The sequence below is a fragment of the Paenibacillus pectinilyticus genome, from assembly GCF_001700435.1.
In the GTDB taxonomy this organism is placed as follows: Bacteria; Bacillota; Bacilli; order Paenibacillales; family NBRC-103111; genus Paenibacillus_E; species Paenibacillus_E pectinilyticus.
On sequence record NZ_LYPC01000002.1, the window covers coordinates 57672 to 115220 of the forward strand.

Annotated in this window: 61 protein-coding genes, 1 tRNA gene and 1 other annotated feature (2 of these 63 running past the window's edge); of the genes, 22 read left to right on the forward strand and 40 right to left on the reverse strand. The window is 45.9% G+C overall.

The genetic code is table 11. The features are described from left to right. Positions 1-147, reverse strand: a binding site (T-box leader) (it extends 129 nt beyond the left edge of the window). 127 nt (positions 148-274) lie between these two features. Next, complete coding sequence (locus A8709_RS00515) at positions 275-3421, forward strand: transglycosylase domain-containing protein (protein WP_065850264.1); 3147 nt, start codon at positions 275-277, stop codon at positions 3419-3421. Positions 3422-3533: 112 nt separating this feature from the next. Here A8709_RS00515 and acsA read toward each other — a convergent pair whose 3' ends face one another. Beyond that, positions 3534-5258 carry an acetate--CoA ligase gene (gene acsA / locus A8709_RS00520; protein ID WP_065850265.1) on the reverse strand — a complete coding sequence of 575 codons (1725 nt, stop codon included), beginning with the start codon at positions 5256-5258 and terminating at the stop codon, positions 3534-3536. Between the two features lie 221 nt (positions 5259-5479). Between acsA and A8709_RS00525 the strand changes: the two genes are divergently transcribed. Together A8709_RS00525 and A8709_RS00530 are read left to right on the forward strand one after the other, a co-directional pair. Next, entirely contained in the window at positions 5480-6118 is a 639-nt protein-coding gene (locus A8709_RS00525; protein ID WP_065850266.1) for a GNAT family N-acetyltransferase, read from the forward strand. 69 nt (positions 6119-6187) lie between these two features. Then, on the forward strand, positions 6188-7375 hold the full coding sequence (locus A8709_RS00530) for an acetoin utilization protein AcuC (RefSeq protein ID WP_425262300.1): 1188 nt from the start codon (positions 6188-6190) through the stop codon (positions 7373-7375). A gap of 77 nt (positions 7376-7452) precedes the next feature. Here A8709_RS00530 and A8709_RS00535 read toward each other — a convergent pair whose 3' ends face one another. The 6 genes from A8709_RS00535 to A8709_RS00560 all read right to left on the reverse strand — a co-directional run bounded on the left by A8709_RS00535 (position 7453) and on the right by A8709_RS00560 (position 14157). After that, entirely contained in the window at positions 7453-8154 is a 702-nt protein-coding gene (locus tag A8709_RS00535; protein WP_065850267.1) for a 5'-methylthioadenosine/adenosylhomocysteine nucleosidase, read from the reverse strand. 105 nt (positions 8155-8259) lie between these two features. Beyond that, positions 8260-9261 carry a catabolite control protein A gene (ccpA, locus tag A8709_RS00540; RefSeq protein WP_065850268.1) on the reverse strand — a complete coding sequence of 334 codons (1002 nt, stop codon included), beginning with the start codon at positions 9259-9261 and terminating at the stop codon, positions 8260-8262. Between the two features lie 185 nt (positions 9262-9446). Then, a complete protein-coding gene (locus A8709_RS00545; RefSeq protein ID WP_065850269.1) occupies positions 9447-9854 on the reverse strand; it encodes a hypothetical protein in 408 nt (135 codons plus the stop codon). A 124-nt stretch (positions 9855-9978) separates the two neighbouring features. Then, the gene (locus tag A8709_RS00550) at positions 9979-10521 is read right to left on the reverse strand and encodes a type 1 glutamine amidotransferase domain-containing protein (protein WP_065850270.1); all 543 of its coding nucleotides are present in this window, start codon (positions 10519-10521) and stop codon (positions 9979-9981) included. Position 10522: 1 nt separating this feature from the next. Then, positions 10523-12271 (reverse strand): phosphoenolpyruvate--protein phosphotransferase, encoded by a 1749-nt coding sequence (gene ptsP / locus A8709_RS00555; protein WP_065850271.1) that lies wholly within the window; start codon positions 12269-12271, stop codon positions 10523-10525. Beyond that, positions 12268-14157: a glucose PTS transporter subunit IIA gene (locus A8709_RS00560; RefSeq protein ID WP_065850272.1), complete on the reverse strand. Its 1890-nt coding sequence runs from the start codon at positions 14155-14157 to the stop codon at positions 12268-12270. Before A8709_RS00560 ends, ptsP begins: the two co-directional genes overlap by 4 nt. A 292-nt stretch (positions 14158-14449) precedes the next feature. Here A8709_RS00560 and A8709_RS00565 point away from each other — a divergent pair, with 292 nt between their 5' ends. Beyond that, on the forward strand, positions 14450-15016 hold the full coding sequence (locus A8709_RS00565) for an NAD(P)/FAD-dependent oxidoreductase (protein WP_065850273.1): 567 nt from the start codon (positions 14450-14452) through the stop codon (positions 15014-15016). A gap of 82 nt (positions 15017-15098) precedes the next feature. Here A8709_RS00565 and A8709_RS00570 read toward each other — a convergent pair whose 3' ends face one another. The 3 genes from A8709_RS00570 to aroA are packed head-to-tail and all read right to left on the reverse strand — an operon-like array spanning position 15099 to position 17692. After that, positions 15099-15524 (reverse strand): CoA-binding protein, encoded by a 426-nt coding sequence (locus A8709_RS00570; RefSeq protein ID WP_065850274.1) that lies wholly within the window; start codon positions 15522-15524, stop codon positions 15099-15101. A 13-nt stretch (positions 15525-15537) separates the two neighbouring features. Beyond that, on the reverse strand, positions 15538-16362 hold the full coding sequence (locus A8709_RS00575) for a C39 family peptidase (RefSeq protein ID WP_065850275.1): 825 nt from the start codon (positions 16360-16362) through the stop codon (positions 15538-15540). A gap of 31 nt (positions 16363-16393) precedes the next feature. Then, positions 16394-17692, reverse strand: a complete 1299-nt coding sequence (aroA, locus tag A8709_RS00580) for a 3-phosphoshikimate 1-carboxyvinyltransferase (RefSeq protein ID WP_065850276.1) — start codon at positions 17690-17692, stop codon at positions 16394-16396. A gap of 265 nt (positions 17693-17957) precedes the next feature. On the opposite strand from aroA, the gene A8709_RS00585 reads away from it, so the two are divergent. Further along, positions 17958-18248: a rhodanese-like domain-containing protein gene (locus A8709_RS00585; protein ID WP_065850277.1), complete on the forward strand. Its 291-nt coding sequence runs from the start codon at positions 17958-17960 to the stop codon at positions 18246-18248. 8 nt (positions 18249-18256) lie between these two features. On the opposite strand, the gene A8709_RS00590 is transcribed toward A8709_RS00585, so the two are convergent. Continuing rightward, positions 18257-18781 carry a shikimate kinase gene (locus tag A8709_RS00590; RefSeq protein ID WP_141692373.1) on the reverse strand — a complete coding sequence of 175 codons (525 nt, stop codon included), beginning with the start codon at positions 18779-18781 and terminating at the stop codon, positions 18257-18259. A gap of 183 nt (positions 18782-18964) precedes the next feature. Between A8709_RS00590 and A8709_RS00595 the strand changes: the two genes are divergently transcribed. Further along, positions 18965-19264: a hypothetical protein gene (locus A8709_RS00595; protein WP_065850467.1), complete on the forward strand. Its 300-nt coding sequence runs from the start codon at positions 18965-18967 to the stop codon at positions 19262-19264. A gap of 9 nt (positions 19265-19273) precedes the next feature. Here A8709_RS00595 and gndA read toward each other — a convergent pair whose 3' ends face one another. The 10 genes from gndA to A8709_RS00645 form a co-directional block, all read right to left on the reverse strand. Next, positions 19274-20689: an NADP-dependent phosphogluconate dehydrogenase gene (gndA, locus tag A8709_RS00600; protein ID WP_065850278.1), complete on the reverse strand. Its 1416-nt coding sequence runs from the start codon at positions 20687-20689 to the stop codon at positions 19274-19276. 32 nt (positions 20690-20721) lie between these two features. Beyond that, a complete protein-coding gene (locus tag A8709_RS00605) occupies positions 20722-21489 on the reverse strand; it encodes an SDR family oxidoreductase (protein ID WP_065850279.1) in 768 nt (255 codons plus the stop codon). Between the two features lie 58 nt (positions 21490-21547). Beyond that, on the reverse strand, positions 21548-23110 hold the full coding sequence (gntK, locus tag A8709_RS00610; RefSeq protein WP_065850280.1) for a gluconokinase: 1563 nt from the start codon (positions 23108-23110) through the stop codon (positions 21548-21550). Continuing rightward, the gene (locus A8709_RS00615) at positions 23107-24378 is read right to left on the reverse strand and encodes a nickel pincer cofactor-dependent isomerase, group 22 (RefSeq protein ID WP_065850281.1); all 1272 of its coding nucleotides are present in this window, start codon (positions 24376-24378) and stop codon (positions 23107-23109) included. The genes gntK and A8709_RS00615 overlap by 4 nt, the downstream gene beginning before the upstream one ends. 17 nt (positions 24379-24395) lie before the next feature. Next, entirely contained in the window at positions 24396-25400 is a 1005-nt protein-coding gene (locus A8709_RS00620) for a LacI family DNA-binding transcriptional regulator (protein WP_065850282.1), read from the reverse strand. Between the two features lie 98 nt (positions 25401-25498). After that, on the reverse strand, positions 25499-26803 hold the full coding sequence (locus A8709_RS00625) for a 6-phospho-beta-glucosidase (protein ID WP_065850283.1): 1305 nt from the start codon (positions 26801-26803) through the stop codon (positions 25499-25501). A gap of 18 nt (positions 26804-26821) precedes the next feature. Beyond that, positions 26822-27805 carry an N-acetylglucosamine kinase gene (locus A8709_RS00630; protein ID WP_065850284.1) on the reverse strand — a complete coding sequence of 328 codons (984 nt, stop codon included), beginning with the start codon at positions 27803-27805 and terminating at the stop codon, positions 26822-26824. Beyond that, complete coding sequence (locus A8709_RS00635; protein ID WP_065850285.1) at positions 27802-28800, reverse strand: LacI family DNA-binding transcriptional regulator; 999 nt, start codon at positions 28798-28800, stop codon at positions 27802-27804. The genes A8709_RS00630 and A8709_RS00635 overlap by 4 nt, the downstream gene beginning before the upstream one ends. Positions 28801-28976: 176 nt before the next feature. Beyond that, entirely contained in the window at positions 28977-29573 is a 597-nt protein-coding gene (locus A8709_RS00640) for a hypothetical protein (RefSeq protein WP_065850286.1), read from the reverse strand. Positions 29574-29764: 191 nt separating this feature from the next. Next, positions 29765-29995 carry a DUF6953 family protein gene (locus A8709_RS00645; protein ID WP_065850287.1) on the reverse strand — a complete coding sequence of 77 codons (231 nt, stop codon included), beginning with the start codon at positions 29993-29995 and terminating at the stop codon, positions 29765-29767. 187 nt (positions 29996-30182) lie between these two features. On the opposite strand from A8709_RS00645, the gene A8709_RS33440 reads away from it, so the two are divergent. Next, positions 30183-30302, forward strand: coding sequence for a sporulation protein YjcZ (locus A8709_RS33440; protein WP_084224581.1), 120 nt, complete (start codon positions 30183-30185; stop codon positions 30300-30302). 57 nt (positions 30303-30359) lie between these two features. Here the strand turns inward: A8709_RS33440 and A8709_RS34340 are convergent, their stop codons facing one another. Both A8709_RS34340 and A8709_RS00650 read right to left on the reverse strand, forming a co-directional pair. Next, positions 30360-30497: a hypothetical protein gene (locus A8709_RS34340; protein ID WP_167356963.1), complete on the reverse strand. Its 138-nt coding sequence runs from the start codon at positions 30495-30497 to the stop codon at positions 30360-30362. Then, positions 30498-31352, reverse strand: a complete 855-nt coding sequence (locus A8709_RS00650) for a stalk domain-containing protein (protein ID WP_065850288.1) — start codon at positions 31350-31352, stop codon at positions 30498-30500. A gap of 219 nt (positions 31353-31571) precedes the next feature. On the opposite strand from A8709_RS00650, the gene A8709_RS00655 reads away from it, so the two are divergent. The 5 genes from A8709_RS00655 to A8709_RS00675 all read left to right on the forward strand — a co-directional run bounded on the left by A8709_RS00655 (position 31572) and on the right by A8709_RS00675 (position 35635). Then, a complete protein-coding gene (locus A8709_RS00655) occupies positions 31572-32210 on the forward strand; it encodes a YktB family protein (RefSeq protein WP_065850289.1) in 639 nt (212 codons plus the stop codon). Positions 32211-32321: 111 nt separating this feature from the next. Beyond that, on the forward strand, positions 32322-33002 hold the full coding sequence (locus tag A8709_RS00660) for a hypothetical protein (RefSeq protein ID WP_065850290.1): 681 nt from the start codon (positions 32322-32324) through the stop codon (positions 33000-33002). Positions 33003-33178: 176 nt separating this feature from the next. After that, positions 33179-33913 (forward strand): ABC transporter ATP-binding protein, encoded by a 735-nt coding sequence (locus A8709_RS00665; protein WP_065850291.1) that lies wholly within the window; start codon positions 33179-33181, stop codon positions 33911-33913. Further along, a complete protein-coding gene (locus A8709_RS00670) occupies positions 33910-34938 on the forward strand; it encodes an ABC transporter permease (RefSeq protein ID WP_065850292.1) in 1029 nt (342 codons plus the stop codon). The genes A8709_RS00665 and A8709_RS00670 overlap by 4 nt, the downstream gene beginning before the upstream one ends. A gap of 37 nt (positions 34939-34975) precedes the next feature. Then, positions 34976-35635, forward strand: coding sequence for a TetR/AcrR family transcriptional regulator (locus tag A8709_RS00675; protein WP_065850293.1), 660 nt, complete (start codon positions 34976-34978; stop codon positions 35633-35635). A gap of 180 nt (positions 35636-35815) precedes the next feature. Here A8709_RS00675 and A8709_RS00680 read toward each other — a convergent pair whose 3' ends face one another. Together A8709_RS00680 and A8709_RS00685 are read right to left on the reverse strand one after the other, a co-directional pair. Then, positions 35816-36985: an MFS transporter gene (locus A8709_RS00680; protein ID WP_065850294.1), complete on the reverse strand. Its 1170-nt coding sequence runs from the start codon at positions 36983-36985 to the stop codon at positions 35816-35818. 33 nt (positions 36986-37018) lie between these two features. Beyond that, the gene (locus tag A8709_RS00685) at positions 37019-38281 is read right to left on the reverse strand and encodes an MFS transporter (RefSeq protein WP_065850295.1); all 1263 of its coding nucleotides are present in this window, start codon (positions 38279-38281) and stop codon (positions 37019-37021) included. Between the two features lie 173 nt (positions 38282-38454). On the opposite strand from A8709_RS00685, the gene A8709_RS00690 reads away from it, so the two are divergent. Both A8709_RS00690 and A8709_RS00695 read left to right on the forward strand, forming a co-directional pair. After that, positions 38455-39924 (forward strand): aminotransferase class I/II-fold pyridoxal phosphate-dependent enzyme, encoded by a 1470-nt coding sequence (locus tag A8709_RS00690; protein ID WP_065850296.1) that lies wholly within the window; start codon positions 38455-38457, stop codon positions 39922-39924. 128 nt (positions 39925-40052) lie between these two features. Further along, on the forward strand, positions 40053-40472 hold the full coding sequence (locus A8709_RS00695; protein ID WP_065850297.1) for a DUF1885 family protein: 420 nt from the start codon (positions 40053-40055) through the stop codon (positions 40470-40472). A 61-nt stretch (positions 40473-40533) separates the two neighbouring features. Here the strand turns inward: A8709_RS00695 and A8709_RS00700 are convergent, their stop codons facing one another. From A8709_RS00700 to A8709_RS00710, 3 genes are all read right to left on the reverse strand, one after another. Further along, entirely contained in the window at positions 40534-40848 is a 315-nt protein-coding gene (locus A8709_RS00700) for a DUF1292 domain-containing protein (RefSeq protein WP_056612546.1), read from the reverse strand. A 90-nt stretch (positions 40849-40938) separates the two neighbouring features. Further along, positions 40939-41556, reverse strand: a complete 618-nt coding sequence (locus A8709_RS00705; RefSeq protein WP_065850298.1) for a stalk domain-containing protein — start codon at positions 41554-41556, stop codon at positions 40939-40941. A gap of 81 nt (positions 41557-41637) precedes the next feature. Next, entirely contained in the window at positions 41638-42534 is an 897-nt protein-coding gene (locus A8709_RS00710) for an alpha/beta hydrolase (RefSeq protein ID WP_065850299.1), read from the reverse strand. A gap of 131 nt (positions 42535-42665) precedes the next feature. Between A8709_RS00710 and A8709_RS00715 the strand changes: the two genes are divergently transcribed. Both A8709_RS00715 and A8709_RS00720 read left to right on the forward strand, forming a co-directional pair. Continuing rightward, entirely contained in the window at positions 42666-43418 is a 753-nt protein-coding gene (locus A8709_RS00715) for an MBL fold metallo-hydrolase (protein ID WP_065850300.1), read from the forward strand. Positions 43419-43582: 164 nt separating this feature from the next. Then, complete coding sequence (locus tag A8709_RS00720; RefSeq protein ID WP_065850301.1) at positions 43583-45196, forward strand: ATP-binding protein; 1614 nt, start codon at positions 43583-43585, stop codon at positions 45194-45196. Here A8709_RS00720 and A8709_RS00725 read toward each other — a convergent pair. Next, complete coding sequence (locus A8709_RS00725; RefSeq protein ID WP_065850302.1) at positions 45193-45630, reverse strand: GNAT family N-acetyltransferase; 438 nt, start codon at positions 45628-45630, stop codon at positions 45193-45195. The genes A8709_RS00720 and A8709_RS00725 overlap by 4 nt on opposite strands. Positions 45631-45708: 78 nt before the next feature. Next, positions 45709-46167: a divergent PAP2 family protein gene (locus A8709_RS00730; RefSeq protein ID WP_065850303.1), complete on the reverse strand. Its 459-nt coding sequence runs from the start codon at positions 46165-46167 to the stop codon at positions 45709-45711. 98 nt (positions 46168-46265) lie between these two features. On the opposite strand from A8709_RS00730, the gene A8709_RS00735 reads away from it, so the two are divergent. Continuing rightward, positions 46266-46694: a CBS domain-containing protein gene (locus A8709_RS00735; protein WP_065850304.1), complete on the forward strand. Its 429-nt coding sequence runs from the start codon at positions 46266-46268 to the stop codon at positions 46692-46694. Positions 46695-46756: 62 nt separating this feature from the next. Here A8709_RS00735 and A8709_RS00740 read toward each other — a convergent pair whose 3' ends face one another. The 3 genes from A8709_RS00740 to A8709_RS00750 form a co-directional block, all read right to left on the reverse strand. After that, positions 46757-47347: a hypothetical protein gene (locus tag A8709_RS00740; protein ID WP_065850305.1), complete on the reverse strand. Its 591-nt coding sequence runs from the start codon at positions 47345-47347 to the stop codon at positions 46757-46759. Between the two features lie 22 nt (positions 47348-47369). Further along, positions 47370-47921, reverse strand: a complete 552-nt coding sequence (locus A8709_RS00745; RefSeq protein ID WP_065850306.1) for a superoxide dismutase family protein — start codon at positions 47919-47921, stop codon at positions 47370-47372. A gap of 178 nt (positions 47922-48099) precedes the next feature. Next, on the reverse strand, positions 48100-48426 hold the full coding sequence (locus tag A8709_RS00750) for a hypothetical protein (protein ID WP_065850307.1): 327 nt from the start codon (positions 48424-48426) through the stop codon (positions 48100-48102). 298 nt (positions 48427-48724) lie between these two features. Between A8709_RS00750 and A8709_RS34345 the strand changes: the two genes are divergently transcribed. The 3 genes from A8709_RS34345 to A8709_RS00760 all read left to right on the forward strand — a co-directional run bounded on the left by A8709_RS34345 (position 48725) and on the right by A8709_RS00760 (position 49758). Further along, positions 48725-48892 (forward strand): hypothetical protein, encoded by a 168-nt coding sequence (locus A8709_RS34345; protein WP_167356964.1) that lies wholly within the window; start codon positions 48725-48727, stop codon positions 48890-48892. A 161-nt stretch (positions 48893-49053) separates the two neighbouring features. After that, positions 49054-49263, forward strand: coding sequence for an alpha/beta-type small acid-soluble spore protein (locus tag A8709_RS00755; protein ID WP_057314713.1), 210 nt, complete (start codon positions 49054-49056; stop codon positions 49261-49263). Between the two features lie 204 nt (positions 49264-49467). Next, on the forward strand, positions 49468-49758 hold the full coding sequence (locus A8709_RS00760; protein ID WP_065850308.1) for a hypothetical protein: 291 nt from the start codon (positions 49468-49470) through the stop codon (positions 49756-49758). 61 nt (positions 49759-49819) lie between these two features. Here A8709_RS00760 and A8709_RS00765 read toward each other — a convergent pair whose 3' ends face one another. Beyond that, entirely contained in the window at positions 49820-50014 is a 195-nt protein-coding gene (locus A8709_RS00765) for a hypothetical protein (protein ID WP_028558119.1), read from the reverse strand. Between the two features lie 320 nt (positions 50015-50334). On the opposite strand from A8709_RS00765, the gene A8709_RS00770 reads away from it, so the two are divergent. Beyond that, positions 50335-50406 (forward strand) — tRNA-Val (locus tag A8709_RS00770). 452 nt (positions 50407-50858) lie between these two features. On the opposite strand, the gene A8709_RS00775 is transcribed toward A8709_RS00770, so the two are convergent. Next, the gene (locus tag A8709_RS00775; protein ID WP_065850309.1) at positions 50859-51614 is read right to left on the reverse strand and encodes a hypothetical protein; all 756 of its coding nucleotides are present in this window, start codon (positions 51612-51614) and stop codon (positions 50859-50861) included. Between the two features lie 344 nt (positions 51615-51958). Further along, complete coding sequence (locus A8709_RS00780) at positions 51959-52753, reverse strand: alpha/beta hydrolase family protein (protein WP_244163059.1); 795 nt, start codon at positions 52751-52753, stop codon at positions 51959-51961. Between the two features lie 322 nt (positions 52754-53075). Here A8709_RS00780 and A8709_RS00785 point away from each other — a divergent pair, with 322 nt between their 5' ends. Continuing rightward, positions 53076-54101 (forward strand): hypothetical protein, encoded by a 1026-nt coding sequence (locus tag A8709_RS00785; protein ID WP_141692375.1) that lies wholly within the window; start codon positions 53076-53078, stop codon positions 54099-54101. Positions 54102-54156: 55 nt separating this feature from the next. Here the strand turns inward: A8709_RS00785 and A8709_RS00790 are convergent, their stop codons facing one another. The 4 genes from A8709_RS00790 to A8709_RS00810 all read right to left on the reverse strand — a co-directional run. Next, complete coding sequence (locus A8709_RS00790) at positions 54157-54909, reverse strand: stalk domain-containing protein (RefSeq protein WP_065850312.1); 753 nt, start codon at positions 54907-54909, stop codon at positions 54157-54159. A gap of 81 nt (positions 54910-54990) precedes the next feature. Continuing rightward, positions 54991-55734: a DUF1906 domain-containing protein gene (locus tag A8709_RS00795; RefSeq protein ID WP_065850313.1), complete on the reverse strand. Its 744-nt coding sequence runs from the start codon at positions 55732-55734 to the stop codon at positions 54991-54993. A 148-nt stretch (positions 55735-55882) separates the two neighbouring features. Further along, positions 55883-56161 (reverse strand): DUF2277 domain-containing protein, encoded by a 279-nt coding sequence (locus tag A8709_RS00800; protein ID WP_065850314.1) that lies wholly within the window; start codon positions 56159-56161, stop codon positions 55883-55885. 155 nt (positions 56162-56316) lie between these two features. After that, a protein-coding gene (locus tag A8709_RS00810; protein ID WP_141692376.1) for a collagen-like protein crosses the window boundary here: on the reverse strand, positions 56317-57549 show its 3' portion. It continues 201 nt past the right edge of the window; the window shows 1233 of its 1434 coding nt (coding positions 202-1434); its start codon lies off the right edge, out of view — the gene reads right to left on this strand; the stop codon is at positions 56317-56319.

The window sequence follows — 57549 nt, forward strand, 5'->3', positions numbered from 1 at the left end:
AACACTACTTGTGCAGGCAATTCCTGCAGGTTCCCATTCGCTGCTCAAGACCGTAATTCACTAACCTGCAGGTACCGGTTCGCACCCTCCACCGGCTCTCTGAAAGCATCCACAAGCTACCTACTGCTGATCCATCTACGCATTTGTAAAAGTTATAACACAGGTTTTGGCTGCTTGTCAAACCAATATGACCAGCATTCTCCATACAGCATTACCGCAAAAGGTGCAAATATGGTATACTATTAGGGTTCATGTAAGGAGGATATTGGAACTTATGCGCAATTTTTTCGCGAAATGGAATCGACCTTGGGTTATAACCACACTCAAAGTAACAGGGATTACCTTAAAATGGGCTATCATCTGCGCCTTTCTGGCTGGCCTTCTTGGCGGATCCGCTGCATTCGGATATGTAAGTGCACTTGTCAAGAAAGATCCAGTCCGCAGCGAAGAATCGATTCGCCAACAAATGCAAGAAAATGCGATTACAGGTTTCGCTTACTTCAATGATGATTCTGTCATCGGACAATTACGTACGGAGGAAGATCGACGTCTTGCAAAGCTGGACGACATTCCTCAAGTTTTGTTAGATGCTGTACTCTCCATTGAGGACAAAGACTTCTACAACCATCGCGGCATCGATTTCCGCGGACTTTACCGTGCGGTCACTCAGAAGCTTCTTAATGAGGATGTCCAAACCGGTGGTAGTACCATTACCCAACAGCTCGCTAGACGTGTATTCCTTACGTTAGATCGGGATGATGGACGTAAAGCAAGAGAATTACTGCTTGCACTGCGAATGGAACGCATTATGTCGAAAGATGAAATTCTGCTAGCTTACTTAAACAAAATCCCCTACGGAAATGGCTCAACAGGCTACAATCTATATGGGATTAAAGCAGCAGCTAAAGGCATCTTCAACATCGACGATTTAAACAAGTTGAACATCGCACAAGCAGCGTATTTAGCTGGTCTACCACAATCGCCATCGCAGTACTCCGCCTTTACAAGTAAGCCTTCTTTCGATGAAGACGGCTACAAGAAAGCGGTAACGCGACAGCAGCTTGTTCTGAAGCGAATGCTCGAAGAAGACAAGATAACGAACGATCAGTATCAAGATGCGCTCAAATTTGATTTGAAAGCATCGATGCCTGCAGCAGCTCAAAAGGCCTACACAACCTATCCGTATTTGATGATCGAGACGGAGCAGGAAGCCGCAGAAATCTTACTTAAAATTCAAAGACCTGAACTAGATCCGAAAACGAATCAAGCCGCTTACAATGACGCGCTCAAAAACATACATACACAAATGCTTCGCGGCGGTTACCAAATCTACACCACGATTGACAAAACGATTTATGACTCGATGCACGAAATTTCGAGCAATGCAAAGAATTTTGCCCCAACGGATGAGAAAAAAGGCGGCATCGAGCAAGTGGGCGCGATCATGATCGATTCCAAATCAGGTGCGATTAAAGGCATGATAGAAGGCCGCGACTTTTTCGATGAGCAGCTCAATCATGCAACGCAAGCTTACAGGCAACCAGGTTCCACAATGAAACCAATTGCCGCCTACATTCCTGCATTAGAAAAAGGTGTCTTGCAGCCTGCCAGTATTGTAGATGACATTCCCATTATCCTCAAAGACGGGGTAAAAGGCTTCCATCTTCCAGAAAACTGGGATCATAAGTTTCACGGCTTAATGACTGCCCGCAAAGCTTTGAATCAATCCTATAACATTCCTGCCATTGATATCTTCCTCAACAAAGTTGGGATCAATCAGGCTTGGGATTTTGCTAAGAAGCTGGGTATTACCTCTCTAACCAAAGAAGACAATACGGCGCAGACAGGTGTTATCGGTGGTTTAAGCAAAGGTACCTCTGTGAAAGAACTTACTGGAGCCTATGCTTCCATCCCGAATAATGGCGTCTTTAATGAAACATTCCTAATCCGTGAAATTAAAGATTCCAACGGCAAGACGATTTATACACATGAACAGAAGCCACAAACGGTGTACTCGCCGCAAACCGCTTACTTGATAACGGATATGATGAAAACCGTCATCAGTCAAGGTACGGCGACAGATCTCATGACCAAATTCAAATCGTATGGCAAAATCGATATATCTGGTAAGACGGGCTCCACGCAAGATGATGCGGATGCTTGGTTCATGGGCTTTACCCCTGATGTCACGGTAGGCGTATGGATTGGTTATGATCAACCGATTAACAAATTGTCAGCAGCAACCAAACAAACACACCATGCCAAAGATATTTGGGCACTCATCATGAACAAAACGATCGAACAAAAGCCAGAGCTGTTCCCGAACAAAAAGTTCACAAAGCCTGATGGTATCGTTTCTGCAACGGTATCCAGCTTATCCGGCATGCTGCCGAGCGAATTAACAACAAGCTCGGATAATCTGGTGACAGATGTTTTCAACAAAAAATATTTACCTACGGAAACGGATAATGTCATGGTGAAGATGAAAATTTCTTCATTAAACGGATTGAACTATATGGCACAAGACAGCACCCCTGCTGACTTCGTCCAAGAAAAAGTTGTGATCAAACGGCAAAAATCCATCACTCAGTTATTAAAAGAAATTGATGACGTCATGCAGAAGCTGCCTGAGAAAAGTAGAAAGCCGGTTGATTTCTACAAACCAGCTGATTACGATGTAGACGCGCCTTCAGAGATCGATCCTCGGGTTGATGATGGTAAGGTGCCACCTGCACCGAACAACGTCGTCACGGTCAAAACAGGCGACACTGCAACGATCACGTTCCAACCCGACACGGAATCGGATATCGTAGGTTATCGTCTTTATCGGTCGGATAACCATGGCAAGTTCCAGCTCATGGGTGGTAAAGTGGTTCTTGCAGGAGCTGAAGCGAAATTCGTTGATCCTCTTCAAACAGCGGGTCTGACAGGTTATTACGTAACTGCTGTTGATGTTGCGGGCAAAGAATCGGTGCCTAGTCGATCCTCTTATACGGATGGCAGCACACTAGATTCCTTGTTAATTCCTGGGGTGGACAGCAATGGGAATCCTTTGCCGAACACCACTCTCCCTCCATCGGGAGGAGAGCCAACAACAGGACCGGGGACAGGAACATCAGGTACGAACAACGGTAAACCAATCTCCAAAGATGCACCAGCTGCACCTACAGGTATTAAAGCGAAGACGGATGAGGCTTCCCTCGTACTTACTTGGAAAGCCAATGATGCCAAAGACAAGGTCAAACAGTATGTGGTCTACTTTAGCGATAAAGAAAAGGGAACGTACACGAAACTAGGCACCGTTGACAATGGCACAGAGTATCACTACTATGCAGCCGCCTACAATGGTTTTTACAAAATTACAGCCATTAATGATGCCGGTGAGTCTAAATTCTCAGCCACTATTGCTTTTAATCATTAGCATGTATGAAGGAAGAACCCAGCAGGATCCTAGGATCCGCTGGGTTCTTTTGCAAATGAAAGAAGCTTTCCCCACATCCCGAAAGATGCAGAGAAAGCTTCTGTAATAGGAATTAATCTTCAATTGTAGAAAGATCGCCTGTTGGCAGGTTAAGCTCCCATGCTTTCAATACACGACGCATGATTTTACCGCTGCGTGTTTTGGGTAACTTGTCCTTAAATTCGATTTCCCGTGGTGCAGCATGGGCAGAAAGCCCTTCTTTGACGAACTTCGAAATTTCAGCTTTCAGTTCATCTGAAGCGACAAAGCCTTCGCGCAAAGCGATAAATGCTTTGATGATCTCGCCACGCATCGGATCAGGTTTACCAATAACCCCTGCTTCAGCAACAGCTGGATGCTCAACAAGCTTACTTTCAACTTCGAAAGGACCGACTCGCTCACCCGCTGTGTTGATAACGTCATCTACACGGCCTTGGAACCAGAAATAGCCATCTTCATCCTGATAAGCGGAGTCACCAGATACATACCAACCTGTCAAACGGAAATACTCTTCGTATTTAGAAGGATTGTTCCAAATTTTGCGCATCATGGATGGCCAAGGAGTCTTGATAGCAAGGTTCCCCATGCGATTCGGAGGCAGTACATTCCCTGCATCATCAATGATAGCCGCATCCACGCCCGGAATTGGGCGACCCATGGAGCCTGGCTTGATCGTCATGGACGGGTAATTACAAATTAATTGCCCACCTGTCTCCGTCATCCACCACGTATCATGAATACGTTGATTGTATACCTTCATGCCCCAACGTACGACTTCGGGATTCAAAGGCTCCCCAACGCTCAATACGTGGCGAAGTGCAGACAAATCATACGCTGCCGAAACATCGTCTCCCGCACCCATCAACATACGGAATGCCGTTGGTGCACTGTACCATACCGTTACTTTATATTTCTGAAGGGTGTTGTACCAGTCCTGTGGACTAAAGCGTCCGCCACGGATGACATTCGTCGCACCGTTAAGCCATGGAGCGAAGATTCCGTATGACGTTCCCGTTACCCAACCTGGATCGGCTGTACACCAATAGATATCATCTTCTTTAAGATCCAAAACAATTTGCCCCGTGTAATAGTGCTGAAGCATGGCATTTTGAACATGGAAAACACCCTTTGGCTTCCCAGTTGAGCCAGAGGTATAATGAATAATTAAACCATCTTCACGATCTAACCATTCGATTTCAAGCTCGGTTGATGCGTTCGCCATTTCTTTGTGGTAATCAACTTGTCCTTCTCCAAGCTCAATGTTCTCTCCAACGAGAATAACATGCTTCAGATGCGGCAATTCGCTGTAAGGTACACGTGAAAGCTGACTAGGCGTCGTGATAATCGCAACAGCCTCGCTATCAGCCAAACGGTCCCGTACGGCCGTTTCCATGAAAGCTTCAAAAAGCGGTCCAACAACTGCGCCTACTTTGAGGGAACCTAGTAAAGAATAATACAATTCAGGCGTACGTGGCATGAAAATGAAAACGCGCTCACCTTTGCCAATGCCTAGTCCTCTAAGGACATTACCGAATTGGTTCGATCTCTCTTTCATTTGTCCAAATGTAATTGCTTCGTCACGCGTACTATCGCTGTAATACAAAGCAATTTTGTCTTTCTTCGCGCCTTCTGCATGACGGTCAATGGCTTCATAAGCCATGTTTACTTTGCCTGTTTCATACCAGGAAAAGTTTTTCTCAATGTCTGTCCAATCAAATGTCGCATGTGTTTGTTCGTAATTTTCCATGTTAGGATTAAGGGATACTGATTCAATGAGTTCATCTTTCATTTGATCCATAAACGTAAAACCCTCCTCACGAGATAAACCGCTTTCACTTTACTGAAGTATTCGAGCAAAATGTGATCGATTTTTGACATATTCTATTATAACACAATACAAATTATTCGCCTATGATTAAGTTTTGCTATGATTTCCAGATGAAATTTGGTATATAAATACTATGAATCCTAGTGAAGGAAACGCTTATCATGTTGTTTTTTAGAAGGAGAGCCAAGGTTATGCAGCATATCAAAATTTATCACTCACACAGCTTGCGCACTGCTCCCGACCAACCCGAAATTATCATTGAGGGTCCTGTTGCACCTGAAAAATTACAAGAACTCACGATGCACTCGAAGCTCGATGCCTTTCGCAGACCCAAAGAACAACTCGAAGCATTGATCGAAATTGCGGGTTTACCCGAAGGCCGAATTATTCTGGCACGGGACGGTTCGACCATTGTAGGTTATGTGACTTTCCATTATGCGGACGAAATTGAGCGATGGTCACAAGGCAATATGAAGGATCTGATTGAGCTTGGCGCCATCGAGGTTGCAGACGATTACAGAGCCATTGGTTTAGGCAAAAAAATGATTCAGCTTGCTTTTGAAGGTGAACAAATGGAAAATGTCATTTGCTTCACAACGGAATACTATTGGCATTGGGATTTGGAATCCAGCAAATTAACGGTATGGGAATACCGACAAATGATGGAAAAGCTCATGAAAAGCGTCGATATGATCTGGTTCGCAACGGATGATCCTGAGATTTGCTCACATCCGGCGAACTGTCTCATGGTGAGAATTGGCAAACATGTGCCGATCTCTTCCATTGAGCAATTCGATCGCGTACGTTTTCAACAGCGGTTTATGTATTAGCTCTGGGAGAAAAAAAGTCATGGCAAATCTTCAAACGAAATTGTAAGCCAATTCGGGGGAATTTGGAAAATGAACATGAAGTTAACGCAACCTGTGTTTATATATGACGATGAAGAAATTCATTACAAATTCAATGATGACCATCCATTCAATCAAGACCGTCTCATCATGACGGTTGATTTGCTGCGCAAATCCGGCGCACTCCCGGACAGCGTTCTGCTCACGGCCAGCGCTGCGACAGAGGCAGACCTGCTGCGGGTGCATGCCCCTGCTTATATCGAGGCAGTTAAGGCGCTTAGCGCGCCTGTACCCGACGAACGATGGGTCCGTGAGGCCGCTCGCTTCGGGCTCGACACGGACGACACCCCCTACTTCCCTGGGATGCACGACATCACAGCTAAGGTTGTAGGCGGCTCCATCCTTGCCACAGAGCTCGTCATGTCCGGCAGAGCCCCGCACGCCTTACATTTGGGCGGAGGCCTGCATCACGCCCTCCAGAGCAAAGGCGCAGGCTTCTGCGTCTACAACGACGCATCGGCAGCGATTGCGTACGCCAAGGAAGCCTACGGCGCCAAGGTGCTGTACATTGACACGGACGTCCACCACGGGGACGGCGTGCAATGGAGCTTCTATGCCGATCCGCAGGTCGGCACGCTCTCGATTCACGAGACGGGGAAATATTTATTCCCCGGCACAGGGGCTGTGAATGAACGCGGAGAAGGCGACGCGTTCGGTACAAGCGTGAACATCCCGGTGGAGCCCTACACCGAGGATGACTCCTGGCTGGAATGCTTCAGCGAGGTGTTAACCGAGCTGATCGCCCGCTTCCAGCCGGACGTCATTATCTCGCAGCATGGGTGCGACGCCCATGCCTTCGACCCGCTCGCGCATGTGCATTGCTCCATGCGCGTGTACAAGGCTATGCCCGAGCTTATCCATCGACTTGCGCACCAATGGTGCGAAGGTCGGTGGGTCGCGCTCGGGGGCGGCGGGTACGACATCTGGCGTGTCGTACCGCGGGCTTGGAGCCTGCTCTGGCTCGTTATGAGCGAGCAGGCCCTTCCTGGTCAGCTGGAGGCGGAGCCCCAGCTGAGGCTGCCCCAGGCGTGGCTGGACGCCTGGCAGGGCAAGAGCCCCGTCCCACTCGTGGAGACGTGGCTGGATCCTGTGGAATCGTGGGTGCCGATTCCACGGCGCCAAGCGATTGCCGAGAAGAACCGGCATACGAAGGAACTGGCGATGATGTATTTGAAATAAAAAGAAGCTCAGAGTTCGCCACGTCGGGCATACTCTGAGCTTCTTCTTTTCAGAAGAAAGGTACAGTGCTCTTCTTTCTATAAATGCTTAACCATATCTTCCACCATTTTATACGAATTCTCCGACGCAATGACGGTGAACTCCGCGAAATTCACATGCGCAGAACCATCCGCTTTATCGGACATGGAACGTAAGACGACATACGGAATGGCATTCATCGCACACACCTGAGCAACCGAAGAACCTTCCATCTCGACACAAACACCGTTAAGTTCTTGATGAAGACTTGCCACAACCTCACGGCTAGCAATAAACTGGTCACCAGATAGCACTCTGCCCATCTTCACCTTCCCGGCGAATAATTTCTCTCCAGATGCTGCGGCTAATTCCACAAGCTTAGGATCAGCTTTATAAACCGAATTATCTGCATAGGGGATAACACCGCGCGGGAAGCCAAGTGCAGTGACATCCATATCATGCTGTACGCATTCTGTGGAAATAACAAGGTCCCCTATTTGAAGTTCAGGATCAAGCGCCCCAGCTACACCTGTGAAGATAACAGCCTCCACACCAAACTGATCGATCAAAATCTGCGTCGTAACCGCTGCATTCACTTTCCCTACACCTGTCCGACACACAACGACATCCTTGCCAAAATACGTCCCTTCACGGAACGTAATCCCTGCTTTCACAGTTTCACGTACATCTGTCATATGAGCAACCAGCAGCTCAATCTCTTCGTTCATCGCGCCAATAAGGGCAATTTTGTTCCACGTCATGTTTCATTTCCTCACTTTCGATGTTGATTACATGAGAAAACCTCCACCGCGCTAATTCCACAAAGGAATAACGCGACTAGAGGTTTATTGATCATTCCTTGCAATTTATGCTTTCACAGAATGCCGGTTAATGATTTCGTGCGGTAAAATCACTTGCATATTATCCGTTGATTCTTTGTTCATCAATTTCGTCAGTAGTCTCATGGACACCGCACCAATATCATACATCGGTTGAGCAACTGTTGTTAATGTTGGTCTTACCATGGATGCCATACGGATGTTGTCCACGCTGATCACTGCAATGTCTTCTGGAACACGAAGACCATTATCTTGAATCGTATGAATAGCGCCAATTGCCATTTCATCCGTAGCCGAGAAAATTGCAGTCGGTTTCGGTGAAAGTTCCAAGAAATAGTTGACCGCATCTACACTGGACTCGTAACGGTAGTTCCCGATGCGTACGTACTCATCACGTAAAGGAATACCTGCTGTCTCCAGCGCACGCTTGTAACCTTGGTATCTAGCGAACCCGTTTGCAGGGTCTTGCAAGGTTCCAGAGATCATAGCAATATCACGATGCCCTGCTTCGATTAGAACGTTAACAGCATCGAAAGCAGCCTTCTCATGATCGATATCGACGGAAGCCATCGCTTGGTTCTCATCCTTCGTACCACAAAGGACAACAGGAACGGAAGAAGTGCGGAATGCTTGAATATGCTCTTCTGTTACAACTCCACCCATAAAGAGCAGTCCATCCACTTGTTTCTCAAGCAACGTATTAATAACACGAATTTCTTTTTCTTTCTTCTTGTCTGCATTACACAAAATAATGTTGTAATGATACATGTTTGCAATATCCTCAATGCCACGTGCAACTTCAGCAAAGATGGAGTTCGAAATATCAGGAATAACTACGCCGACAGTTGTCGTCTTCTTACTTGCCAAACCTCTTGCTACCGCATTAGGACGGTAACCTAATCGTTCAATGGCTTCAAAAACCTTCTTACGGGTTTGCGGCTTCACGTTCGGGTTGTTGTTAACAACACGAGAAACGGTTGCCATGGAAACGCCAGCTTCTCTCGCTACATCATAAATGGTTACGGTCACGGTTACTCTCTCCATTTTCACAAGTATTCTGCGAACCTAGTAGTTTATTATCGTTATGATACGACAAATTAAACCATCTTGCAATGCAAAATGAAAATGCTTTGAAAATAATTTTCATTTTGTTTTCAAAAGGGTCACAAAAAACAATAAAAGCCAACCCTGAAAGGATTGGCCACCCTATTTTCTTATGTCGAAATTGCGCTTTGAGTGATCTGTGACAACCGTTTGCGAATTTCATCAGCCCATGGTTCGTCTCCTAGCGATTGTGCTAGTAACATAATGTCCAGAAGCTCGTTAATTCGTTCCTCAACAATTTTCTCCATAGAATCATTCATACGCTCTTTTTCTGTTACTTTTAGCAGCAAGAAAGCAACCTCCGAAACTTCGTGGAAGAAAAATTGCTGCTTCTCTGGTTTGCTCCCTAGTTTACCGATCAAACCCGTAAGTTCCGGTTTCACATGAGGGACAACCTCACTTCGGCCACAGGCCTCACAAGAATAGATAGGTACATTCTCAATATCTACTTTGTTCTGATAAATAACCGTACGCAGACGAAGGTTCATCGTGCGTCCGCACTTACAATACTTTTGCATTCTAACACTCCTTCACTGGCAGGCGGCATGTACATGAGTTGCTTGTACTAAGTTATTCTACGATATCGTCAGATTTCCTTCTGAAATATGCATAGTAGTTTTTGCCACCTTTGGAAGCGAGCTATTACTTTTCCTGTTGTATGCTAAACGCAGCCAATTCATCGACAAATCGCTTGGAAAACGCTGGCAGATCTGGCGGGCGACGCCCTGAAATGATATTGCGGTCAACGACCACTTCTTCATCCAGCCAAGTTGCACCTGCATTTTCGATATCATCACGAATACCTGGTGTCGATGTCATGGTATAACCATTTACGATTTTAGCTGAAATCAAGACCCAGCCTGCGTGGCAAATTTGTGCGATTGGCTTTGCATCCGCATGGAACTCTTGGGTTAGCCGAATAACGTCAGCATAGCGGCGTAGCTTATCGGGCGCCCAGCCACCTGGTACATAAAGGCCAACATAATCGGAGGACTTCACTTCATCAAAGGCATAATCCGTGGTGAGAGGCACACCATATTTGCCATGATATACCGTTTTAGCTTTTGGACCAACGAGATCAACAACTGCCCCTGCTTCGCGCAATCGGTAAACAGGATACCACATTTCTAAATCTTCAAATTCTTCATCGACAAAGGCAAGAACTTTCAAGCCTGCTAATTCCATCTCAATTACCCCCTACAATAGATTCCGTTTGTTCCAATTGTTCTGTCTGAGCAAGCAACTCGATAATTTCATCACTCGTTCTGCAAAGCAGAATGCGATCTACCAAGGACTTGCACGTCGCGGCATCACTACTTAGTAACCGATGTTTCACTTGTAATAACGTTTGTACGGAAATGCTCAGCTCTTCAATGCCGAGCCCAAGCCAAATCGGCAGTGCGCGAATATCTCCCGCCATCTCCCCGCATACCCCTACTGGAATCCCCGCACGTTTGCCTGCGTCAATGACAGTTTTGAGTAATCGAATAACAGCTGGATGATAGGGATTATATAAGTGCGCGATATTCTCGTTCATGCGATCTACAGCTAATACATATTGCACGAGATCATTCGTACCAATACTCATGAAATTCACTTCACTTGCAAGCACATCCGCAATGATGGCTGCCGCGGGAACTTCAATCGTAAGGCCTACTTCGATATTGGCGTTATAGGGGACACCAAGGGCACTCAGTTCTAACTTCGCACGCTCTAAATATGATTTCGCCTGACGGACTTCATCTAGAGATGTCACCATCGGGTACATGATTTTCACATTACCAAAATGACTGGCTCTAAGGATCGCTCTAATCTGTGTCATAAATAAATCCGAACGGTCCAAAGAAATCCGGATGGCCCGATAGCCGAGGAATGGATTATCCTCTTTGGCAAGCGGCATATAGTCCAGCTTCTTATCTCCGCCGATATCCAGTGTACGTATGACAATGGGACGACCTTTGAGCTGAATAGCCGCGTGGCGATACACCTCAAATTGCTCCTCTTCGCTAGGCAGCGAATCGCGATCCATATATAAGTATTCTGTACGGAATAAGCCTACACCCGAAGCGCCATTTCGCAGCACTTGGTCAATTTCCATGACAGAATTAATATTAGCATGCAGATTCACTAGACTCTTATCTAAGGTCAGCGGTGCGACATCGGCAATTTCTTGCAAACTTTCTTTGAATTCAAGCCAGTTTTTCTTACGCGCCTGATATCTCTCAATTGTGAGCTTATCTGGGTTAATGTATAACGTGCCTTCTTGGCCATCAATAATGAGGAAATCGCCATTTTGAATAGGACGCAGCAATTTCCCTTCCAAGCCGAGTACATAGGGAACCGACATCGCGCGGGCCATGATCGATACGTGGGAATGTGTCCCCCCGAGAATCGTTAACAAACCAAGCACGTTCGTCGGGTCCAGATGCGCCAGCTGGGACGGTGTGAGCTCTTTGGCCACTAGAATATAAGGATGGTCAATAGGAGGCACAGTTGTGCTTGTATCGCCTAAGAGATGCTTTAGGAGACGATTCCCGACGTCCTTGATGTCCAGCGCGCGTTCCTTCATGTATTCGTCATCAATCAAATTAAACATACCGACAAATTTATCAATGACTTCCTTAACCGCAACTTCAGCGGCCTTATATTGCAGTTCAATAATGCCTTGGATCTCATTCATGAAAATCGGGTCTTCCAAAATCGCCAGATGCGCGTCAAAAATATACGCTTGTTCTTGCCCAACCACTTCTTTAATCTCTTGTTTAATGAGTTCAAGCTCATCCTTCGAATGTCGAATACCATCATACAAGCGTTCGAACTCATACGCTAAATCAGTGACATCAATCATTTTCTCGGGAAAATCCCATTCCCAGGTGGGAATCACAAATGCTTGCCCCATGGCAATTCCTGATGACGCGCCTACTCCTCTAATCATCCGTTCGTCCCCCCCTCGGATTTAGTTGGCTTAAGGACAACGGACATAACAGAGCCTTGGCCTTTCTTAACTGGCTTGAATGGTGCAAAGCTCCAAGACTTCACAATGTCCGGATTCGTAATAATCATTGGTGTCGCTAAGGACGATGCGAATTTCTTGACTTTATTATAATTAAATTTCACAAGTAACTGACCTGCTTCCACGCGATCGCCTTCCTTCACCACCGCATTAAAGCATTTGCCTGGTAGACTGGACGTGTCGATACCGATGTGTAACAGAACCTCGAGCCCTTCATCTGTCAAAATACCAAGCGCATGCATCGTCGGATAAATGTGCATGATGGTCCCTGCAACCGGAGATACCAACTCCCCTTTTTCAGGAATAAAGGCAACGCCATTACCCACCAAGCGTGATGCAAAAATGCGATCCGGCACTTCTTCGATTGGGATCATACGCCCCTGCATAGGCGAAGTAAACAACACAACATGAATGTCTTTGCGTAATACTTTCATAATTTCTTCGCGAATAAGCTCTGAGAATGTTCCAAACACGACTTGAACATTGCCTCCTCCAAGACGTATGACGCCTGCTGCTCCTAAGTGTCGTAATGCCGTGATGTCCATCAGACGATCATTGACAAGCGTAAGTCGCAATCGGGTAATGCAGGCTTCAATCTTCTTAATATTGTCTTTCCCACCAAGTGCCTGCAAAATCAGCGGTGAACGATACGGGATGTCTCCCGCCCACTCTTCTAAGGATGAACCCTCTTCTCTGCCAGGAGTAGGAATTTGAAACCGTTGAATCGCCCAGCGAAACAAGAAATAATAAAGTAACCCATACACCACGCCAATAGGCAGTAACAATAAGCCATTGTGCGACAAGTGTAAATTAATGATGTAATCAATCGCTCCAGCAGAATAAGAAAACCCATGATGGATATTCAGCTCGTAAGCCAGCCACATGGCTACACCGGAGAGAATCGCATGAATCACAAATAGATAGGGCGCCACAAAAAGAAAAGCAAATTCAATAGGCTCCGTCACGCCGGTTAAAAAGGAAGCCAGTGCAGCCGTCAAGAATGTTGCCTTGATCTTCGGCTTTAAATCTTCCCGAGCTTCACCGATAATCGCAAATGCAATCGCAGGTAAAGCAAACATCATAATGGGGTATAACCCTGCCATATAGGTACCCGCGGTTGGATCACCCGCAAAGAATCGCGGTAAATCCCCATAAGCATATTGCCCGGATGGCGTTTCATAGGCACCTACTTGAAACCAAAAAAAGTTATTTAAAATATGATGCAAACCAGAGGGGACAAGCAAACGATGAGCAATCCCATAGATAAATGCCCCGAACCCGCCCAATCCAAGTAAACCGCTTGAAATCTTGCTCATGACCGTTTCTAATGTAGGGCCAATCGCGATCATAATATAAGATACAATCAAGGTTGCGAGTCCCATGACGAGCGGTACCATCCGGGGTCCACCAAAAAATTGTATGTATTCAGGGAGCTTGATCTCCTTGCAGCGATGATAAATGATCGCAGCCAATAAGCCAATCAAGATGCCGCCAGAAACGCCTAATTGAAACTGCGAGCCCAGTCCGTGTTCAATGAGACGGGTAAACATAAAATAACCTAGCATAGCTGATAATCCAGCTATCCCGGCACTCTCCGTTAATCCCAATGCTACACCGACAGCAAAGATAATCGGTATATAATCAAAGACTGTGTTTCCAGCTAAAGTCAGCATATCCCCAAAGCTAGAAGCATGTATGACATCCCAAGGTAAATCCCCTAGACAAAGCAGCACAGCAGCAATCGGAAGCGCAATGGTAGGCAGCATTAAGGAGCGGCCAAGCTGTTGTAAGTTCCCCATCCAGTTCAAACGAACGCTACCTCCTTAAAGTTTTCGTTAGAAAACTGACTTCATAACCATCTTCCTTAGCAAATTCGAAGAGTGTCTTACCCGTATATTCACGCAATATTAACCTAATAATAAGATTCTCTTATCAAATCGTAAAGCTTGTTCGTCCGTTTGTCAAAAATAAAATAAGCAGCATCCCGAGCATGACTTTCGTTGGATACCTACTTACGAAACGTAAAAGTTGACTAAGTAGGTAAGTTACTGTCATACTTTATGGGTAACCTATTTCATAATCCTAGGAGGAACTACTCTCATGTCGTATGATGTTATTATTATTGGTGCAGGACCTACAGGCGCAAGCGCAGCATTATTCACTTCCAAAGCAGGTAAGAAGACATTGGTCATTGACAATGAACAAAGCGTAACGAAACGTGCTTGGGTAGAAAATCATTATGGCGTAGAAGCGATTAGCGGACCGGATTTAGTTGACATCGGTAAAAAGCAAGCCGCTAAATTCGGTACCGAATTCGTTCAAGGCAAAGCCTCTGCGCTTCTCAAAAGCGATGAAGGATTTCAGGTTACAACAGAAAGCGGTACTTATGAAGGCAAGCATGTGATTCTGGCAACTGGCTTATCCGTAGAACTTGCTGAAGCAGCAGGTATCGCAACAAAAGCTGGCACAGAGCCAAGAATTAAATCGATTGTCGATTGTGATGCACAAGGCAATACGAGTCTAAAAGGCGTGTGGGCTGCTGGAACGACTGCAGGTGTCAGCATGCACACGATTATCACGGCTGGCGATGGTGCGAAAGTAGCTGTCAATGTCATCAGCGAACTGAACGGCGAGCGCTATGTCGATCATGATGTTTTAAAAGCTTAATTTCCCCTAATTGAAAAAGCCGCTTATCGATGCCTACATAAGGCTGCCGATAAGCGGTTTATTTGATTTTACAAGGCGGAATTTAGTTGTTTCGGGGATTCAAAATCGCATCTTCAACTTTAATGCACCGATCCATGATCACTTCTAAGCCCGCTTCACTCGCAATTCGTGCCGCTTCTTCATTTACGATTTCCAACTGCAGCCAAAATACCTTGGCTCCTATTTTTACCGCTTCCTCAGCGACAGGCACAACTTGGTCAGCACGTCGAAACACATTAACAATATCAACAGGCTCAGGGATATCTGATAACGAAGCATAGCACTTCTCACCTAGAATTTCTTCTGCATTTGGATTCACAGGTATGATCCGGTACCCTCGGCTCTGCATCGCTGCTGAAACCATATAAGATGTGCGATCTGGCTTATCCGATAAGCCGACTACAGCAATATTTCCCGCTTTTGCAAGCAAATCTTTGATGTGTTCCCTTGACGGATTTTCAAATGTCATGTGGATCATCCTCCTATTTATTCAAGTAGGTAAGGCCCTGTTTCCCCATAGCTGTCCAACTGTCAATAAATTGAGACTTATTCACTTGTAGCTGCTTTTTCCCGCTTAACGGATCATTTAAATAGACATTCGTCTCGTCATATCCAACAAGCACTACCGCGTGTTCCGAATACGTGGTTTGGATCGGGCCTATCGGTGTATCCCAGGTTACCCATTTATACGGTTGATTATAATCAATCGTCGTCCAAACAATGACAGGAATACCGCTGGCAACTTGCTTTTCATACAACTCGAAGGCCTCTCCCGTGATATCAATGGCCTGAGGCACATAGTTCTTCAACAGAGGGAATAAACCTGCGTGATAAATACCGAAGCCTCTTTGTTTACGGGTAACATCACCGACGAACCCTGTATTGGGGTTACCCCAATATCCAATGGAACCATCAGCATTCAGCTTTGCTGGTGTGCTGTCTCTAGGCATCTCCGAAACAAGCTCCATCTTCGCTTTGTTAACACCGTAGAATTGTAACAGCATCGTGAGACTTGTGATCTCACATCCTGCTGGTAATTCAGGCAATTGTTCAACCACGGGTACATCCAGCATCGCTGATTTCATTATCGGAATCGCAGTTGGTGACGGTGTCGGTTTCGCAGTAACCTTCGTCGTTGCTGCAGGCTTATCAGCTGCCAAGACTACTGGACCAGATGCGAAAAAGGTCGGCTCTTTCCCCGTTGCCTTCGCATACAGCAAGACAGCAAATACACTGCTTGCAAATGTAAGACCTGCAACAAGAAACAGTCCAAACGTCACCTTCAAACCTTGCCAAATAATCCTCATGCTGACTCACCCATTCATTGTAATAGAAATTCTAAGATTCACTCACAAGCTCAACCTGTGCACCGATCGAACGCAAGTGGTCAAAATATTGCGGATAAGACTTCGCAACATGATGAGCGTCCCGAATCGTTAAGCCTTTCTCTGAACGCAAACCTACGACAGTAAGCGCCATGATGACGCGATGATCGAAATGCGCGTTAATTTCGACGCCGCCTTCAACCCCTTGCGGCTTACCGTGAACAATAATTTCACTTTGGCGTTCTTCAACATCCGCGCCTGCTTTGCGGAGTTCATTCAAATAATCTGTGATGCGATCACATTCTTTATACCTAAGGTTCTCCACATTGTAAAAGCGTGAAGTGCCTTCCGCGAATACAGCTGCTGCCACCATGGCAAGCACCGCATCCGTGAAATGATCTCCGTCAAATTCACCAGCAACAAGACGTTGATTGCCTAGCACATGCACAACACCATTATCATGCGTTAAGTTAACGCCCATCGCTTTCAGCACATCCACACAGGCTTTCTCACCCTGTTTGCTGTTCTCTTCCAAGCGAAGCACGCGCACATCCGAATTCGTTACCGCAGCGGCTGCTAGAATTGCAGCAGAACCTGGGTAATCGCCCTGGATCACATATTCCTTGGCTTCATATGACTGACCTCCCGGAATACGGTAGTGCATCAAATCTTCGCTGGCATGTACGACAATACCAGCCTGAGCTAAGACTTCAAGCGTTTGACCGACAATGATTTTGGATTTCAAATCATGGAGCACTTCAATCTCACTATCCTCTTCAAGGAGAGGTGTCATAAACAATAGAGAACTCAAAAATTGCGAGCTGACATTCCCCGAAACGGTGATTTTCCCGCCGCGTGGTTGTCCCCCTTTAATAGTTATCGGCAAACGACCGTTATTATGTTGTACTTCCACACCCATTTGTTGCAAAGTATCAATCAAATCATCATGAGGACGCTTCCCCAATGATTCCGGATACGTATTAACGAAGGTCACATCCGGACAAAAAGCTGCCGTAGACATCAAAAAGCGAAGCACAGCCCCCGCATTGCCCACATTCAATTCAGATACATGCTTCGGATTTTTACCGAAACCCGTAATGACAATTTTTTCATCGTCTTCTTCGATAATCGCGCCAAGATCACGCACACAACGTCTCATCGCATCACTATCTTCACTATGAGCTGGATAGTAGATTGTGCTTGTCCCATTCGCTAGTGCACCAATGAGCAAGTACCGGGTTGTATAGTTTTTGGAGGATAAGGCATTAATTTCCCCTTGAAGATGGGAGGTTGGTTTCACGATGGCTTTCATGTCGATTATTAACTCCTTCGCAAGTGTTTATATGTATGATCCGACAAGGATAACTGTCAGAAAACATTCAGTAGCAGTGAGATAGTGATCCTCATATTTATCACAGTGTACCATACGCCATTTAACTTGGGAACCTTCTTACAGGGCGGTACATCAGTGCGAAACTTAAGGAATGTTCCCATGGGTTTGACATCTTGGCGTTATATTTCTATCATACTAAGTAAGGGGCGATTCCCCTGAAAATCACTAACATGGAGGCCTACATATGGATACGATTCTACCATCCGAGATCAAAGCAAGACTCGCCCAAGGAGAGAAGTTAACACTGATCGATGTACGAGAAGATGAAGAAGTCGCTGAAGGCATGATTCAAGGCGCTATACATATTCCCCTAGGCCAATTGCCAGATCGCTTAAGCGAAATTCCCGAAGTTGATGAAGTCATACTCGTATGCCGGAGTGGTAATCGCAGTGGACGCGCGCTCGGCTATTTAGAAGCCAATGGCTATAAAGGATTGAAAAACATGACTGGCGGTATGTTGGAGTGGGAGGACTAAGCTAAAAGCTAGTCTTCTCGTTCCGTAACTAACCCCGCTTGCTGAATAATACGATCTGCAATTTGATCTTCGGTTAACTCCGTTGTATCAATAGATATATGGGCAAAATCATAAGCATGCTTGCGTTGATCCATCAAGGTATGCACACGCTCCTCCAAATTACCTTGCAGCAAGGGGCGATTCGTATCCATACTGACTCTTTGAATAATCGTCTCTGCAGTTGCTTGCAAGCTAACGACAAAGCCATATTGCAGCATACAGTTCCGATTCGTCTCTGCGAGCACAGCGCCGCCGCCAGTCGCGACAACTTGATCTCTGGCTGTTAATATACGTGCCAGCGTCTTTGTTTCCAAAGCGCGAAAGTGAGCTTCGCCATGATTTTGAAATAACGCAGAAATACTCGTTTGTTCATCCTCTTCTAACACCGCGTCAGAGTCACGAAACTGCCATCCTAAACGCTCAGCTAACTTCTTGCCAACGGTAGACTTCCCAGTCCCCATGAACCCCACAAGTACAATATTGCTGACTGTCACATGAATCCCCTTCTCTCATATACTATTCAAACAAACTTTCCCAACATCATACCATAGCCCTCCCGCCATGAATACAATTCAACCCAAAATCATATAGTAGAGTGAATAAATTCTAGCACAAACAGTTAAGATTTTAGAGAGACCATGCCGACAAGGAGAGATGGAGCTTTGAACCCAACTGTTATGAACCAAACTGTCGCCTTCACTAATCGCACACAACGTAAATTGGAGCAAATTTTGCATCCAAGCTATACACTTTGCAAAGAGGATGTCGTCTGGATTCTAGAGTTTATTAAGAAAAAAGTGGCTGAAGAAGACCCAACAGTACAGGGTCTCAATCAACCACGATTATTACGAAACTTTCGCTATTTTGCCGAAGTGTCTCTCATGCTGATCCATCGTCGTAATGGCTTCGATCAAGAAAATGATCGGCTGAAGACGTGGCTCAGAGAAGCCGCATACGGTCTGCAGGAAGAGGCCTAGAGCCTATTCCTATTCGTTACCCATCCAGTTGTAGTGGAAGGATCCTTCTTTGTCCACACGTTGGAACGTGTGCGCACCGAAGTAATCACGTTGCGCTTGCAACAGATTAGCCGGTAATCTTTCAGTACGGTAGCTGTCATAATAAGCAAGTGCGGAAGCAAAGGATGGAACCGCGATACCGCGAGTAACTGCTTCTGCGATAACTTGTCTCCACGATTGTTGATAGTTATCAACGACACCAGTGAAGTAAGAATCGAGCAACAAGTTTTTCAATTCCGGATTGCGATCATACGCATCTTTGATATTTTGAAGGAAACGAGCACGGATGATACAGCCGCCACGGAAAATCATCGCGATGCTGCCGTATTTCAGATCCCAGTTATATTCTTCGGAAGCTGCTCTCATTTGAGCGAAGCCTTGTGCATAGGAACAAATTTTGCTTGCATATAGAGCTTGACGAACAGCCTCAATAAACGCTTTGCGATCCCCTGTAAATGCTGGAGCATCAGGTCCTTTGAGTACTTTGCTAGCTGCTACGCGTTCTTCCTTCATCGCAGAGATGAAACGGGAGAATACGGATTCTGTGATGATGGAAAGCGGCACGCCAAGGTCCAGAGCACTTTGACTGGTCCATTTTCCTGTTCCCTTTTGTCCTGCGGAATCCAGAATCACGTCAACCATTGGTTTACCTGTTTCTGCATCATATTTCGTGAAGATATCACGTGTGATTTCGATGAGGTAGCTATCCAACTCGCCGTTATTCCACTCTGTGAAAATCTCGTGAAGCTCTTCTGTTGTAACGTTCAATACGTCTTTCAACAATTGGTACGCTTCGCAAATCAACTGCATATCGCCGTACTCAATGCCGTTGTGCACCATTTTGACATAGTGACCGGCACCGTCTGGTCCGATGTACGTACAGCATGCGTCTTCGCCAACTTTGGCAGAAATCGCAGTAAGGATAGGCTCAACTAGTTTATAAGCATCTTCTTGACCACCTGGCATAATAGCAGGTCCTTTAAGTGCGCCTTCTTCACCACCGGAAACACCTGTACCTACGAAACGAATACCGTGTGCTTCAAGGTCTTTGTTACGACGTTGTGTGTCTGGGAAGAATGCATTGCCTCCGTCGATCAAAATATCGCCTTTATCCAAATGCGGCAGCAATTGGTTGATCGTATCGTCTGTAGGACCGCCAGCTTTGACCATGATCAAAATTTTGCGCGGCACTTCAAGCGATTGAACGAATTCTTCTACGCTGTATGTACCTACGAGCTGTTTGCCTGGTGCCTCTTGAAGAAGCTCCTTCGTTTTCTCAGCAGAGCGGTTAAATACGGATACAGTGAAACCTCTGCTCTCGATGTTTAACGCTAAGTTTTTCCCCATTACTGCTAAACCGACAACACCAATTTGTTGTTTAGACATGTCTCTTCTACACCCTTCCGATATATAAATAGTTAAATCGTCATCGCGCCAAAACCGCCGTCCACTCTCAAAACAGTTCCTGTTACAAAGCTCGAAGCTTTATCAGAAGCCAGATATACCGCAGCACCTTGAAGCTCTGCAGCCTCACCAAATCGATTCATCGGCGTATGACGCATAATGGATTCAATTCGTTCAGGCGACAAAATCTTGCGATTCTGCTCGGCAGGGAAAAAGCCAGGAATAATGGCATTCACACGAACGCGACTCGGAGCAAACTCACGAGCTAAGTTCTGTGTAATGTTATTCACTGCTGCTTTAGAAGCGGAGTAAGTGAATACACGGGAAAGCGGTGGATCCGAGGAAACGGATGAAATATTAATAATGCTTCCGCCTTCACCTCGTTCAACCATGTATTTCCCAAATACTTGGCAGGCTAACACGACACTTTTCAAATTTACCTCCATAATAGAATCCCATTCTTCCATGGAAATGTCAAAGAAAGGCGTCGCACTATTTTTACCTGGACAATTCATCAGAATATCTGCACTGCCTGACCATGCGATGACATCCTGAAGAACTTGCTCCAAGTCCTCACGTTTGGTTGCATCAGCTTGGAACGTCTTCGACTCGCCACCAATAGCTGCAATGCTCTCACGAACCTGCTCGCTCTTCTCTTGATTGCGTCCAACGATGGCTACTTTCGCGCCATGTCCAGCCAATGCAATAGCCATTGAACCGCCTAGTGTGCTGTTACCGCCAATAATTACTGCTGTTTTCCCAGAAAGATCGAATAAGTTCATTGTCGTCATCCTCTCGATTGATGTTGCTTGGCAAACGTCATGAAAGCCTTAAGCTTATTTATGATTGAGGACTCCGTAGGTGCTGACCTTGGAAAGCGGTGATCGCGTCGAATTGATCTTTTAACTGATGATATACGCTTGTATAAATAGATGTCAATTGTTGATAGACGCGATAATCGTTTTCGTTCACCTCGTGAGCCTTGCCTACCCCTATCCATTGATGTGCATGTGATAAATCATCGATCTCCCCCATTGCGAGAAGACCTAGCAGTGCTGCACCAATCCCTGAGCTCTCAATAGAGTCAGGAACCGTAACTGCGGTACCGAGCATGTCGGTCATCATCTGACGCCAAAAATCGGAACGTGCGAAACCGCCGGAAGCGCGGATCACCTTAGCGGGTCCCATCATCTGCTCCAGAGAAGCAGCAACGGCCTGAATCGAGAACATAACGCCTTCAAGCGCGGCGCGAATCATGTGCTTCTTCTGATGACTAAGTGAAAGACCGAAGTAAACACCGCGCGCATTGGCATTCCAATACGGTGCGCGTTCCCCGGACAACAAAGGCAAGAACAGTAAGCCTTCTGACCCCGCTTCTACTTCAGAAGCAAGAGCTGTCAGGTGATCATACGGATCGATGCCTAAGCGGCGCGCTTCCTCAGCCTCTGCCGTCGCGATCTGATCACGTACCCAACGGAACACAATGCCGCCGTTGTTGATGGGTCCGCCTACGACCCAGAAGTTTTCTGTGAGCGCATAGCAGAACAGCTTGCCTTCAGGGTCGGTTTGCGGTTTGTTCACGACGCTGCGCACAGCGCCGCTAGTGCCGATGGTGACGGCAACGACGCCAGGCTCGAAGGCACCTACGCCGAGATTGGCAAGGACACCGTCGGATGCGCCAACAATGAACGGCGTATCTGTGGACAAGCCCATCGCGGCGGCATAGGCGGAGCTTAGGCCTTGTACGCGATGCGTCGTCGGAACGAGTGTTGATAGCTGCTTCGGTGTCACACCGGCATAATCGAGCGCGCCAGCATCCCAATCCAGCTGCTCTAAGTTAAATAAACCGGTTGCGCTTGCTAAGGAGTGATCAATGACAAATTGACCAAACAGCTTCGCAAATACATACTCTTTTATCCCAATGAATTTATAGGTATTTCGAACAAGCTCTGATTCGTGTTCCCCAAACCATTTTAATTTCAGGAGGGGAGACATGGGGTGAATCGGTGTCCCTGTTCTTGCATAAATTTGTTGCCCCAGCCCGCTGCGCTTCAACTCATCCGCATACTGCGCGCTGCGATTGTCCGCCCACGTAATACATTGGGTAAGCGGTTTACGATGTTCATCAACTGCGATCAAACTGTGCATCGCGGAACTGAACGACACACAGAGCACTTGTTCAGGCGTGACGCCTTGTTTGCGAACAACGGCACCGATCCCCTGTACCACGGCCTCAAAGATTTGATCTGGATCTTGCTCTGCCCTGTCTGCGGCAGGTGTGAACAACGGATATTCAATGGAATGAGAGGCGAGCACGTGTCCGTCACGATCAATGACAAGCGTCTTCGTACTCGTAGTTCCGATATCCGCTGCAATTACATAAGGCTTCTGACTGGGTGTCATGGGCTAATATTCCCTTCTGCATCGAATGTTAGCTCATACGGCTCTGTTAAAATCTCAATGTCTGGATGCTGACGCGCAGCCTCAAGCAAATTCACTGAAATTTCGATCTCACCGAGGTGAAGTGTATCTTGAATGCGTACAAGCTTGCAGGTTGTGTAATCAAGGATATTACACGTCTTCACAGCCGCTTTGATCGCGTAGAAATCATTCTCCAGCGTCGTAGCAATTTTCGTAGGTGCACACACGGTTGATGTTAGACCGTTCGCGTACGTGAACTCAAGGTTCGTCTTATCTACTAGACGCTGCGTAGTAAAATCGGCCGTACCTACACCATTGGCGTTCCCTTTGGTTTCATGCGTCAAATCGAGAACGACCATCTTAGCAACCTCTGGGCCGCCATGTGCATACGGTGTAGGGTATCGTCCAGTAACGTTGGGATCCATGCCATCACCGCTAATATTTTTGCCGATGTAGTCGATCACCAGGACGTCGATCTCATCGAATAAAATTTTTGGTAAACGCGATTTCGCTTCAATGAGCAATAATTCTTCACGCGCTTCGATTTCTTTGGCAGGCAGTACTTCAACCTGGCACGTCTCATCGTAAGCATTTTCGACAAGAGCAACCCCGAATATAATCGGCAGCTTCTCGATCATCAAATTCGCCATCGCTGGCACATTCTCAGCCATGTACTTAAAGCCAAGCTGATGGCACGCTTCAGCGCCTTTTTGCTTGCCGAGACCAATCGCGATCATCTTCATGATCCCGCTCTCGATGCGACCGCGGAACGCCGTATGCGGCTTCACGCGATTGATAACCACAATCGCATCCGCTTCCGAAGCGATACGATCCACATAGACTGGCAATCCATTGGCCAGCTGATCAATTTGAACAACTTCCATGGAGGAACGGATCGGTGCACCCATCGTTTCTTCCGTAATACCAAAGTGCTCCAGGACCTCCGTTTGGCCTTCCGCTGTTGCCCCGCCATGGCTTCCCATACAGGGTACGATGAAAGGATGAGCGCCTCTAGCCTTAATGGCGTCCAAGGTTGTCTTCGTGAATCCTGCGATATTGGCAATCCCTCTGCTACCTACGGCAACAGCAACTTGCTGCCCCGGCAGGATGCTTGGCATGACACCGCTGCTCTCCAGCTTATCAGCGAGCTCCTGTAAAGGATTGGCCAGAATAGTGCGATCAAATTTCTGACGAATTTTGACCATTTGCGGAATCGGAATATCTTTTAACAGCTCTCTAAGAATGCTCATCGCTTTCTCCCACTTTCCTATGTGTGTAATGATTGCACGGATTCACGAACAATCAATTCTGTTCGCAACAGCAACTGCTCGGTTTCATGCCATTTATTTTCTATATTACCTAGGAGACGCATGGCGCCTTCTTTGCTAATTTGTTCAATCGGTCTGCGTACTGTCGTTAAAGCTGGGGTCACATAAGCCGCAAATACCGTATCATCAAAACCGACTACAGAAATGTCTTGAGGAACTTGCAATCCTGCTTCAAATACCGCTTTAATCGCACCTAGTGCCATCTCGTCATTACAGCAGAACACGGCAGTCGGTCGGTCAGTAAGACTCAAGAATTGCCTCATTGCTTTATGCCCGCTTTCCAAATCATACAATCCTGGCATGCGATATTCCGGCGGAACCGAGATCCCATGATGATCCATGGCACGCTCGAAGCCATCCTTCCGATTCTGCGCGGATTTAAAGCCTTTGCGCCCCTCAATTAGGGCGATTCGTTGATGGCCCTGCTGAACGAGAAAGGTTCCCGCATGAAATGCGCCTTGCTCTTCATCAGAGAGGACATTCAATACGCCTGCGGTTTCTACAGGCCGATTCAACACGACAAGAGGAATGCCTTTGGCAGCGATATGCTCGATAATCGGTTGATCGTCATCGCTTTGACTCACAATGATAATCCCGTCAAAGCTTTTCTTCGTGATGGAATGAAAGCTTGTATAGTCATCAATCCCTTTGACAATAAGCTGATAGCGATCCCTAATCACGGAGTTGACACCACGGATCGCTTCGTAGAAGAAGCCCGCGGAAGTTCCATTGCTTAGTGTGGTAAAGAATAGCCCTAAGTTATACGAACGATCGAGCACTAAACTCTTCGCACTGTAATTAGGCGTGTAATCGAGCTGCTCAGCAATGATACGAATGCGCGCCTTCGTCTCTTCCTGGATGAGCGGACTGTTGTTCAGCGCTCTGGAAACCGTCGTGTGCGATACACCCGCCAGCTTCGCGATATCCTTAATGGTTACACTCATACCTTCACCTCTATCTGAAGCATATCACATCTATGCACACGTTAACAATAGTCTTTTTACTGCACAAAAAAACTCCCTTCTCAGGGAGTCTTCTCCGTTTATTCGGTAAAAAAAGCTGGTAAATACGGTCTGTTCTGCTCCAGCATTTCGTCCATTAACGTCTTCGCCAAGGATACGGATGGCACCAACGGATGATGAACAAGCGCTTGAAGAACGAGATCCCTACTGCCTGTAACAGCCGCTTCAATCGTAAGCCGCTCATACGTTTTGACCGCGTGGATAAGCCCTTTCACATGCTCAGGAACTTTGGTCAGTCCCATAGGCACGGGACCTTGACCTGTCACAACACAGTTGACCTCAATGCAGGCATCGTTAGGCAAGAAATCAATGATGCCATTGTTACTCACATTCAGTGTCTGAATGTCGCGTCTGTCATTATAGAGCGAGATCATGAGGTTCACAGCTGCTTCTGAATAATACGCGCCGCCGCGTTTTTCCAATTGCTTCGGCTTTTCTTGCAAATCAGGATCCTGATACAGCTCGAAAAGCTCGTCTTCCACGCGCTTGACCACTTCCGCCCGTGTACCGTTTTCTTTCAAAGAAGTCAACTGCTCCTCAAGCATCGCACCCGTCATATAGAAATACTTGAGATAGTAGGATGGCAGTGCTTGCAGAGACCGTAGGAAGTCGGCATCCCATTCGCTCGCGGGTACATTTTTGCCGCTGTACTCTTCTCTTTTATCTAACAGCTCCGTTAGCTTGTCTTCCCCATCAATCTCAACGCGAGTCACCCAATGCAGATGATTCAAGCCAACGAATTCTGTATAAATCTGATCAGACGTAATGTCATATTTCTTCATCAGCCATTTGTGCAAACCGATTGGCGCGTTGCATAAGCCGATGCTTTTAACCTTGGAATATTTATGAATCGCCTCTGTGACCATACCCGCTGGATTCGTGAAGTTCAACAACCAAGCATTTGGGCTAAGCTCCTCAATATCTTTACAAATGTCCAACAGGACAGGGATCGTACGCAGCGCTTTCATCATCCCGCCAGGGCCCGTCGTTTCTTGGCCGATGACCCCATATTTATTCGGGATATGCTCATCCCATTTGCGTGCTTCCAACAAGCCCACACGCATTTGCGTACTTACGAAATCAGCATCTTTAATCGCTTCTCGGCGGTTTAATGTTAAGTATACGTCAATGGGTAAACCTGATTTTTCGATCATTCTTTTCGCCAGATTCCCGACAATTTCTAACTTATGTTTGCCTGCTTCCACATCAACAAACCATAATTCTTTGACGGGCAGCTGCTCATAATTTTTAATGAAACCTTCCACGATTTCCGGTGTGTAGGATGATCCTCCACCAATAATTGCAATTTTCAAAGCACCTTTCATACCACTCACGTCCCATCTCTAGTTTGTAGGAATTGCCTCATATTCGGAGACTGTTCTCAGATTATCGTAAGCTTGCTGGCTCAATGCGCGTCCCTCTGCTTCCATCGCGAGCCAAACAGCACCCACGACGGGTTCGACACTTAATTTCACAACTGTCGCATTAGGAGCTGCCTTCTGTACGGCTAGCTCGATATAGCGGTGAATGTACGAACCCTCACCTCTTGCAATCACACTTCCGGCAAGTACAACATCAAACTGGTCATTCTGCATGCCCAAACGCTGGATAACAGCCGTTGCTGACTTGCCCAACTCTTCCCCTTGAATGCGCAGAATGCGGCAGGCGACTTCATCTTCTTGCTTGGCCGCTTCAAAAAGAAGCTTGGTTACGTGCAGCGGAACAGGCTTATGGTGATCCATAAAGTCATCAAACAGGTCATCCACCGTAGCGTAACCAAGTTCCTTTAAGAGGAGATCCGTTAGCAAGGTTGGCTGCTCACGTCCGTCCCATGCGCGAATGACAGCGCGGAAAGCTTCAACAGCCAGCGTTCCACCGCCGCCAAAATCACCAAACTGATACGTAAAGCCGCCGCACTGATAGAAGTTCCCTTGGCGGTTCTTCCCTGCGCTATTCGTGCCGCTTCCGCAAATCAACACGACGCCGAATGGCTGCGGTGTGCCGGCACGAAGTGCAATCATCGTATCGCAATCGATTCCGTACTTAGCGAATCCCAGCCCTTTAATGAGAGGGCGAAGCACTTCATAATCGATGGGGCGATCTGCCCCCGCTAACCCGAAAAAAGCATACGTGATATCCTCACGAGATAGATTCGCTGCTTGTAAGGCCATGTCCACAGAACTCGTGATGTTGCTCCGCGCTCGATCCACGCCTAGTTGATGATTGCCATTCCCGCTATGTCCTTTGCCAATGATTCGACCATCGGCATTCGTCACAAGTGTGTACGTTTTACTACCGCCGGCATCGACGCCTAAATAATATGTCATCTTAGTTGTCTCCTTGCTGTTGATTCTCTTATGATGAGTTCTGGCTCCAACTTCACAGTCTGATGCGTCTGCGTGATGCCATCGATCCATTGCATCAATTCATCTACTGCACGACGCCCTAACTCATGGGCCGGCTGCCTGACCGTTGTTAAATTCGGACGAAATTCCGATGCAAAAATCTGATCATCAAACCCTACGATCGATATATCTCTCGGCACTTGGTATCCCGCGTTCTTACACGCATCCATGAAACCAAGTGCGATAAAATCATCCGCTGCGAACACAGCTGTCGGCATCCTTCCTGCCTGAAGCCAATTTCCTGCGATTTCATAACCGGAAGTAATGCTAAATTCGCCAGGTTGGATCCATAACTTAGGCAAACCCGCTTCTTGCATAGCATGGATGTACCCACGCTCCCGTTCAGCGCTGCTTAAGAAGGGCTGCGGCCCTCGAATATGGGCAATCTCTGTATGCCCAAGCGCAATCAGATGCTTCGTCGCCTCATAGCCACCCTTGAAGTTATCCACAATAATCGAAGAAACCGATTCGTGAATATGCTGATTGTCCAGAAGGACAAAGGGAATTTTCTTCTTATGCAATTCGCTCACATAAGCATCCTCATTCGTAGGGGACACTACGATGAGCCCATCCACACGATCCTCTTGGAATAGGGATTTCTCAAAAGACGCAAACACATCAGTCGAAATAGATAACGCCAGAAAATAGCCGCGTTCTGCCAGTCGATCGTTCATCTCTTTGACGACCGCATCAAAAAACGAATCATTCAGTGTCGAGATCGCCACACCGATAATACCTGTCTTTCCTCTTGCTAAACTGCGGGCAGCAGCATTGGGCTGATAATCCAGCTCTTTCATCACTTGAAGAACCTTCTGCCTGTTCCCTTCTCTCACGGTACCAGCCTGATTAATGACCCTTGAAACCGTAACAACAGAAAGTCCGCTTTTCTTCGCCACATCAAAAATACTTACTTTCATGGATTCAACTCCTGTAATACTTACGAAAGTTTAAGCGCTTTAACTTTTATAAAACAATTATAAACGAAGCATTTCGAATCCACAAGTCTCGATTTCCTATGCCCCTTTAAACACACAAAAGAGAGTCCCGTATACGTTCATACAGGCTCTCTTCTATCCCAGCACACTATTCATTCTCACATCTCCAATAAAAGCATTTCTTGTCTCATCTCGATCAGTTTGACCTTGCTTTCCATCGCTGCCTTCGTATCCCCGGATGATAGGGCATCTTGTAGTGTCGCTAGTTCATAATCCAATTCCATACGTAAAATGGGGATGCGTTCATCCGTCCGTTTCGACCTTAGTGCTTGCATGACTTCTTCTACGGTCACAGCAGGCTCCTTCTGATACAGCACCTTATGCTCGATCCCGCTAATTTCCACCATACGGATAATTTCACCGAACATAATATTCTCAATGAGAATTTGCCGATCCTTGAATCTTTTGACTACCGCATGACCGCGTGTATCTCCGATCAGCTTCTCCATCATTTCAGCGAGCTTCTCATCCTTGAATGAATAATTGCCAACAATCTTATACTTCTCGCCAATTCGCTCGAATTTCAGCTTAATCAGCTTACGTCCCGTCCGTATTGAAATGATAAACTGCAGCTCGCTTTCGTTCCAATACAGAGAATATCCTTCTTGAATGAGTGCTTTAATGAAGTTCCGGATTAGCCGGCGATCAAATCGTAACTCTAGGTTGCAATACTCCACTTCATGACTCTTACTCACGGCAATCCCCTCCATAATTGGCACAACACCATTTATTTAAATATTCAGACAACTTGTGTTCTTACTGTTATCTTATTATGAATTCTATGTTTTAGCAACTTGGATTATGGATATTTTTTTAAAAGAAAGAGCACAAAAAAGCCGATGCCTGTTTGCCATCAGCTACAGCCCCTGTTATGCCTTTCCTATGGTTAATGCCAACCCCAGAAAAACCCATCACGTTCCCATGCTGCTCTTCCGCCATGCAATTTTTTGAAAATTTTCTTAACCTCTTTGGAAATCGCTTGATTGCCATTCTCATTCACGTAAATAAAGGATTCCCCAAAATTTTTGATAATATGGTCAACGGCATCTTTTTGATGCAAAATGCCCGCGGATTTCAATTCATTCATCATCCACTCTGCTACTTCATTTGCTGTCATCGTCTTTTCATTCTCCCTTCGCTTGCCATTCCTATATTGTAGCACAGATCGGAATAAATCCGCACTTAACTAGGGACACCAGCACAATCACATGAATCGTCGCCAAGAGTCCATTCCATCCCCTACCAAATGCCATATGCTGTGTCGAAAGACAAAGATCAAGTCTTAGAAAGAGAGGGTGAATGATATGGGTTATGGCGTAGGTGGAGTTGGTGGCGCTTGTGGCGTTGGCGGCGGTTCGGCAGCTGCAGGTGTTTTGGTTCTTTTCATCTTGTTGGTCATTATCACTAGTGCTTTCGTTATCTAATACTCCTTCCGATACGAAAGGGCAGCCCCTGCTAACAGGTGCTGCCCTTCTTGTTGTTTAGCTTACTTCTGCCTCAGCTGGCTTGAGAATGGCGGAACCCACGCTCATGAGAATCACTGCGAATAGCGAGAGCACGCCGATGTTCATCCCCATATGGGACAGCAGTTGACCCGATGGCATACGAAAACGTGACATTTAGTTATTAACCTTCGGGATCTCAATATCTTCCTTCGAAGAACTTCCTATGGAATAATCGAATGTACCATCCGTTTTGGTGATTGGATTCAACGTAATGGTGCTTCGGAAGAAATGACCACTATCTGTCAGTAAATAACTGTAGGTGTTCTCTGCAGGCATCTTATCGAGGATAATCGGGGTCCATGAAAGAACCACTTTATTGATCTCGAAATAGCGATATTGATCTACAAAAGCCTTCAAGACCTTTAGCTTGGTTGGATCCATCTCTCCAGTAATAACGAGTGGATCGAAATTCGTATACGATATGGTTGGGGACTCGTTCCCCACAGCCGTTTTCAATTCAGCCTCGCTCACATATAACTCTCCGGTATATTTCTCTTTCGCTTTACGCATGCCTTCGGTTCGAATGCCCATCCGCTGGAGATCAACTATCCGATAATACGTTTGATCCGCCATATTGATCAACATTGGGTAAGTCGCCCCGCGATAATCCATATACTGCGCATATGGGAATTGCAGCGTCATTTCTGTGTAATTCGTTTGATTTCCTTCTGTCGGTTGATTCGGATTGACTCGTTGGTTGATATAGATCGTTTTCGTGCTTTCTGTCCAATTTACAATAGAACCCAAATAACCACTCAACTCTTTAACAGGTAAGTAACTTGTATTATTGTAAATCAAAGGGGGGGATTCAAGTTTTATGTCTTTTCCATTTACAACCACTTTGAAATCGCTTCGGAGATAGGCATCAACACGCTGCAGCACGTCCTGTGCATACACACCCGCCCCAAAACAAGTTCCCATTAAGGTTCCGATGATTGCAATTTTTGACCATTTCGGTATCTTCTTCATTGTTGTCCTCCTGTATCTTTCCAGTGATCGTTGCTTAAATGGTTCGACAAATCCCTAAATTTACCTGCTTTTTTCGACAAAATCGGTCTTATGGCCTATGTGTCCTTTCTACGAATCTCGCAATCAATTGCGGGAAGTCTTAATTTCCTTTAGAATAGTTCTAATAAACGGCTACGCCAATCTTTTGAAAAACAGACATTGAAATGAGGACTCTAAGCGATGAGTTTTACAGGATTTACACAGCATGATTTCGATACCTTTTCCATTGAAGGCCTAGACGGCCGTATGGTCGCGATCCGCGAGCGGATTCAGCCTAAATTTAAAGCGCTAGGCGATGTACTGGCAGCAGACTTATCCGTGCAATCCGGAACCGAAATGTTCCTTCATATCGCGAAGCATCTGAGACGCAAAATTAATCCGCCAGTCGATACATGGATGGCCATCTGTCCTTACAAGCGCGGTTACAAGCAAGTCCCTCACTTCCAAGTCGGTCTCTTCGATGATCGTGTTTTTATTTGGCTGGCACTCATTTATGAGCTTCCGAACAAGGGCAACATCGCGACGACGTATATGAACAATTTGGACCACATTCAAGCCGAGATTCCGGCCGATTTCCTTCTATCCTTTGACCATATGAAAAAAGATGCGACACCCGTGTCCGAACTTAACGCTGACGGTTGGCATGAAGCTTTAACCCGCTTCCGTGATGTCAAAAAAGCAGAGCTGCTCATCGGCAGAAACCTCCGCTTCGATGATCCGATTCTTACTAATCCTGCAGCCTTAGAACAGTTGATTGAACAAACATTCCAGAAGCTGCTCCCATTGTACAAGCTTGCCGTGAACACTCCCGCTGTCTAATTCAGCAAATATTTATGTTAAATTAAGGTTATTTTTAAGTAAAATGAGGCACTCCTGCACAGACTAAGTCCTGTAATTCCTATTCAACAGGAAAGGAGGCCTCGAACAGACATGAAAACAAACACAATGACCAAATTTCTGGTCAGCTCTATCGCTTTCTCCTTTATCTTAGGAGGCAGCCTCACCGCAGTCGCGCAAAACCCTGATTCCGAAGGGCAAATGGCCGCTCAAACGCAGCAGCTTGATGAAAAGGGGCAAGGCGGACACCATAAACGCAAATGGCCGATTATTGAAGAATCTGCCACCGTCATCGGTGTCGACAAAGAAGCTCTCGTCAAATCGCTGAAAAGCGGTAAAAGCATCGTTGAAGCAGCCGCAGCCAAAGGGATCTCAGAAGCCGATCTCACAGCTAAACTGCAACAGTTACGGACAACGAAGATTGAAGCCGCTGTGAAAGACGGCAAGCTGACAGCTGATCAAGGCGAGCACATGAAACAAAAGCTCACTGAGCATTTGAAGTTCATTCTCAATGAGAAAAATCTGCTGGCTGGTCACCCTGGGCATGGTAAGCACAAATACGGCTTGAAGCCGGACACGGAGAAGCTTGCCAAATCTCTCGGGATGACTAAGGACGAGCTGCGCACACAGCTGCATGCCGGCAAATCATTAGCGGAAATTGCGCAAGCCAAAGGGATTTCCAAGGACAAGCTAGTGGTATCCATCAAGGATCAGTTAACCCCTTCCATCGAGAAGTGGGTTGATCACAAAATGGAACCAAAGGCGAACAAGTAAATGATCGTGACCTACATAAAGAGGCATTCCGGTATTTCGACGGGATGCCTCTTTGTTTTTATTTTCAAAAATGAGTGATTACTCACTTCACATTGGCATACAGTTGTCGTATGATAGGAATACAGGGAGTTCGTGAGTGATTACTCACTTTACTTTAAAAGAAGAAGGTGTGCATGATGGAGACCCTAAGTCCCGCATCCATTCAAGTTCAAACGGTCAGCAAGCAGTTTGGTGAAAAAGTCGTTTTGAAGGATATTACGCTCTCCGTGCCTCGAGCAAGCATTTTCGGACTCCTAGGTCCCTCAGGTTCAGGCAAAACGACGCTCGTACGCATGATCGCTGGTATTGATGCTCCTTCTTCAGGGGACGTGCATGTACTCGGTCAGAAGATGCCGCAGCTCGCTATGTTATCGCAAATCGGCTATATGGCGCAATCGGATGCCTTGTATGCGGAGTTAACCGCGCAGGAGAACCTTGCGTTTTTCGCAGCGCTCTATGGACTCAAAGGTGCCAAATGTAAACAGCGTATACAGGAAGTTATGGCACTGGTTGATTTGAGCGCTCATTTGAAAAAGCAGGTAAGTAATTACTCTGGCGGGATGAAAAGACGGCTCTCACTTGCAATTGCCTTACTACATGAGCCCAGCATCCTCATCCTCGATGAACCAACCGTAGGGATTGACCCCGTCTTGCGTAAATCGATTTGGCAGGAGTTAACGAATCTGAGTCAGCAGGGAACCACCATTCTTTTGACCACGCATGTGATGGATGAAGCAGACAAATGTCATCAGCTCGGCATGATTCGCGATGGGGTTCTCACTGCAGTTGGCACGCCAGGTGAGCTTAAACAAGCCACCTCAACTTCGACCATTGAAGAAGCATTTTTAGTGTATGGAGGTGCTGGTGCATGAGAGTCCGCGCGATTGTAATTCGTATTCTTCGTCAGTTTTTCCATGATAAGCGAACACTGATGATGATGTTGGTTGCCCCTATGTTAATTTTATTCCTGATGTCCTTAGTGTTCAATGGCAACACCTACGTTCCTAAATTAGGCGCGGTGAATGTGCCTGCTCCTCTCATTCAAAAACTGCAGGATCTTAACGCAGAAGTCACCGTCTATACCGCTGAGGCTGCGCAAGAGGCTCTAAGCGATGTTAAACTTGACGCAGTTATTAGTATGGATAACGCAACGCCGCACTTAACGCTTGAAGGCAGCGATCCTAGCAAGAACAAGGCTGTACTCTTCCTGCTTCAGAAAGCGTTGCAAAACGCAGGTCCAGCAAACACCACAGCGCTCACTCCTGCAATTACGTACTTACACGGAGCAGCCGATATGGCCGCTTTTGACAATTTCGGACCCGTTCTCATCGGCTTCTTCGTCTTTTTCTTTGTCTTCTTGCTGTCAGGCGTATCATTCCTCCGCGAACGCACGGGCGGCACCCTAGAACGCTTACTAGCGACGCCTCTACGCAGATGGGAAATCGTCGTTGGGTATATTCTCGGTTTTGGCATCTTCACAACCTTGCAGGCTACGTTGATTGCTTGGTTTGCGACAAGTGTTCTCGGCCTTATGTTAGCTGGCTCGTTCTGGTACGTGCTGCTCATCACTTTGTTGTTGGCGCTAGCCGCGCTCTCCCTGGGCACACTGATTTCCGCTTTTGCAAACAATGAGTTCCAAATGATTCAGTTCATTCCGCTCATTATCGTGCCACAAGTGTTCTTCTCCGGCTTATTCAGTCTGGATACGATGTCTATCTATCTGCGTTGGATTGGTCACCTAATGCCGCTTTATTACGGCGCTGATGCCTTGCGGAATATTATGATCCGCGGTGCTGGATGGGATCGCATTTGGCTAGATGTGCTGGTGCTCTTTTCATTCACGATTGTCTTTATGTTCTTGAATATAGTGGCATTGAAGAAGCATCGTAAGATATAATGAAAGGATGTCCTTATAGTGAAAAGAGGTGAATGCAATGTCCGATATCGAGCCCTGGTTAACTGAACTGTTGCGTCTGAACGATGAAGAAGAGAAAATGACCGATAAACAGATCAAGATTGTTCAAGCGGCCGTGGAGATTTTCTCTGAGAAAGGTTTTGCAGGCTCCTCAACGAGCGAGATTGCCCAGAAAGCCGGCGTCGCCGAGGGAACCATTTTCCGACATTACAAAACGAAGAAAGAACTGCTCCTCTCCATCGTCGCCCCCATGATGACGAAACTGATCGCACCGTTTGCGGTCAAAGATTTCACCAAGATCTTGGAGGCAGACTATCCCAATGTAGAACAATTCTTACGCGCGATTACTGTGAATCGCTTAGAATTTGCACGTAAACATTTTCCCGTGATCAAAATCTTCATGCATGAGATCCCGTTTCATACGGAACTTCGCGAACAATTCAAAGAGACCGTCGCTGTTCTCGTTTTAGAAAAGGCCTATAAAGCGATCCGCCACTTTCAGGAAAAAGGGCAGATCATCGAGATGCCTGCGCCATCGAGCATGCGTCTGATCGCTTCCACGATTATCGGTCTTCTCATCACTCGTTTTCTACTCGCACCTGATTCCGAGTGGGATGAGGCGAAGGAAATCGATTACACGATTAATTTCATCATGTACGGATTATCGCCGCGAGCATAGTGAATAAAAGGACTCCCCTGAGAGTGGATACTCTTGAGGGAGTCCTTTTTGGGTTGGGGGTTGAGGCTATGTGTTGAGATCAACAGCCGCACTGTCTCACCACCTGACTCCCATAAAAAAAGCCGCACACCCCCTACTCCATTCCGGAGATAAAAGGGGTGTACAGCTTGTCTCAACAACCTATACCGCTCGCTGAACACTCGACTCACGGTCAACCAAGATAAACCGCTGCAGCAACAAGATCGCTGCTAGACAGAGCACGCCGCCGATAATGAACGGCAGCGAGTGAGCGATCGCGAACACCGCGCCGCCAAGGAGCGGGCCTGCGATGCGGCCCAGGCTGTCCATGGAGGAGCTGAGTCCCGTCGCGACGCCTTGACCAACCTTCGTACGCTGCGTAATCAGCGACGTCACACACGGGCGTATCAGCGCGTTTCCTGCGCCGAAGACCGATAAGTAAATCGCAGCGGTAACGACGCTGCTGGAGTACAGCAGCAAGAAGAAACCTGCTGCTGAGAGCACTAGCCCGACGCCGATAACGAATTGTTCGGCGCCTTGCTTCACTAGGCGGCGTACAACGCCGCCTTGGATCAAGGCACCAACGATGCCGCTGGCGAGGAACATCATCCCGATGTCGAACGGTGTTGCGCCGATTTTGTCCATTTGATAATACTGGAGTGTGGCTTCAAGACCTGCCAGCGTAAAGGAAACGAAGAACGAAAGCACATACAGATATTTCGATGCGCCCGCGAAGGCTGTCCAACGGGATGGCGCTTTTTCCTTCACGGATCTCCGTTTATCCACTGTCAAGGATTCTTTCAGAATACCTGCCGCCAATAAGAACGAAGCAAAAGCAAGTGCGGATGCCACGAAGAATGGCGTGTAGGTTCCCCAGCGGCTTACGATCCCGCCAACAGCGGGTCCGAAGATAAAGCCTAGGCCGATCGACATCCCGACCATGCCCATCCCTTTCGTCCGATTCTCCACCGTCGTGATATCCGCTACATAAGCTACCGCACAGGCTGTTGCTGCACCTGAGAATAAGCCGCCAAGAATACGGGATACGTACATGACCCAGAGGTGATCATTCGCAAAGCCAAAAATCAAAAAGCTAACACTAAACCCTAACAATCCGATAAGAATGATAGGTCTACGTCCGATGCGATCCGATAACCCTCCCCAGATGGGAGACATCAGGAAGGAAGCTGCGGAATAGACCGAGAGAAGCAAGGCATTGTGATACTGAGCACCTGCGCCCTTGACTACCTCAGGCAAAACAGGAATGATAATTCCGAATCCGATAAAGATCGTCATCAGCAACAACATGATGATTCCAATCTGTTTATTCATGATGCTTTAAGCCTCCAAACCAATTCTTTTTCCTTATCGTACCATACCTTTTTTGGGGATGGAAATGAACATTTGAAGAACAAGTAACCCCACGAGCACAAATCCGCTCATTAAGAAAGGCGCATGATACCCATACACGTCCCACAGCTTACCGGAGACAATAGGGCCAACAATCATTCCAAGCCCTTCGATGGTGAGAAAAAAGCCCCATACCGCCCCTCTCTTCTCTGGTGGAATAGCGGATGCAATCAGTGCATTCCATGATGGAATGATGAACGCGTAGCCCACACCAAGCGCAGCCACTACGAAGTAGAGTACACTCATCGTTTTGACATACGTAAACAACAACAGGGCTGCCGCACTTAAGGAGAAGCCAATCAACAGAAATGGGCGAATACCCATACGGTCTACCATTTTACCCATTGGCACTAGGAAAATAACGGTCACCGCTCCCCCAGCGATGAGGAACATACTGTACTGAAAGGAAGAAAGCTTCAGCACTTCTTTGGCATAAAGCGTTAATATTGGCGTCAGAATTCCTAATGCAAAGGTCTGCGCAAACATCGCAGGAAACATCAACGGGCTCACCGACATCGATTTGCGAACCTCTCTAAGATAGGAAGAGACTCTGCTCATCCATGGTTGATGATGTTGGCTCAACGACTGAATAACTGCATGCTCCTCCTTGGGCAACTCCGTGTCAGCCCCTCGTTGTTTACGCGGAAGCATTAGGGCAACTAGAACGACAACCGTCATACAGCCGATCAGCAGCTTAAAAGCTAGCCCATAGTCATTGGAACCAACAAAGAAATTGATCGCCACTGGACCTAACCCAACCCCAGATAACCAAGCCATATAAACCACGCTCATGATTGTCGCTTTCCCCTTGTCACCCGCAACCTCCGTCGTTCCAGTGATTACGCAAGGCCATAAAGGGGCTGTCCCGAAGCCAAGCAGCGCGCAGCCGATAATCATCCAGATATATTGCGAAGTAATCGCCATCAGAACAACGGAAAGGAACGTCAACAATACGCCTGTCAACATCGTGACCCGATAACCCAGCTTATCAATGATCCAACCCACAGGTGTGCGTAACACATTATCGCCGATATATTGGGCCGCTAACGTCCATCCAATAATAAAAGCGGAAGCACCTAAGTTCGTTTTCATATAGACCGGCAGAATGGTTAAGAGCAGCGCTCCCTTTACAAATTCAACAACAAACATGATAATTAACAATTCCATCACAAATGGGGAGAACAACCGATTATTCCGCCATTTTTGCATCCAAATCATCTGATTTCTCCTTTAATTCGCCTATTTGAGTCACTCGCTGTTATTTTGACCCCTTTCGGCGCAAACTATTTTGAAAAAATTAACTTGCATGAAATCTCTAGTTTGATATACTCATTTTGTTTGTTGCATCACGAAGGACAAGCAATCCACGATAGAAGGGAAGCGATAATCAGGTGGATCATACCCGTACACCCCTGTTCTCTGCATTGCTTGCGCATGCGGAAAGAAATCCAATTCAGTTTCATATTCCTGGCCATAAAAAAGGAGTCGGCATGGACCCGGAGTTTCGTGCTTTCATTGGCGACAACGCGCTGTCCATCGATCTTATCAATATAGCACCGCTTGATGATCTCCACCAACCGATGGGTGTCATTGAAGAAGCTCAGAAGTTAGCTGCACATGCTTTTGGCGCAGATCATACCTTCTTCTCCGTGCAAGGCACGAGTGGAGCGATCATGACCATGATCATGACAGTCTGTTCAGAAGGCGATAAAATTATCGTTCCGCGAAATGTTCATAAATCTGTTCTTGCTGCTATTATTTTTGTAGGCGCAAAGCCTGTCTTTATCCAGCCTGCACGTGACAAAAACCTGGGTATCGATCACGGTATCCCTACGCGTTCAGTTCGTCGCGCACTTGAGAAGCATCCTGATGCCAAAGCTGTTCTCGTCATCAATCCGACTTACTATGGCGTGTGTACAAATCTCAAAGAGATCGTAGATCTCGTTCATAGCTATAACATGCCCGTTCTCGTCGACGAAGCGCACGGTGTACTCATTCATTTCCATGATAAGCTGCCGATGTCCGCGATGGAAGCTGGCGCAGATATGGCCGCTACAAGCGTACATAAGCTAGGCGGATCCATGACGCAAAGCTCCGTGCTTAATGTCAAAGGAAATCGTGTGAACCCGAAGCGTATTCAAACGATTATTTCCATGCTGACGACGACATCCACTTCGTATATTTTGCTTGCTTCCTTAGATACGTCCCGCAGACATTTGGCGATCAATGGGCGCGATATGGCCGAGAGAACGATCGAACTTGCACACTATGCGCGTAAGCAAATCAACGAGATTCCGAACCTCTACTGTTTCGGTGAAGAGATTCTCGGTGAAGAAGCGACCTATGCTTATGATCCTACCAAAATTTGCGTACATGTACGTAAACTAGGTGTTACTGGTTTTGAAGTAGAGAACTGGCTGCGCGATCACTACAATATCGAAGTCGAGATGAGCGATATGTACAACATTCTCTGCCTCTTTACACCAGGAGATACACAAGAGAACGTAGATATCCTGCTGACCGCTCTGCGCGAGTTATCCCACATCAATGATGATGTTGTTGAAGTCAAAGAAGTCGTGATCAAGGTTCCAGCTATCCCGCAGCTCACATTGACACCGCGTGATGCCTTCTATGGCGAAACGGAAATTCTGCCTTTCAAAGACTCTGCTGACCGAATCATTGCGGAATTCATCTATGTCTACCCACCAGGCATCCCAATTCTGCTTCCAGGTGAAGTTATTACACAAGAGCTAATCGATTATATCGTTGAGCATGTGGAAGTTGGTTTACCTGTGAAAGGCCCGGAAGATCGCAGTGTTCAACAGGTTAAAGTCATCGTAGAAACGCAAGCTATTTTCTAGTATTTACTCGTCTTCTTAAGGACGGCGAAGTCGTATATTCCCTCTCTCTATCAAAAGGGAATATATTGTAAAACCGTTTACATGATGCTATGATATGGGTGATGTTTCGCGAATGAGGTGATCAAGGAATGGCTCAAAGCGCTTATATTAAATTCGTAACAGGATCCGCTGTTGCCGCACTAACCTTGGACGAACTCAAGGAGAAGCTGCTGCATTACCGCGAGCAACTCAGCCTGACAGCCAAACAGCTCGGTTGGGAGTATGACGAAGCCGGATTCCCTTATACGATCGAGACGAAACCGGAAGGCGAAGGCAAATGGTTTTATCTCAAAGGCATCAATCCCTTATATCATAGTATTGTGGTTGGGGTCGGTACAGAGCATAACCAGGAGCAGGAACGCCAGTATGTACAAGTCGTATTGCCCGACAATGCCACCCATGGTGACAAGAGCAAAGGCAATGAATTCTGCAAATATTTGGGCAAGCTCCTGAAAGCTGAACTTCATCTATTTAACGGTAGAATCATGTATTTCAATCCTAGAAAATGAATAGTCACAAACAGAAACCCCCTAACAGATCACTCTGCTAGGGGGTTCTTATGTATAGCTCTTATTCTTCGCCTTCTTGAGCCACGATTTCATTGTAAATCGTTACCACACGTTCCCACTCTTCTTCATCTTCAATGTTGACAAGGAAAGCATCCTCATCCTCTTCTTCAACACGGAAAATGACGCCATCTGCTTCAGGATCATTACGATCAAGTAAAACAGCATACGCTTGTTCTTGAGATTGGAAGGTATATACCATGACCATTTCATGCTCTACACCGTTCTCGTCCGTTACGATAAAAACATCTTCCCCTTGCTCGTCGTGATCGTGGTCACAGTCCGGGCCGTGCACATGATCATGCTTCTCATCGCTCACAGGCAGAACCTCATTTCATCAAGTAATAACTTACTTAAATATCCTAACATTTTCATAATAAGAGGTCAAACCAGATCTGCGTTTCCGCGCTTATTCGGATTGAATTTGCTTTTCTGAAACGACTGAATAATCACTGCTTCCATCTTGCTGCATAGCAAATTTAACCACATAAGTGCCGGATTCATCGAAAGAAACGCCATATAAAGGCACTTTCAACCAGAAAGACTCTTTGGAATCCGAAATGGATTTCACGACTGGTGTTATCACGTTGTTTCCGCTAGGAGAAACGATAGAAACACGAACGGAATTAATCGTCGTTTTCAAGTTATCTACTTGTGCGAAAACGATAAAATCAGCTTGCTTACCGCGCTCAACAACGCCGAAAGGAACAATGGCCGAATCTTTACGCACTTCTGTTGTAAAAAACATATGTACATTGGGCTTATACAGGTAAGCTGTCTTACTAGAATCATCCCATCTGAGCAAGGATTGCAAAGCATCACTCATTGCGCGTAACGGCAGAACAGTCTTCCCATCCACGATAAGCGGCGGTACGTCCGAGGAACCGAACTCCTTCGTCTGATTGTTCACGACTAATCTAGCGATATTATATCCTTTATATTCCCCCCATATCGATGAGGCTGTCACTACAGCCGTACTTAATACAAAGAACGCCACCATTAACGTAAAAATGCGCCTAACTATCATCTCATTTTAACCTCCAACCTCGTTAGTCATCTGTTTGTCTGCATCTTTATACTCCGAAGATTGTGAAGAGTTGCGATGAATTTATAATTTCGTAATAAATTTCAGAACACGCACAATATACGCTTCCGGTTGTATTTGAAAAGATCCAACATGCCCCGCCTGCGTAGTGAGCCACAACTCAAAATCATTCGGATGCCGCTCTTGCATTTGAACACTATTGGTATAAGGAATTGCCAAATCATCACGACTATGTATGAAAAGTACAGGCCTAGGAGCAATTCCATCGGTAGCCGCTAAGGCATCGACAGCATGGATGTTTACCCCGATCAGCTTAGGCAAAATAAATAAAATCAGCGGCGTAAATGGGATACGCGGAAGCTTGGACCATACCGGCAGATTATCCTTGAGATATGGATATAATTGACTGAACGCGCTATCCGTAATCACCCCTGAGACAGATTTTTCTTCAGCAGCTGCCAAGATAGAGGCCGTCCCTCCCATCGAAAAACCGATTAGCAGAATCGGCGTCGGTGCAGTTGCCGTCGACTTTACCCAATCAATCGCGCCCAGAATATCATCTTTTTCAAGATAACCAATCGTGGTCGTATTCCCTTCAGAACGTCCCGAATTCCGAAAATCAAACATGAGCACATGGTGGCCCGCTTCCACAAGTGCCTTCGCCAAAGCCAACGCAGGAAGCCCCTTCTCAAGTCGTGTTCCCGCATAGCCGTGTGACATAATGATCGTTATCCTTTTCGAAACTGCAGGCTCACTCTCTGCCTCAAGAAACCAACCATCTAGCTTCACATCCTGCTTTCGACTTGCAAAAGTAACATCCTTCCAATTCAAGCCGTAGTTCTCTGGGGAATCATCCACTGGTTTCTTCTTCGGATGCGTTAATTGCCACCCAACGAATGTAGAGATCCCTATTACAAGTACTAAAATAATGATAAGAATAACTAAGGTCCAAATCATCATAAAATCAACACCTTCGTTTAGTCTGCTTGAATAACTTTGTTCTCGTATTCTAGATATATAAGTTGAAAGTAAGTAACTTCTCATGTTACATTAGAAAAAGATGGATTTTGTCGAAAAATGGAGGCGGCTGAATGAGTTTGCAAATTCAAATGTTGGGAACCGGCAGTGCCTTTGCCAAAAACTATTACAATACAAGTGCCTTAATCCGTTCTACGGATGTAAACATACTCATAGATTGCGGAGCAACAACACCAAGATCCCTCGCCGAAATCGGGCTTGAACTAGACCAAATCGACGGTATTCTTATTTCTCATATTCATGCGGATCATGTTGGAGGACTTGAAGAAGTCGCTTTCCGCTTATTCTACCAATATAACCAGAAGCGTACGAAACTGTATGTAACTGAAGCGTTAGCGCAAACACTCTGGGAGAACACGTTAAAAGGCGGACTTTCGAACCCGACCGAAGGTTTCAATCAACTCGGAGATTACTTCGATCTCGTTTACTTAGAAGAATACGTCCCATACGTAATTGACACTAATCTGACAATTGAAGTCATCCCTACGCTTCATATAAATCAGAAGCTTAACTATTCAATCTTTATCAACCATCGCACGTTCTATAGCGCGGATATTCAGTTTAATAAAGAACTGCTTATTCAAGAAGTTGTTCATACAAGAAATTGTCACACCATTTTGCATGATTGTCAATTAAGTGGTTCAGGCTTTGTACATACGACGTTAGGGGAGCTGCTCACACTCCCTGCCGAGATCCAGAAACGCATCTATTTAATGCATTATGATGATGATATGCCGAGCTATTACGGCCAGACGGGTGAAATGACATTCGTCCAACAACATGCGCTCATTGATATTTCCGGTTAGACTTTTTTCGACAAGACGCCTTGAGAATCCCTATTCTCAGGGCTTTTTCGCTGTTATCTCCTTAAATTTTCATAAAGTCGTATACAGCAGCAGGGATTTTCTGACACGTATAGAAATTGTCACAATAGTAAACACAGCGGAAATTCCATTCGGGAGATGATACAGTGACGATCAATTGGGTTTATTATGTTTATGTGATTCTTTATGGGCTATATACTTCCTTTTTCCTAACGACATCGAACTTCCCCATCCTGCTAGCAGCTACTATTGTTTATATCCTCACGGTCCATTTTCAAACGAAACAGCCAGCAATGCCTTGGACTCAACTCATTGTCCTAGGTCTTATACATATGAGTGGACATTCTAATCTTATCTATCCCTTATATTTAATGACACTCTCTCGCCATACCTATAAGGAAGAAAATCTTACGAAAGCATGGCTTATTTCCGTAGGCTATATGCTCATTTATATTGCAAATGTTAATCTCAACACTATTTCCTCTAGCAAAGATTGGATGTATGGACTAAACTGTATTCTTGACTTCGCAACCGTTACTCTACTAACAAGAACAGCCTACCTTCGCTCAGGTAAAGCGGATCGCATGCGAAACGAGCGTCAATTAATCTCACAGAAAGATTCCTTAACCGGCTTGTATAATTATGAGGAATGTCATCGAAGACTTGAACAGCAAATTCAACATAACCAGCCTCTTGTTTTGTTTCTGATCGATTGCACCGATTTGAAAGCCATGAACACTTCTGGCGGCTTCCAAGCAGGTAATTTCGTATTGAAACAGATGGCCGAACTCTTACAAATTTTATTCAAAGAAGCCCTTTTTATCGCGAGATATGGCGGAGATGAATTCGCTGTCGTGATGCCGCTGTCCCAAGACCTTCAGATGACCGCTTCTTATCAACAAAAGTTAGATTCCGAACTGCCCAAGCTGACAGGGATTCAGAATACATATGGAATTGCCAAATATCCGCAAGATGCCATAACGAAAGATGATCTTATTCTGCAAGCGGAGCATAATCTATATTTGAAGAAACGTGATTCTTGGGTCAAACGCGAGGAGCAAATGCAGCGTTCTGAAAAGCTTCGTGTCATCGGTGAACTTGCTTCGGGGATGGCGCACGAAATTAGGAATCCATTAACAACGGTCAAAGGGTTCCTACAACTCTCTAAAGCAAGCGGTTACAATATCGAGAATTGGTATGCCTTGATTATGGATGAAATTAATCGAATGAGCGATTTAACCGGGGAGTTTCTCCAATTCTCCAAGCCGCACCGAACGAACTTTCGAACGGATTCCTTGAATGATTGCGTGCTCAAAGTTATTGCTCTCATTGAGTCGGAAGCGATTAGTTCTGGTCATGAAATACAATTTCATGAGTCAACAGATGACGTACTGATGCTCATGGATCAGGACAAAATGATTCAGCTCCTTTTGAACATGATGAAAAATGCCTGTGAAGCCATGGAATCCAACGGCTCCATCCATATGAAATTAAGCCGCGATCAGAAGAACGCGACTTTAATCATTGCCGATAATGGGCCCGGCATTCCCAGTGATCAGTTAGACAAAATTTTTCATCCCTTTTTTACAACGAAAGAAACGGGAACCGGGCTTGGACTATCCATTTGCTACAAAATTGTTCAGGATCATCAAGGCACCTTGGAAGTTGAAAGCGAGCTCGGGATCGGTACCCGCTTCATCCTAACATTCCCAGTTGTAGTTCCTATGCATGTTGAAATCAACAACGCAGCAGTAAGCTAAAGAGATTTCTTCATTCTCACGTGTAGGATTCCCGCATCATAGAACGGCTCTTCGGAGATTACCTTGTAGCCGAGTTGACTGTAGAATCCTTCCGCTTGAACTTGCGCATCAAGAATCGCAAATTGGCATCCTAGCTCGCTTGCCTGCTGCTCCATTGACAAGATCAATTTCTTCCCAAGTGATTGTCCTCTATATGCTTTTCTTACCGCTACACGTTGCAACTTCGCGGTGCTTGGTTGATACTCGTACCATCTTGCTGTAGCAATAGGGGTTTCACCGTCCATGATAAGGAAATGATGACAAGCATCTGGCGACTCGTCCTTCTCATCCATTTCTAGGTGTGCAGGAACTTGCTGCTCATCCACGAATACGTCAAATCTGACTTCGAAGCAAGCTTTCAGTTGTTCCATTGTTGTGACTCGTAAGGTTTCCATGTGGGCATCTTCCTCTCTAAGATCGTTTCTTGATCTTATCCCATTCCGGAAATGTTGTCCACATCCAAGAAATCACTTTTACTTTCGTTCCATCCAGTAGCTGCAGGCCCCAATTGCAAGCCCCAAAAGGGCGCCAGCAGCAACTTCTCGGGGAAGATGACCCAAACGTTCCTTTAATGCCTTCCGTCTCCGTGAATGGTATAACCCGGGATGCTGCTGGGCAATGCGTTCGACTTGTTCATCCAGATCGTTCACTTCAACCGCAATCTCTCCTGCTGACCTGCGAATGCCCATAGCATCATACATGACAACGGCCCCAAAAACTGAGCTTACCGCAAAATCCACCGCAGAAAATCCTCTTTTCATTCCAATATACGTGGCCAACGCTGTAACCCCACTAGAGTGCGAACTAGGCATACCGCCGGTTTGAATCAATTGTGACCAATCCCATTTTTTACTCAACACATATGTTAATGGCAATTTAATCGCTTGAGCGGCACCAATGCCGACCAATGCGGTAGTTAATGCTCGATTCATTTTCATCACCTCATGATTAGCATCCATCACAGGTTTAGATTCTATGCGTAAAGTTTGATATACTAGACACATTGATTCTGCTGTAAGGAGTGTAACCCATGAATATCGCTTTTTTTCTTTTACCTAAATCCGAAGTTATTACCGCAACGCCTCATGCAACGCTGCGACAAACCTTGGAACGCATGGAGTATCACCGTTATACCGCTGTCCCCATTTTATCTGATGATGGTCATTACGTAGGCACAGTAACAGAAGGTGATTTACTCTGGTTTCTCAAAAACTCGGTGCATATCGGCTTCGAAAATGCCCATCGTCATACTCTTGATGAAGTTCCTCTTCGTGTCAAAAATAAGCCTGTTCATATCCAAGCTGAAATGGTGGATTTGATTGATTTAGCCAAAGTTCAAAACTTTGTCCCCGTTGTCGATGATTCCGATAAGTTCATTGGCATCGTAAGACGGAGTGAGATTATCGAGTATTGTGCGAAACAAATGAATTTTAAATCCGCTTCTGCCGCGCAGTCCTAATCTATCCTCTATATGTGAAAAATAAAAAGGCTGATTATTTTCAGCCTTTTTTTATTTGAATTCTATTGGACTTGGCCATTTGACGAGGCTTTCGATGACACGAATTCACTTGCCCAGTCCACCATACCATTCATTAATGTCAGAATGAGATTAACCGCGTCTTTCTCTGTTAACGAACCGTTCGACTGAGAACTAACATATTGCGATGTTTTCTGTTCGAGCTTTACTACAAGATCCTTTATTTTTAAAAGCTCATTCGCTAAGTCAGTGACTTGTTGATTATTGTTTGAATTGCCTTGGCCAGATTTCATGTTTTGATTCTGATTCTGATTTTGGTCTTGACCCTGACCTTGACCTTGATTTTGCCCTTTGCCTTGGGTCTGTGCCTGATCTTGATTCTGCTCTTGACCTTGTCCTTGTTGCGCTTGTTGTTGATCTTGCCCTTGGCCTTGATTGGATTGCTGTCCTGAAGCCTCTTGTCCGGTATTACCGGTATTACCGCTATTGGCCGATTGCCCTTGGCTTTGGTTGTCTTGCGAGCCTTGAGCGCTCGAAATCAGCATCTTTTTAACCGATTCCAACTCGATAAGAACCATATCATTTTGTTTCGTTAATTCATCCATTTGGAGCTTAAGATCCTGTGTTTTGATCATGTTGTCGAAACCCTTCCTTCCCTTATTTCGCACCACCGCAAGCAATCCGCTTGCCTGAATTACCGGATGGATCCGTCTTCAGATCATCTTCCTTTTCATGAATCACCAAACTAAACCCATCTGGTTTAATAAGGGAATTTGGCTTGTCCGGTACCAGAACAGCAGACTTCGTAACTGCTCGGAATGTCCCATTACCTTGCGCATCAACAACTAGATTAGGGAGATCCCCAGCGTGAAACCCTTTAGGATTCAAGAAGCCATGTTCCTTCTTCTGCGGATTGAAGTGACTCCCAGCCGAGTCAAATGTAGGCGCTTCACATACCGCTTTCTCATGAATGTGAATGCCATGTACACCTGGCGGAAGGCCGCTTACTTGAACATCTAACTGCACACCGTCTTTCACCGCCGTCAATTCTGCTTTACCTACCGGTTGGTTGTTAGATCCAATAAGCGACAAGCTAACCGACGTTGGAGGCGGAGCAGCTTCTGTTACAGCCGTGGTTTTAGCCGCTGAGCAACCTGACAATATCAAGAGACTTACGCCAGCCGTCACCATGATTTGAATTTTTTTCATCTGTACAATCCTCCTATAAAACCTCACATTGGTATAATCTACCCTTATGATGCACAACTGGCCTGCACGGTAACCGCCGTTATGATATAAAATTTTCTAAATCATCCAACTACAAAGCAAAAAGCCTGTCATCTTTCGATAACAGACCCGTGCTTTACGCTAATTATTTCCAACACGATTATAAAATCGTCATAAGCTTCGCTATGATTTGCAAATTTTCTAACTTCCGTTTATAGAAGTGAAATTCAACCTTCGTATGTTCTACGGCATCTTCCATTTGCAACACTTGCTTCTGCAAGTCTTTTGTATGCGGCCACATTTCCGCTTGTCGCTGCAACTCATTTTTCCCATTAACGAGCCCCTCGCCAATCACTTCATATTCCTTCGTAAGCAGCATATGCTTTGCCCAATTCAATTCAGATAACGCATCTACATAAATAGCTTCGGCTTGCTTCAGTAGCTCTGGTACAAGTTGTAGCTCCAAAATAACATCCGACCGATTCATTCGGATTCCTCCTAATAGTTTTCATCGAAAACTAGCTTCGTCATCAGGCGATCAGATCTGAACTATGATGACTTTGCCTCATATATATTCTCACAAAAATAAAACATGCCAAGTTGGAAAATCCCGCGTAAATAGGCCCTTTTCTCCCCTTATTCGACGATATATTCAACGCACTTTCGGCATTGTATGACAATCGAATCAAGATTACATTAAATCTATTGAAAACCCTTTCAACCTACTTGAATAACCTAATAGAACTGATACAATGTTACTATACGTAGCAGAGGAGGTGACAAACATGAGCCAAGAGGAAGAAGTAGTATCACAAAACGAAGAAGAAATCGCTGAAGAATCCACTGAAGAAGTGGTAAGTCAAGAGGCTGAAGAAGAGATCGCGGAAGCGATTGAAGAAGCAGCAGCTTCAGAGGAAGACAGCGAACAATCCGAATCATCTGAAGAGGAATAATGTAAACGCTCTCTTATATATAATATCCCCCTCAACATAACTGTTGGGGGTTTATTGATTTTACATAGATAAAATTCATAAAATTTTTTTTGAAAATCACGAATAAATATTCTGAACATTCAAATAATACTGGTGTACCATAAAAAAGGAGATGATTATGAATGGCTAGATCTAACACTTTAGTCGTACAACAAGCAAAGGCAGCACTCGATCAAATGAAGTATGAAGTCGCTCAGGAACTTGGTGTCCCTCTCTCCCCTTCTGGTTACAACGGTAATTTGGCTACACGTGATGCTGGCTCAATCGGTGGCAACATCACGAAAAGATTAGTGCAAATCGCTGAACAATCGCTAGGCGGCTACAAACGCTAATCCTTTGATGTAGGAGCAAGCTCAACAAAAAAGACTGAATCACTCGATCCTCCTTAGAGTGACACTCAGTCTTTTTCTTATTTTATTCAAAACCCTCTGATTTTCCTTCAATTTCCTCACCACTTTGCTCAATCATGTATAAAAGACCACTTCCATCTAGTATGATTACTTAGCTAGAATATCCGTTAAAGGAGTGTTCCTACCATGACAACGCAATATGAAATTTTCCGTGATCCGTACCGTATGCTCATCTTATTGGCCACCTTAGTTAGCGAAAAACAAAACCAACCTGAGCTCCAATTTGACAACGTGCCTTTTTTTGAAAATGAATCCTTCCTTATTCAGCATGGCAAATTTGTGTACAAAAAGGACAACACTGAAATCACATGGTACCAATTTCTAGGAAGAGATATTGCTTGTAGTAATGATCTCTCTCGAGAAGCGTATAACAAAATGTTCGTTGATTGCCTTGCATCGTTGTATGATCTTACATAAGATTACATAACCAAGAAAAGGGCCCTACGTGAGTAGGACCCGCTTTTCCATTTTTACTACACTACTTCTTCTTGACTTCTTCTACAAAAACATCGCTTGCATCACGCGTGCTGCCAAGCTCGAGAATCGTATATTTTTTCTCGCCAATCATTATCACATCTTCCACTTCTGGAAGCGGATCCCCTAGATACACTGTTCCTAAATAAACATTACTGCTCTTCAAACGCAAATTCCAACGATGCTGTTGTTTCGTCATAACCTTTTTCCTCCCAAACTCTAATGATCTCAAGGTACCATAAATTCACGCAAGATGAAAGCTATATGAGGAAAGTACTCGTGATTGTGGTGCATTTATTCAAAAGTCCAGTTTTTTTGTGATAAATGCAAGCAAGCCGTTAATACAACCACCACGATTTATACTCATGATGGTGTTTTCATAGCTTTCCGCTTCTTTGAGGTCATTCTGGTGAATTTTATAAAGGGTTGAGAGATAAGATGTAATACTGCGTAAAAAAATTAACAGAGGAGTTGAAAAAAGTTTTTTTCCATTGTATACTAAAAAAGTTCCCCATTTAAAGGACGGTAGCTCAGTGGGAGAGCATTACCTTGACAGGGTAGGGGTCGTGGGTTCGATCCCCACTCGTCCTATATGAAATAAAAAAAGTACTCGCGACTTACATCGCGGGTATTTTTTTGTCTTCTTATATCAAAAAGTCCTGGTCAAAAAGAAGTTGACATAATAATCTCCCTTTTACAGTATCTATTATTTCGCTTCTACTACTCCTACAGTTCATCCTATAATCTCAAAAAAGGGGTGATATCAATGGGTTTCTTAATCGTTGTCGTTATTTTCGCGGTACTATTTGGGGTATTCAAAAAAAGAAGCAGTGATTTAATATTCAAACGGTGTACATGTTTTTATTGTCCTCGCACCAATTTCATTTCCAAGTCCCATCTGATAACTTCGAGTGATCTTCATCCGCCTCATAAACTCGCCCTATCCCTCTTTTCTTAGATATTCTTTCGAAATATCCACTAGTCTTGAAGCCCCAATTTAATTACAACTTATATATTGTCACTTCATAGTCATCTACCACATACTACGGATTACCTTGACATTTCAACGTATTAAGTCGATTTGTAATCATTTGAATCGCTTCTATTTGTAAAGCTCCAGTATGTCCTAGATTTAAATCTCTTCTATTTTGCGCCGCAGGGAATGAGTCATGGTCTCTTGCAATGGTTCCATGATGAACATTCCAATAAAATCTGAAGCCAGTATGATCATTCAATTTAAAACTTACATGGATTGAGGTTATTCTAGCAGTGCTCCCCCTATCTACAAGTGTATACGCGACGGAAATGTGTTTTTCATAAATACCCATATAATCATATGAAGTATCTAGATATCGTTGTGTAGGGCTAGCACCCGAAAAAGGAGCTCTTCCAAGAGCTGTAATTGATAATACCCCATTGCTAACAGGAGCTGTAATTGAAGAAGTTCCATTTGTGGTGGTCATTTCTTTATAAAACACGTTTTTATAATAGTTACGTAAGTCATCTTTATCTACACCATGCTTTGATGCAATTTGCTTCGCATCTTCCATGAATAATGATTTAGGCTTCTTCTTTTCATTATAAAATTTCGTAAGATCATCCTTTAAATTCGTTTTATCTTCTTCACTTAATTGTCGTTGGATCATTGAATGATTTACAAATTGCGCAACCGCACGATTACCGACTGTCCGTTGTAAATTCATAATTAAACCTATAGGACTAGAAGTAAGGGAGTTACTAAGACCAACATTGTTTTTATTCACTGAATGACTAACTTCTTTCTTACGTTGGGTATACATATATGAAGCTCCTCTATATGATTGTGATAAGAAAATTTCACCATATAGGCTCTGTATTAGAAAAGAAGGTACCCCTCGCCAATTACTGGCTTTGAGCACCCTCTGTTGTTTGTTCAGTTTTGTTGTCTCACAATAAATATCCTCACCTTACGTTGTTAGTCCCACTTTACCACTTCGATAATAGGACTTTGCACACATGAAAATATCGATTACCTGTCACTTTTGCCGATTAATTTGAAAGCGCTGTACAGTAATGGAGAAATTTGAAGTCGTTTCCATTAAAATGAAAAAACTCTCCACAAGTAGAAGGACTCTACTTCTTGAAAGCTCTTTGTCTAACCCTTTTACACCCTCAACATCGCTTGAATCGCTATGATCGTCTCATCAATCGCTGCCCGTAATGCCTTGGTTTCCCCTTGAAAAGGATGCACACTGCCAAAGGTATGATTCCCCTCTGGAATTCTCACCCACGTAATCGCGGGGTTGTTCGCAACTAATTGTTCAGAGCCTCGAATGCCCCGTTCGCTATCTTCTGTGCCTTGAACAAGAGTGATCGGGAAGCTAGCTCCACTAATCCTACCGATAATATCGAACCGTTCTTGGTTGTGTTCCATGTCTTCAAGAATTTCGAGATCCAACGGCATCATTTGCTTCGTACGCCCATTGAGCGTATAAGAACGCCCCGTAGCCATCATCTCTGTTTTGTTCTCTGCTGTTAATAAATCTACATTCGCAATGCCATTCCAACTAATGACACCCGCGATATCCTTGGGATGTTCTAACGCATAGATCAAGCTCACTCCTGCTCCTCTGCTATGCCCTAGTAGAAGAATGGGTTTACTACCCGTCTCCCCTTTTCGAAGATCCACAATAACTGCTTCTATATCCTCAAGATCCCTCGAATACGTATCCCGCGCAAACTTATCCAGCTCTGTGAACTCCAGCCTATCCTCGCCTACTCCGTTATGGGAAAAATTCAACGCAATAACATCCACTTCGTCAGCCAATTCACTCGCTATATGGGGGAACATTCCCCAGTCTTTAAAGCCTTTGTACCCATGTAAAACGAGCAATACGCCTTGACTATCTCCTGTTTTGGCTTTATACACATCACCTCGGATGATACGTTCGTCAGACAATCGTAGTTTATAAGATGTTCTTCTATGATCTGCCATCCCTAATTCCTCGCTTTCTTTCCGAGTCAGTCTTCCATAAGTATACTTTTTATATTTTATCACAATCTAACTCGGTCAAGAGATCACTCTGAAGCGCGATTTTATATTTTCAAGTAAAACAGCAAACACTTAGCTATGGCATTAACCCCTATAGGAATAAGGAGGAAGCACCATGTTATCAAACCGAAATCGCAGCAGACTGCGACTCCTACTTGCCCCCCTCCTTCTAGCTCAGTTACTGAGTCCAGGAATGAGCGAGCATGTTCAAGCGCAGTATACGGAGCCGATGCATAAAGAAGCTGCCACCGATGCGGCAACTTTTCGCTTACAGGTTAAAGCAGCTCCCGGAGCTAGGTACCAAACTGAATCTACTTTCGACGATAAATCCTTACAACGAGCGTTGGAATCCGCAGCTGCAGGTGTACCCTACATAGAACCACTACTACCTGATACTACCCTTTCTTATTATAAAAAGGATCAGACTCAGCTCTTGGGTGTCACCCCCACCGGTGAGGCCGTCGATTTAGCTGCCAAGCAAACGCTGCAGCTTTCCAGTAAGGCGCAGGCTGCGCTGCGAGAACAGGTACGAGCTCTGCGAGCCAAACATTACGGCGAACTGCTCACGTGGGAGGAAGCCTCTCTCGTGCTTCCCAAATTTAGTTCCTTCACCGTCCTCGATGTGGAGAGCGGTCTTAGCTTTGAAGGACAGCGCCGAGCGGGCTCCCATCATGCGGACGTACAGCCGCTTACGAAAGCCGACTCCGCGACGCTCAAAAGCATCTACGGCGGCCAATGGAGCTGGGACCGCCGCGCGGTCCTTGTGAAGCTGAATGGCCGCACGCTTGCCGCCTCCATGCATGGCATGCCGCATGGGGGCGATGGTATCCCCGGAAATGACTTCAACGGTCATTTCTGTATTCACTTCCTCGGGAGCGTGACCCACGGCTCCCGCTCTGTAGATCCGGCGCACCAAGTCATGGTGCACCGAGCTGCCGGCTTGCTGAACGACTACGTCAGCAAGCTCTCGCCTTCGGCGCTGATCGACGTTTGGATCAGCGGCGCCCATCAAGGTGACCTGCAGCTATTGCAGGTCACCACAGGGCAAGAACAGGCGTTGCATGTGCGCAGCATGCGCCGCCTGTCTAAGGAGCAGGAGCAGGACGTGTCCCAGCTCCTGCAGCTCGACACCACCGTCGACGTCGCGATGACGGGGGCTAGATCCTCCGCGGTGTCAACTCGCCGCGTGCTCTTTCATCTCGAGCGCGCAACGCTGCAAGATCGATGGTTCATTCGCAGCGCGATCATCCAATAAGCGCGAAAAGCCCGGCAACACTCGAGTTCGATCCGAGCGGCCGGGCTTCTTTGCTTTATTTTACCGTAATTTTACCTTTCATGAAATCCTTATGCGGTTCACAGTAATACGTATATACACCTGGTTGATCAAGTGTAATGCTGCCAGATTCCCCAGCACCCAGCAACGGTATCTTAAAACTGCCATCATCGGCAACCGCATTATGCTTCACATTATCTTTATTCGTAAACACGACCGTAGATCCCGCTTCAACCGTCAAATCAGCATTGCTAAACGCGAATCCTTCTATATTTATGTAATAGGTTTTACCAATTGCCTGACCGGAATCGCTGACTAGATTAACAGTCCGTGTTGCAGCATCATATTGCACGACGACACCAAACACTTCTGCCAGGAATCGTGAATGCACGAAGGTCGAACTATTAATCAACTGGGCTGGTCCCACCATCGTTACTTTGGTTCCATCCACATCCGCTTCGGAAGATCCAATCATCAGCTTGACCGTTTTGGAGCCCTTGTGCACGGTAACCATTTGCCTATCGGCATCATAACTCACTTCGAACCCTAACCCTTCCGCAAAAGCGCGATAAGGAACGAACAACGAATCCCCAATCAAATAGGATTCATCCAGCGGCATCACTTTTCCATCCAGTGTGATTTTCATATCCGATTTCATCGGCTGCTCATAAGCGACCGTCCCCATAGATACCGGCATGACCATCTCATGGCCTTGATCTGCGGAGACAGGAACTACACCAACTAACAGCAATCCCATGCCAAGTAGTAACGTACATAATCTTTTTCTCATACCAAAATCCTCCTTCGATTTAAACATCTACTCCTCAGAGTAAACGTATCAATGGAGGATTCGGTTTACTTCGTGTCGCGATTATTGTTCAGGTTGACCCGAAACCTTACGTAATGCATTCGCAAGTCGATGGAATTCATCTTGAGCTGGTTTAGAAGAGGTCGCCCCATAGCCTGCTGACAAAAAGGGAATAATCGCATTCGCATCTTTGGCGTTCATCGTGTAAGTAGGCGGTTCAGGCGTTATCCTCGTATTCCACCAACCTTCATTCCCATAAGACTCATCGTAATCCACAGCAATCCCATTGGCCATGACATCATTTAAATACTGGTATATGTGAATGAACGTCGATTTCTTTCCACCACTCCAGGCATATGTTTGCCAAAAATGAGAGCACGCGCCTGCAGCATGGACAGCTTCCATCACGGCATAGGACCCATATACCCCTGTCGTATACGTCGGCGTCGCAGAGCTTGCACCTTGAATATAAGCGATTACCGTTGGCATTTCGGCTGGAGTTACATCAAAATCAACGGCAAAATAAATACAACTGCCCTCTGGTTGTCCTACTTGAGAGGCAACTTGCAGCGCGGTAGCTCCATCGGCCAGACCTGCACTTCTTCCACCGAGTGCGCGATTCGCGGTTGTCTCAAAAACAGAAACGATCTGTAAACCTGCATCGCTAATAATACCTGCTTCCGTTTTCGTTAATGCTTTTGCCCCGCTCGGCACTAAATATCTACCCACAAATTTATAGCCATTACCGACGAAAGCAGCAGCTTTAGGTGCCGTCAGCGGTGTTGAACAATCAAACCCTTGCGTCACTTGCCTTCACCTACTTCCCGTTCTAGTACTGCTAGCTTATGCGTTGAGCAACCTCGGCGACACCACCATGCATCTAGAGTCCTGCTTTTGGGCTTGAAAAAGGAAAGATCCCTCTCCGAGGAGAAGGACCTTCTGGTTCATCTATTTGTTAGCTCTCTTTTGTCCCAAAACGTATCGCATTTCGCTCACGCGCACGCTGCGCTTCTACTTCACGATTCCGAGGTTCCGCATTCGTCACTAATGAATTCATTAATTGCTGCGCAACAATGGTTACATCACGAACGGCCTGTTCAAATGCGGCTTCATTCGCCTTAGAAGGCTCCGTGAATCCAGAAATCTTACGAACGAATTGCAGCGAGGCTGCGCGAATCTCATCTTCTGTTACAGCAGGTTCATAATTAAATAGCGGCTTAATATTGCGGCACATGTCGTTCTCCTTTAAGTTAATTCATCTTAAGCTACGTTTATTGGGTTTATATGTTCTAAAAATGCCGTATTTATAATGTGTTTACTATAATAGATGAATTGTATTTTTACAAGTTCGTATACAATTTATTGTACAACATTCAAAGTTATTTCCCACTATGCAATTTGCGTGATAACTAGGTGTGCTGACACAGGTCTTGTTCCTCCAGCGAGGGGAGTCATGGTTAGTGCTGTAGAATTGCCGGCAGGATTTCTTAAAGTGAGTATTGAGTTGACGACTGTTGTTTGCACAATAGTCATTCCAGGTATTTGTGAAGTACCAGTTGCCCGCCCTGCCACTGTATAGGCAAGGTCAGCCCCATTAAGTGTTAAAATGAGTTGGCCCGGTTCACTCATACTTCCCTGAAAAAATATCATATAACTACCGATTGCCGTCAAATTAAATGAACTCGGACCCGTTCGGAAAATGCCAGTTCCACTGTTTGGTCCATCTTGTGGAAAACTTACATCTGCACCAGGCGCGACGCTCGCTGCATTGTCAGGAGGCATCAGAGCAAAGAAATCTGCAAAACCAAATAATCCGCCTGCAGTTCCTGTAGCCCCGGTTGCCCCTGTTCCTCCCGTCGCTCCAGTTCCTCCTGTCGCTCCCGTTGCTCCAGTTCCTCCTGTCGCTCCTGTTGCCCCAGCTCCCCCTGTCGCTCCTGTTGCCCCAGCTTCTCCTGTCGCTCCAGTTCCTCCAGTCGCTCCCGTTGCCCCTGCTTCTCCTGTTGCCCCTGTTCCTCCCGTTGCTCCAGTTCCCCCTGTCGCTCCTGTTGCCCCAGCTTCTCCTGTCGCTCCTGTTGCTCCAGTTCCTCCTGTCGCTCCAGCTTCTCCTGTCGCTCCCGTTGCTCCAGTTCCTCCTGTCGCTCCCGTTGCTCCAGCTTCTCCTGTCGCTCCTGTTGCTCCAGTCGTTCCCGTTGCCCCAGCTTCTCCTGTCGCTCCCGTTGCTCCAGTTCCCCCAGTCGCTCCCGTTGCTCCAGCTTCTCCTGTTGCCCCTGTTCCTCCTGTTGCTCCCGTTGCTCCAGCTTCTCCCGTTGCCCCAGTTCCTCCTGTCGCTCCCGTTGCTCCAGCTTCTCCCGTTGCCCCTGTTCCTCCTGTTGCTCCCGTTGCTCCAGCTTCTCCCGTTGCCCCTGTTCCTCCTGTTGCTCCCGTTGCTCCAGTTTCTCCTGTCGCTCCCGTTGCTCCAGTTCCTCCTGTCGCTCCTGTTGCTCCAGCTTCTCCAGTTGCCCCTGTTCCTCCTGTTGCTCCAGTTCCTCCCGTCGCTCCTGTTGCTCCAGTTCCTCCCGTCGCTCCTGTTGCTCCAGTTCCTCCTGTCGCTCCTGTTGCCCCTGTTCTTCCTGTTGCTCCAGT

Bases quoted from the DNA above. Each gene is read 5' to 3' on its own strand.
- A8709_RS00650 (WP_065850288.1), bottom strand. From the start codon at position 31,352: ATGAAGAAGATACCGAAATGGTCAAAAATTGCAATCATCGGAACCTTA.
- A8709_RS00745 (WP_065850306.1), bottom strand. From the start codon at position 47,921: ATGAAAAAAATTCAAATCATGGTGACGGCTGGCGTAAGTCTCTTGATA.
- gndA (WP_065850278.1), bottom strand. From the start codon at position 20,689: ATGTCTAAACAACAAATTGGTGTTGTCGGTTTAGCAGTAATGGGGAAA.
- A8709_RS00715 (WP_065850300.1), top strand. From the start codon at position 42,666: ATGAGTTTGCAAATTCAAATGTTGGGAACCGGCAGTGCCTTTGCCAAA.
- A8709_RS00575 (WP_065850275.1), bottom strand. From the start codon at position 16,362: ATGAGGATTATTTGGCAAGGTTTGAAGGTGACGTTTGGACTGTTTCTT.
- A8709_RS00730 (WP_065850303.1), bottom strand. From the start codon at position 46,167: ATGAATCGAGCATTAACTACCGCATTGGTCGGCATTGGTGCCGCTCAA.
- A8709_RS00585 (WP_065850277.1), top strand. From the start codon at position 17,958: ATGGATACGATTCTACCATCCGAGATCAAAGCAAGACTCGCCCAAGGA.
- A8709_RS00620 (WP_065850282.1), bottom strand. From the start codon at position 25,400: ATGAGTGTAACCATTAAGGATATCGCGAAGCTGGCGGGTGTATCGCAC.
- A8709_RS00670 (WP_065850292.1), top strand. From the start codon at position 33,910: ATGAGAGTCCGCGCGATTGTAATTCGTATTCTTCGTCAGTTTTTCCAT.
- A8709_RS00630 (WP_065850284.1), bottom strand. From the start codon at position 27,805: ATGACATATTATTTAGGCGTCGATGCCGGCGGTAGTAAAACGTACACA.
- A8709_RS00680 (WP_065850294.1), bottom strand. From the start codon at position 36,985: ATGAATAAACAGATTGGAATCATCATGTTGTTGCTGATGACGATCTTT.
- A8709_RS00565 (WP_065850273.1), top strand. From the start codon at position 14,450: ATGTCGTATGATGTTATTATTATTGGTGCAGGACCTACAGGCGCAAGC.
- A8709_RS00625 (WP_065850283.1), bottom strand. From the start codon at position 26,803: ATGAAAGGTGCTTTGAAAATTGCAATTATTGGTGGAGGATCATCCTAC.
- A8709_RS00550 (WP_065850270.1), bottom strand. From the start codon at position 10,521: ATGGAATTAGCAGGCTTGAAAGTTCTTGCCTTTGTCGATGAAGAATTT.
- A8709_RS00615 (WP_065850281.1), bottom strand. From the start codon at position 24,378: ATGAGCATTCTTAGAGAGCTGTTAAAAGATATTCCGATTCCGCAAATG.
- A8709_RS00755 (WP_057314713.1), top strand. From the start codon at position 49,054: ATGGCTAGATCTAACACTTTAGTCGTACAACAAGCAAAGGCAGCACTC.
- A8709_RS00545 (WP_065850269.1), bottom strand. From the start codon at position 9,854: ATGCAAAAGTATTGTAAGTGCGGACGCACGATGAACCTTCGTCTGCGT.
- A8709_RS00740 (WP_065850305.1), bottom strand. From the start codon at position 47,347: ATGATCAAAACACAGGATCTTAAGCTCCAAATGGATGAATTAACGAAA.
- A8709_RS00660 (WP_065850290.1), top strand. From the start codon at position 32,322: ATGAAAACAAACACAATGACCAAATTTCTGGTCAGCTCTATCGCTTTC.
- A8709_RS00725 (WP_065850302.1), bottom strand. From the start codon at position 45,630: ATGGAAACCTTACGAGTCACAACAATGGAACAACTGAAAGCTTGCTTC.
- A8709_RS00635 (WP_065850285.1), bottom strand. From the start codon at position 28,800: ATGAAAGTAAGTATTTTTGATGTGGCGAAGAAAAGCGGACTTTCTGTT.
- A8709_RS00525 (WP_065850266.1), top strand. From the start codon at position 5,480: ATGCAGCATATCAAAATTTATCACTCACACAGCTTGCGCACTGCTCCC.
- aroA (WP_065850276.1), bottom strand. From the start codon at position 17,692: ATGAAAGCCATCGTGAAACCAACCTCCCATCTTCAAGGGGAAATTAAT.
- acsA (WP_065850265.1), bottom strand. From the start codon at position 5,258: ATGGATCAAATGAAAGATGAACTCATTGAATCAGTATCCCTTAATCCT.
- A8709_RS00765 (WP_028558119.1), bottom strand. From the start codon at position 50,014: ATGACGAAACAACAGCATCGTTGGAATTTGCGTTTGAAGAGCAGTAAT.
- A8709_RS00605 (WP_065850279.1), bottom strand. From the start codon at position 21,489: ATGAACTTATTCGATCTTTCTGGGAAAACAGCAGTAATTATTGGCGGT.
- A8709_RS00515 (WP_065850264.1), top strand. From the start codon at position 275: ATGCGCAATTTTTTCGCGAAATGGAATCGACCTTGGGTTATAACCACA.
- A8709_RS00790 (WP_065850312.1), bottom strand. From the start codon at position 54,909: ATGAGAAAAAGATTATGTACGTTACTACTTGGCATGGGATTGCTGTTA.
- A8709_RS34345 (WP_167356964.1), top strand. From the start codon at position 48,725: ATGAGCCAAGAGGAAGAAGTAGTATCACAAAACGAAGAAGAAATCGCT.
- A8709_RS00530 (WP_425262300.1), top strand. From the start codon at position 6,188: ATGAACATGAAGTTAACGCAACCTGTGTTTATATATGACGATGAAGAA.
- ptsP (WP_065850271.1), bottom strand. From the start codon at position 12,271: ATGATTAGAGGAGTAGGCGCGTCATCAGGAATTGCCATGGGGCAAGCA.
- A8709_RS00785 (WP_141692375.1), top strand. From the start codon at position 53,076: ATGCATAAAGAAGCTGCCACCGATGCGGCAACTTTTCGCTTACAGGTT.
- A8709_RS00595 (WP_065850467.1), top strand. From the start codon at position 18,965: ATGAACCAAACTGTCGCCTTCACTAATCGCACACAACGTAAATTGGAG.
- A8709_RS00645 (WP_065850287.1), bottom strand. From the start codon at position 29,995: ATGACAGCAAATGAAGTAGCAGAGTGGATGATGAATGAATTGAAATCC.
- A8709_RS00750 (WP_065850307.1), bottom strand. From the start codon at position 48,426: ATGAATCGGTCGGATGTTATTTTGGAGCTACAACTTGTACCAGAGCTA.
- A8709_RS00535 (WP_065850267.1), bottom strand. From the start codon at position 8,154: ATGACGTGGAACAAAATTGCCCTTATTGGCGCGATGAACGAAGAGATT.
- A8709_RS00665 (WP_065850291.1), top strand. From the start codon at position 33,179: ATGGAGACCCTAAGTCCCGCATCCATTCAAGTTCAAACGGTCAGCAAG.
- A8709_RS00775 (WP_065850309.1), bottom strand. From the start codon at position 51,614: ATGTATACCCAACGTAAGAAAGAAGTTAGTCATTCAGTGAATAAAAAC.
- A8709_RS00675 (WP_065850293.1), top strand. From the start codon at position 34,976: ATGTCCGATATCGAGCCCTGGTTAACTGAACTGTTGCGTCTGAACGAT.
- A8709_RS00570 (WP_065850274.1), bottom strand. From the start codon at position 15,524: ATGACATTTGAAAATCCGTCAAGGGAACACATCAAAGATTTGCTTGCA.
- A8709_RS00705 (WP_065850298.1), bottom strand. From the start codon at position 41,556: ATGATAGTTAGGCGCATTTTTACGTTAATGGTGGCGTTCTTTGTATTA.
- A8709_RS00685 (WP_065850295.1), bottom strand. From the start codon at position 38,281: ATGATTTGGATGCAAAAATGGCGGAATAATCGGTTGTTCTCCCCATTT.
- gntK (WP_065850280.1), bottom strand. From the start codon at position 23,110: ATGACACCCAGTCAGAAGCCTTATGTAATTGCAGCGGATATCGGAACT.
- A8709_RS00735 (WP_065850304.1), top strand. From the start codon at position 46,266: ATGAATATCGCTTTTTTTCTTTTACCTAAATCCGAAGTTATTACCGCA.
- A8709_RS34340 (WP_167356963.1), bottom strand. From the start codon at position 30,497: ATGTCACGTTTTCGTATGCCATCGGGTCAACTGCTGTCCCATATGGGG.
- A8709_RS33440 (WP_084224581.1), top strand. From the start codon at position 30,183: ATGGGTTATGGCGTAGGTGGAGTTGGTGGCGCTTGTGGCGTTGGCGGC.
- A8709_RS00760 (WP_065850308.1), top strand. From the start codon at position 49,468: ATGACAACGCAATATGAAATTTTCCGTGATCCGTACCGTATGCTCATC.
- A8709_RS00710 (WP_065850299.1), bottom strand. From the start codon at position 42,534: ATGATGATTTGGACCTTAGTTATTCTTATCATTATTTTAGTACTTGTA.
- A8709_RS00655 (WP_065850289.1), top strand. From the start codon at position 31,572: ATGAGTTTTACAGGATTTACACAGCATGATTTCGATACCTTTTCCATT.
- A8709_RS00695 (WP_065850297.1), top strand. From the start codon at position 40,053: ATGGCTCAAAGCGCTTATATTAAATTCGTAACAGGATCCGCTGTTGCC.
- A8709_RS00800 (WP_065850314.1), bottom strand. From the start codon at position 56,161: ATGTGCCGCAATATTAAGCCGCTATTTAATTATGAACCTGCTGTAACA.